This window comes from Roseovarius sp. (assembly GCF_965228755.1).
GTDB lineage: Bacteria > Pseudomonadota > Alphaproteobacteria > Rhodobacterales > Rhodobacteraceae > Roseovarius.
The window spans coordinates 1,562,275-1,618,118 of record NZ_CBDDIG010000005.1; the positions used below are offsets into that span (position 1 = coordinate 1,562,275).

The window sequence follows — 55,844 nt, forward strand, 5'->3', positions numbered from 1 at the left end:
AGAAAACGTGGAGATTTCAGGGCATCCCCGCGAAATTTCCCCGGCCCGGCCCTCAGTCGTCGAACAGCTCGTCCTGCCCCTTGGCGCCCGGCTCGTCCTCGTCTTCGCCCTCGCCCGCCGTCGGCATCTCGCCCAGCGGCGCGCGGCTCTCCAGAAGGCCGGCGGCCCGCAGCTCCTTCAGCCCCGGTAGGTCGCGCGCGCTTTCCAGCCCGAAGTGATCCAGGAAGGTCTGCGTCACCACGAAGGTCACCGGCCGCCCCGGCGTCATCTTGCGCCGCCCGAACCGGATCCACTCCATCTCCAGAAGCTGGTCCACCGTCCCCCGGCTGACCGACACGCCGCGGATTTCCTCGATCTCGGCGCGGGTGACGGGCTGGTGATAGGCGATGATCGCCAGCGTCTCGATCGCCGCCCGCGACAGCTTGCGCGTCTCGACCGTTTCCTTCTGCATCAGGTAGCCCAGGTCGGGCGCCGTCCGCATGGCCCAGGCATCGCCCACCTTCACAAGATGCACGCCGCGCCCCTCGTACCGCTTGCGCAGGTGCACCAGCGCCTCGGCCGCGTCGCAGCCATGGGGCATCCGCGCCTCCATCTCGCGCACGGTGATGGGCTCGGCCGTGGCGAACAGGATCGCCTCGCACATCCGCTCCTGCTCGGCCATGGGCGGGGCCGCGAACAGGCTTTCTTCCTTGTGTTCCTTGTGTTCCGTCTCTTCCGTCACGACCTAGCCCCAACGCCCCGGCGCCGATTTCTTGAAAAGAAATCGACCCGAAATCTTTTCAAGATTTCGACCCCCGCCATCCTACTGATCCTTCCGCCGCAGCTGAACCGGCGCGAAATGCTCCGACTGGCGGATCTCCACCCGGCCCTCCTTCACCAGCTCAAGCGAGGCGGCGAAGGTCGACGCCGTCGCCGACCGCCGCCGCGCCGGATCGGTGGTGAACCCCTCGGGCAGGTAGCTCACGATATCCGTCCACGTGCCCGCAAACCCGATCAGCCCGCGCATCCGCTCCAACGCCTGTTCCAGCGTGAAAAGCGCGTCGCGGTCCATCGCGTAGGGCCGGAACTCGTCCTTGGTGCGGATGCGCGCGTAACCCTGCATCAGGTCCAGAAGCGTCGCGGTGTAATTCACCTTCTTCACCCGCGTCACGTCCTCGGGAATGCCGCGGGCAAAGAAATCCCGCCCCAGCCGGTCACGCCCCATCAACTGCGCCGCGCGTTCCCGCATCGCCTGCAAGCGTTCCAGCTGGAACGCCAGGTGCGCCGCCAGCTCCTCGCCCGATGGCCCCTCGTCCTCGGGATCGGGCGGCAGCAGCAGGCGCGACTTCAGAAACGCCAGCCACGCCGCCATGACAAGGTAATCCGCCGCCAGCTCGATCCGAAGCTGCTTGGCCTTCTCGACGAAGGCCAGGTATTGCTGCGCAAGTTGCAGAACGGAAATCTGGCGCAGATCCACCTTCTGCGTCCGCCCCAGCGTCAGCAGAAGGTCCAGCGGCCCCTCGAACCCGTCCACGTCGACGATAAGCGCCTCCGCCGCCATGCGGTCGGCCACCCGTTCGACCTGTCCGGCCTCCTCGAAACTCTCATCCGCCATAGACGCGCCCATTCATCAGCGCCTCAAGCTTTGCCTCCATGGCCGGAATGTCAACCTCGTCGGGCTCATGCCGCGCCGCCAGCGCGCTTTCCGCCCTTGCCTGCCCCTTGTTCGACAGCCGCCCCGCGGCCTCGGCCACCGCCCGGCGCTCGTCCAGCGTACCGTTGCAAAGCAGGACCACGTCACACCCCGCCGCCAGCGTATCGCGGGCGATCTCCGTCAACGACCCGTCCAGCGCCTTCATCGAGATATCGTCGCTCATGATCAGCCCGCCGAACCCGATCTCCTCGCGGATGCATTTCATCACGATGTTCGAGGTCGTGGCGGGCAATTCGTCCAGCGCCGAATAGACCACATGCGCCGTCATCCCCATCGGCAGGTCGCTGAGCGCCCGAAACGGCGCGAAATCCACCGCGGCCAGCTCCTCGTGCGGCACATCCGCCACCGGCAACTCGTGATGGCTGTCCACCAGCGCCAGCCCATGCCCGGGGATATGCTTGACCACCGGCAGCACGCCACCGGCCAGCATCCCGTCCGCCGCCGCCCGGCCCAGCCGTGCCACCGTATCGGCATCGAACCCGTAACAGCGGTTCTTCAGAAACTCATGCGTCTCGCCCCGCGCCACGTCCACCAGCGGCGCGCAATTGCCATCCACCCCGACCTCGCGCAGCTCATGCGCGATCAGCCGGTACCGCAGGTACATCGCCTCTTCCGCCGCCTCCCCGGCGGCCTCCACATGCTCCAGCGGCGGCAGCCATTCGCGCCAGCGGGGCCCGCGCAGCCGCTGCACCCGCCCGCCTTCCTGGTCGATCAGGATCGGCGCCTCGCGCCCCACCGCCGCGCGCATCTCCTCGCACAGCCCGTAAACCTGGTCCGGCGTCTCGATATTCCGCGCAAACAGGATGAACCCGAACGGATCATGCTCGGCAAACAGCGCTTTCTCCGCTTCCGACAGCCGCAGCCCGTCCGCGTCGAGGATCGTCGCGCCGAACCGGCTCACCGCGTGACCACCGGGATGCATTCCGCCCGTTCCGCCACCAGCGCCGAACAGAACCGCCGCGCGTCCGACAGGTCGGCAAACCCCATGGCCCGCAACCGGTAGAAGGTCCGCCCGCCGCTCGTCGCCTTCTCGATCACCCGGTCCTTGTCCTCGAGATACTCATCGAACCGGTCGGCCAGCTTGTCCCATTCCTGCACCGCGATCTCGTGGCTGGCAAAGGCGCCTAGCTGCGCCAGCCGCGTGCCCACGGGGATCTTCGACGGGTCCACGTCCCGCGCCGACGCGCTCGCCACCGAGGCCAGCGCCACGCCCTCGGGCGAGGTCACAAGGCTCGCCGGCCGCGTCTTGGGCCGCAAGGACCGCCCGATCCCGCCTTCCACCGGCGGGCTGTCGCGTTCTTCCAGTTCTTCTTCCTCCACCGGCTCGGCGGCGGGCAGCTCCTGCAAGGGCGCCACGCCCTCGGCCAGCGACACCGCCAGCGCCTCGACCGAGGCGAAGCGCATCGTGCCCTCCTCTTGGGCCCCCTGGTCGCCCTGCTCGGCCGCACCGATCGTGACAGGCTCGGCCGTGGCGCCCCGCGCCTCCAGCCGGGCCAGCTGCGTATCTTCCAATGTCAAATCCAGCGGCTCCGGCGCCAGGATCAGCCGGTCGGCCGGCCGCGCCGCCGTCCCCTCGGCCGCCACGTCATTCACCGACAGCCCCTGGTGCAGCGCCTGCCGCCCGCCCGGATCCTCGGGCGCCACCCGCATCGGCCCCTCGGCCGCGCGAATGACCGGCACGCCGCTCACGTCCCGCATCACCAGCTTGTAGCCCCACACCCCCATGCCAACCACAAGGGCCAGCGACGTGACTGCCCCAAGCAGATTGACGATGTTGGTGATGGATCTGGGCTGCCTCTCGGCACCGCCCGGGTGCCCCTGCTGCATCTCTGACATGTCTCGCCTCGCCACTTCCGGCGATGCATCGCCGCCGGACTTTCTGATATCTGCCTCTAGCGCCCGGCGGTTCTGTTTTATGTCTCGGATGCGGCTCAGCGCATCTCCTCTGCCGGAACTACGCCGAGAATACCAAGACCGGCAGAAATAACAACGGTTACGGCCCGCGCGAGGGCGATTTTTGCCTGCGAGGTGGCCGGGTCGTCCTCCTGCAGGAAGCGCAGAGACGGCTCGTCATTGCCCCGGTTCCACAGCGCGTGCAGATCGCTCGCCAGGTCGTAGAGGTAGAACGCCACCCGGTGCGGCTCGTGCGTGCGCGCGGCGATCTCCACCAGCCGCGGCCATTCCGCCAGCTTCTTGGCCACCGCCAGCTCCGCCTCGTGGGTCAGCCCGCTGATATCCGTCTGGCTTAGCGTGGCATCGCTCACGTCGATCCCCGCGGCCTCTGCCTTGCGCAGCACCGAACAGACCCGCGCATGGGCATATTGCACGTAGAAAACCGGGTTTTCCTTCGACTGCTCCAGCACCTTGTCGAAATCGAAATCCAGCGGCGCGTCGTTCTTCCGTGTCAGCATCACGAACCGCGTCACGTCCGAGCCCACCTGGTCGACCACGTCGCGCAGCGTCACGAACGTGCCCGCCCGCTTCGACATCTTGAAGGGCTCGCCGTTCTTGTAGAGCTTCACCAGCTGCGTCAGCTTGATATCCAGCGGAACCCGCCCGCCCGACAGCGCGCTCACCGCCGCCTTCATCCGCTTGACATAACCGCCGTGATCGGCCCCGAACACGTCGATAAGCGCGTCGAACCCCCTGGAAACCTTGTCATAATGATAGGCGATATCGGGCGCGAAATAGGTCCAGCTTCCGTCCGACTTCTTCACCGGCCGGTCGACATCGTCGCCATGCTCGGTCGACCGGAACAGCGTCTGCTCGCGCGCCTCCCAGTCCTCGGGCACCTTGCCCTTGGGCGGCTCCAGCACGCCTTCGTAGATCAGGCCCTTCTCCTCCAGCGCGTTCAGCGCCTCCTCGATCCGGCCCGTGCCATACAGCGACTTCTCGGAATAGAACACGTCCATCTCGACGCCGAGCGCCTTCAGGTCGGCGCGGATCAGGTCCATCATCCGCTCGGTCGAGAAATCCCGCACCGTCTCCAGCCAGACGGATTCCGGCTGGCCGACATAGGCATCGCCCACCTCCGCCTTCAGCGCCTCGCCCACCGGCACGAGGTAGTCGCCCGGATAGGTGCCGTCCTCGAAGGCCACGGCCTGCCCGTGCGCCTCGAGATACCGAAGGTAGACCGACCGCGCCAGCACATCGACCTGCGCGCCGCCATCGTTGATGTAATACTCCCGCGTGACGTCATAGCCCGCGTAATCCAGCAGGCTCGCCAGCGCATCGCCGAAGACCGCGCCCCGGGTATGGCCCACGTGCAAGGGCCCCGTCGGGTTGGCCGAGACATACTCGACATTCACCTTCTGCCCCTTGCCCATCTCGGACCGCCCGAACGCCTCGCCGCCCGTCAACGCCTTGTGGATCACGCCCTGCCACACCGACGGCGACAGCCGCAGGTTCAAAAACCCCGGCCCCGCCACCTCGGCGCTCTCGATCCAGTCCTCGCCCGACAACCGCTCGGCCAGCGACGCCGCGATATCGCGCGGCTTCATCCCGGCGGGCTTGGCCAGGACCATCGCCGCGTTCGTCGCCATGTCGCCATGCGCCGCGTCGCGCGGCGGCTCGACCGTCACGTTGGCGGTGTCCAGCCCCTGCGGAAGCTCGCCCGCCTCCTGCATCGCCTGAAGCGTGTCCAGAACAAGGGCCCTGATGTCGGTGAAGAGGTTCATATCCGTTTCGTCCTTCCAGCGTTGGCGCCGGTTTACCACCGCCATCCTTGGCGTCAATCGGCCTGACCGTGCGTCACCCGCGCCGCTCGCCCGCACCCCCCGGCCCGCCCAGCAGCCGCGCATGGCTTTCCAGCGCGAAGCGGTCGGTCATCCCGGCGATATAGTCGCAAACCAGCCGCGCCAGCGCGGTCTCGCTATCGGCCCGCGCCACGTCCTCCTGCCAGCGCTTCGGCAGGAATTCGGGCTTGCCCATGTAGAACGGAAACAGCTCCTCGACCACGGCCGTCACCCGCTTGCGCATCTCCACGACCGAGGGCGCCCGGTACATGTGCCGGAACAGGAACGCCTTGATCTCCTTCATGTGCCGCCAGACATCGTCCGAGAACGCGATCGCCGGCCGCCCCAGATGCCTGACCGCCTCCACGCTCTCCGGGTCCGCCTCCTCCAGCACCGCCCGCGAGGTCTCGATCACGTCGGCCACCATCACCCCGAACACCCGCCGCAGCGCCTCGTGCCGCCGCCGGTAATCATCCAGCCCCGGATACACCCGGTCGACCTCGTCATAACAGTCGCCCACGATCGGCAGCCCGCGAATATCCGCCTCGCTGAACAGCTTCGCCCTGAGCCCGTCATGCAAATCGTGGTTGTTATAGGCAATGTCATCCGACAACGCCGCCACCTGCGCCTCGGCACTCGCATGGGTGTAAAGCTCCAGATCATGCCGCTCGTCATACTCCGCCAGCGCCCAGGGAAGCTCCCCCGTCACCGGCCCGTTATGCTTGGCGATCCCCTCCAGCGTCTCCCATGTCAGGTTCAGCCCGTCGAACCCCGCGTAATGCCGCTCCAGTGCCGTCACGATTCTCAAGGCCTGCGCGTTATGGTCGAACCCGCCATAGGGCGCCATCAACGCGTCCAGCGCATCCTCCCCGGTATGCCCGAACGGCGTGTGCCCAAGGTCATGCGCCAAGGCCACCGCCTCGGTCAGTTCCTCGTTCAGCCCCAGCGCCCCGGAAATCGTCCGCGCCACCTGCGCCACCTCGATGGAATGCGTCAGCCTCGTCCGGAAATAATCCCCCTCGTGTTCCACGAAGACCTGCGTCTTGTGCTTCAGCCGCCGAAAGGCGCTGGAATGGATGATCCGGTCGCGATCCCGCTGGAAACAGGACCGGAACGCGCTCTCCTCCTCGGCCACCAGCCGGCCATGCGTCCGCAAAGGGTCCGCCGCGTATCGCTTCTGCATGACCACTGTCCTTGTCGCCTGTTCCCCAAGCCCATATATTGCAGCCAAGCGAACAAGGAAACCACGAGGGTTTATCGACAGATGGAACTGCCACCGAAAGTCACCGACCGCGCCTTTGCCCGGCTGGCCGAAATCGGCGCCGGCGATCAGGGGCAGGCCCTGCGCATCGCCGTCGAGGGCGGCGGATGTTCGGGATTCCAATACGATATCAAGCTCGATCAGCCCGCAGATGACGACCTCGTGCTCGAGGGTCAGGGCCAGAAGGTCGTGGTCGACAGCATCTCGCTGCCCTTCCTCAACGGCGCCACCATCGACTTCGCCGAGGAAATCATCGGCGCCCGGTTCACCATCGAGAACCCCAACGCCAGCAGCTCCTGCGGCTGCGGCACATCTTTCGCGATGTAATCCACATACTTGAAGGGCGCCTTTAAGGCGCCCTTCCAGCCTATTCCGCCGGCACCACCCGCGGCTCGTCCCGCCGTGGCCGCGTCTGGTCCCAGACAAGCCAGCTGCCCGCCGCAATGACAATCGCCGCCCCCACGAACACCCCCGCCCAGGGCACCTCGCCGAAGGCCACGAAGCCGATGGCGACCATCCACAGGAACTGCAGGTTCATCAGCGGCGTCACCACGTAGGCCGGCAGCATCCGCAGCGCCGCCACCAGCACCCAGCGCGCCCCGAACAGGAACACCGCGTAGGCCACCGCCCAGCCCAGGTCCGCCAGCCCCATCGGCTGGAACACGAAGGGCAGCGCGCAGGCCATCACCGCCATCAGCGCCAGGTTCGGATAGAACACCTGCGACAGGATATTGTCGTCCCGCTGACCGATATAGCGCGAGGCCACCATCGACACCGTGCCCAAGAGCACCGCCGCCAGCGCCACGAGATGCCCCAGCCCGACACTGCTCAGCCCGCCGGGAAAGAGGCACATCACCCCCACCGTGCCCACCACCAGCGCCGCCCAGACCTGCGGCCGCACCGGCTCGCCCAGGACCGGCCCGGACATCAGCGCCGCCACCAGCGGAATGAGCGCGATGAACAGGAACACCTCGGCAAAGGGCAACAGCCGGAACGCGTAATAGAACGCGATCGAGCCCAGCACCGTCGCCCCGGCCCGGATCGCCATCGCCCTCGGGCACGCGGTCCGCACGCCCCGCCACTGCCCGCCCTTCCGGTTCGACACCAGCGCCAGCAGCGCCACGATGCCCCCCGACAGCGCGAACAACTGCGGCGCGGCATAAGAGGTGGCGAACAGCTTCGTAATCGCGTCCGCCGTGGAAATCAAAAGCGTGTAAAGCGCCGTCAGCCCCACGCCCGCCAGGCACGCACTGCGTGCAACCGGCCCGATCATGACAGGCCTCCCGGCCCGCCGACCCTGGCGAACCCCTTGAAAAACGCTCCGAAATCAACCGCCTGCTCGGCCGCGGCCAGCACCGTGCGCGCCTCGTCCGACAGCCGGTCGCCCACCCGGTCGCGCATCTGGCCCCAGTCGGGGCTGCGCGCCTCGGTCATATTGTACATGCAGTCCGACAGCTCCCGCAGCGGGCCGGAATTGGGCTCCGGCGCGGCGAACACCACGGCCCCCTCGGGCATCTCGTGGGCAAACCCGCCCCGCCCCGACAGGTCCATGAACCAGTTCACCATCAGCCATGTGTGATAGTCATCCATCCCCCCCGGCCGGTCGGCGGGCATCACCTGGAACCGCATCGACTGGTCCGACAGCCAGCGCTCCCACACCGGCGGCGGCGTCTTGCCGGCAAAGCGCAGCGCGATGCACACCTCCGACAACAGGTCGATGTTCAGCTCCAGGAAGGCCAGCGTGCCCGCGTAGCACAGGCTGTCGATCATCTCCGGATCGGCGCAGGGCGACTTGCGGCCATATTCCGAGAGATAGAAAACGATATGGGTCAGCTCGTAGGCCGCCTTCTTGTTGGGCAGCGTGAAGGTATCCGACCGCCGGGCAAAGGCCCGCAAACGGTCGTCCAGCCCGTGATCCGAGACCACCGGGTCGATCCCGCGCCGCAGGCACAGCCGCCGCGCCTCGGCCCGCTGCAGGTCCGACAGCTCGGCCCCGGCCAGCCCCTGTCGGGCCACCCATTCGGCCAGCGCGGCGCCCTTGTTGCCGACCTGGCCCAGATCCTCGAGATCGAGGCAGATCGACAGGAAAAACCGGTAATACTGCGGAAAGAACCCGATCCGCTTCTCGATCTCCCCGTAAATCCCCGCATAGGCCTCCAGCGCCGCCTCGCCCGGCCGGGCGTCGGCGGTCTCCAGCACGTTCAGCAGCTCGGCATTCTCCTTGAGCCAGTAAACGTCTTCATGCGGCCGGCGCTCCCGCGCGACACGGTCGACAAGCGCTGCCTGCCGTGCCGCGCGGGTGCGTTGGCGAAACGGAACGTCAAGATGAAGTATGCTAGCCATCGTATTGATTTCCCAAAGCTTCCTCAGAAATTCCGTTTCGTGCCCAAAGGCTTACATGCTCGAGGTGAACATCTCGCAGCCATCGCCCTCTTCCGCGGTCACGGCACGGGGGCCCATCGAGGAGGTGAAGGCGCCGACGGCCTCGCCGGTCTCGGCAGCGCTGGCGGTCACGGGGGACATGGACGAGGTGAACAGCTCGACCGCGTCACCGGTTTCGGCCCGGGCCGACGCCACCGGCGCCATCGACGAGGTGAAAAGTCCGGTCGCATCGCCCGCGCCGGCCTCGGCGGTGATGGCCGGACCCATGGAAGAGGTGAACATCTCGACACCCTCGCCAAGCCCGGCATCGGCCCGGGCGACGGGGCCCATCGAGGAGGTGAAGGCGCCCACGGCCTCGCCGTCGTGAAGGCTGGCAAAGCCGCGCGAAGTGGAGGTTTCAACAGATTTATCAAACTTACGAATTGCAGACATTTGGTAACTCCCGTGTATGACGTTGCCGGAAAACGCTTGCACGTTATACGGGTCTTGCCAATATAGATTTCCCTCATAGCGAGTTATCCACAGGCACTTGATTCAACTGTCGATCGGGCAATTCCTTGAATTCCCGTGGGCTTTTCGAACGCCTTCATAAAGCCAAAAAAACTTATCCACAGGTCTGATTATGAACACATTTCAACTTAGGGGTGTACGTCCTCATCCGAATCAATCGCGCCGCCCTGCCCGTCGCCGCAAGGGATTCCCTTGTCAGGGCGAAATGACTGGGCGATAGAAGGGGCGAACCAGCCCGGAGGACCCGATGAAAATCGCCAGCTTCAACATCAACGGCATCAAGGCCCGCGCGGGCGCCCTGACCGACTGGCTGGACGAGGCGCAGCCCGATGTCGTGCTGCTGCAGGAGATCAAGTCGGTCGACGAGAATTTCCCCCGCGAGCTGTTCGAGGAGCGCGGCTACAACGTCGAAACCCACGGTCAGAAAAGCTTCAACGGCGTGGCGATCCTGTCGAAACTCCCGCTCGAGGATGTCACCCGCGGCCTGCCCGGCGACGATGACGACGATCACGCCCGCTGGATCGAGGCCACCGTCATGGGCGAGCACACCGCTATCCGCGTCTGCGGGCTCTACCTGCCCAACGGCAACCCGGCGCCGGGGCCGAAATACGACTACAAGCTCGCATGGATGGAGCGCCTGAAGGCCCGCGCCGAGGCGCTGATGGCGGCCGAGGAACCGGCGCTGATGGCGGGCGACTACAACGTGATCCCCCAGGACGAGGACGCCAAGCGCCCCGAGGCCTGGGCCGAGGACGCGCTCGCCCTGCCGCAGACCCGCGCCGCTTTCCGCCGGGTGGTCAATCTCGGCTTCACCGAGGCCTTCCGCGCCCGCGTCCAGGGGCCGGGCCACTACACGTTCTGGGATTACCAGGCCGGCGCCTGGAACCGCGACGACGGCATCCGCATCGACCATTTCCTGCTGACCCCGCAGGCCGCCGACCTGATGACCGACTGCCAGATCGACAAGGACATCCGCGGTCGCGAGAAGCCTTCGGACCACGTGCCGATCTGGGTGAACCTCGACGCGTAAGACATTGTTTTGGCTAGGAATACGTCGCCCCCCCAAAGCCACCCGCCCCGGGCCTGACCCGGGGCCTCTAAACGGGACGAGGTCCCGGCTCGGAGGCCGGGACGGGTTTACGTATGGGGAGTGTAAGAGGTGCCACACGCCCGGAATCGAGGCCGAAGGCCGCCGGGCGAGCGCCGGCCCGTCCCCACGGGCAGGCGCTTTGGCGGGTGTCGCGTAATATCTCTAGGTAGGATGTACTTCGCACCATAAAGCGGCAGCCAAATCCGTTGCAGCGCCTCCCCACGGGCCGGCGCTCGCCCGGCGGGTCAATGTCGGAAAAGGGATCGGGAAAACCAGAGGCCCCGGATCAAGCCGCGGGCGGCCACTGAAACGCCGGCGAAAATACCTTAGCCACCCACCACGTCATGCTCGTAGATCCAGTCGAACTGGTGCAGCATCCGCCCCGGCGCCACCGCCCCGCCAACCCGCAAAGCCGCATGCGCCGCCCACCGCAGCGGCGGAAACGACAGGTGATACTTCCACGCGTTCGAACTCGCCGCATCCACCACCTTGCGCACACGCCCCTCCCGCCGCGCCTGGTAATCGGCCAGCCGCGCCTCCAGCGCCCCCGGCCCGGCCAGCGCCTCGGCCAGAACCCAGGCGTCCTCCAGCGCCATCGACGCCCCCTGCGCCATGAACGGCAGCGTCGGATGCGCCGCATCGCCCAGCAGAACCGTCCCCGCCCCGTGCCACGCCCGCGCCACCGGATGCCGGAACAGCCCCCACAAGTGCACCGTCTCGACCCGGCCCAGCATCTCCCGCACCTCCGGCCCGAAATCGGCGAACGCCGCCCGCAGGCGGTCGGGGTCGTCCTGCTGGCTCCAGCTTTCCGCCTGCCACTCGGCCCGCTCCTGCACCGCCACCAGGTTCAGCGCCGCGCCGTCCCGCAACGGATAGCTCACCACGTGCCGGTGCGGGCCCATATGCACATGCACCTCCGGGCCCCGGCCCTCGGTGTTCGGCACCACCGCCCGCCACGCCACCTGTCGGGTAAAAAACGGCGCCACCGTCCCGTTCAGCGCCTGCCGCACGACCGAATGCAGCCCGTCGGCCCCCACCACCAGGTCGGCCTCCACATCCACCCCGCGCGCCAGCGCCACGCTTGGCCTTGCACCGGGGCTCACCCGCTCGGCATGCTGCAACAGCCGGATCTTCACCCCCGCCTCCCGCGCCCCCGCGGCCAGCACCTCGATCAGGTCGGCCCGGTGCACGAAGTGATACTCCCGGCTCCCCAGCCCGCCCAGGTCGAGCCGCAACACCTCCCCGCCCCGGTAATCCTTCAGCCGCACCGCCCGGCCCTGCACCGACATCGCGCGCAGTGCCCCGCCCAGCCCAAGCGCCTCCAGTACACGGAACCCGTTCGGGCTCACCTGCAGCCCGGCGCCCACCTCGCGGATCGCCTCGGCCTGCTCGAACACCGTCACGTCCCCGCCGCGCAGCGCCAGCGCCCGCGCCGCGGCCAGCCCGCCGATACCGCCGCCCACCACGACGATCTTCATGCCTTCCAGCTGCATACGCCCTTCCCTGACGAAAAACGCCGGAGCTTTCACCCCGGCGCCCAGATCTGTCTCAGGCCTCGCCCGCGTCAGTCGTCGCGGTGAACCTTCTCGCGCCGTTCGTGGCGTTCCTGCGCCTCGAGGCTCATGGTCGCGATCGGCCGCGCATCCAGCCGCTTGAGGCTGATCGGCTCGCCGGTCACTTCGCAATAGCCGTACTCGCCATCGTCGATACGCCGCAGCGCGGAGTCGATCTTGGCGACCAGCTTGCGCTGGCGGTCACGGGTGCGCAGCTCAAGTGCGCGGTCGGTTTCCTCGCTGGCGCGGTCGGCCACGTCGGGGATGGCGCGGGTGCTGTCCTGCAGCCCCTCGATCGTGTCCCGGCTGTCCTCGAGCAGTTCGGATCTCCACTGAATCAGCTTGCGGCGAAAGTACTCAAGCTGACGTTCGTTCATGAAGGGTTCATCTTCGGCGGGACTGTAGTCCTCGGGAAGAAAGACCTCGGCTTTCATTTCAACTCCCTCATCAAAGCCAGTGTCTGGCATGATATTCTCCTCAGACATTTGGCAAGCCCGTGGCCTCGCACTTACACTTCCGACCGGGGATTGTCACTACACAAATACGCGGCATTGCGGTGTTTTCTGCGGCGCAGTACGGTGCGACGCGACCGCCCGAGGGAAGCTGCAAAAAGGATATACATTTCATGAAGTTCGCCGGCACCGAATCCTACGTCGCCACCGAAGACCTGACCGTCGCGGTCAACGCCGCCGTCACGCTCGAGCGTCCGCTGCTGGTCAAGGGAGAGCCCGGCACCGGCAAGACCGAGCTGGCCCGCCAGGTGGCCCAGGCGCTGGGGGTCGAGATGCTGGAATGGAACATCAAATCCACCACCAAGGCCCAGCAGGGTCTCTACGAATACGACGCCGTCAGCCGCCTGCGCGACAGCCAGCTGGGCGACGAACGGGTGCACGACGTTAAGAATTATATTCGCAAGGGCAAGCTCTGGCAGGCCTTCGAGGCCGACGGCAAGGTGGTCCTCCTGATCGACGAGATCGACAAGGCCGATATCGAGTTTCCGAACGACCTCCTGCAGGAACTCGACAAGATGGAATTCCACGTCTACGAGACCGGCGAGACGATCCGCGCCAGGCACCGCCCCATCGTCATCATCACGTCAAACAACGAGAAAGACCTGCCCGACGCCTTCCTGCGCCGCTGCTTCTTCCACTACATCCGCTTCCCCGATGTCGAGACGATGAAGCAGATCGTCGAGGTCCATCACCCCGGCATCAAGGAACAGCTCCTGACCACCGCCCTCACCCAGTTCTACGAGATCCGCGAGCAGGGCGGGCTCAAGAAGAAGCCGTCGACCTCCGAGGTGCTGGACTGGCTCAAGCTCATCCTCGCCGAGGATCTCACCGCCGAGGATCTGCGCCGCGACGGGGCCGACGCCCTGCCGAAACTGCACGGCGCGCTTCTCAAGAACGAACAGGACGTCCACCTCTTCGAACGGCTCGCCTTCATGGCGCGACGGCAACGCTGACCGGGCCATCCGGCCCGGCGGCAGGAAAGCCCTTCCCCGGCCCGGCAAAGCGTGTAGGCTTGGCCGGGCAAAGACCTCCCCCTTTGCGGGACACCCGACAGAAAGCCTTCGAACCCGTGCCAGTCGACACCACCAGTTTGCACCGCAACCGCCGCCTCCGGGCGGAGGGCCGGACGGGCATCGCCGCAACAGTGCATGGCGCGACGGGCGGAAACAATAAAGGGGCTTTCGGAAATTTGTTTCGGCTTTTGAACGGCCTGCAGGGCGGTCCTGCCGCGAATCGTCCGGGCGGCCTGTCCCGGCGTCCGGCGGCCGCGCGGTTCGCCGCGCCCCTGCGCCGGGCGCTGCTGCCGCTCTGCCTCGCGATCGGCGCCTGCACCGCCGCCCCGCAGGATGACGTCCCCTCCCGCGCCGCCATGCCCGAGGCCTCGAACCTGCCGCCGATGAAGGCATTTTCCGTCGCCCACCCCGAGCCGCCGGCCCGGTCGAACCGCGACATCTATCGCGATTTCCTCGAACTCAGCTTCCAACTCGAATCCGGCCGCCAGCTCGACCGCTTCTCGCGCTTCGAGGGGCCGATCTCGATCCGCGTGGCGGGCAACCCCCCGCCCAGCCTCCTGCCCGACCTCAACCGCCTGGTCAGCCGCCTGCGCACCGAGGCCGGGATCGACATCGGCCGCGTCCCCGGCCGCGGCGGCCATGCCAGCATCACCATCGAGGCGGTCAGCCGCGCCGATATCCGGCAATTCCTGCCCAAGGCCGCCTGTTTCGTCGTGCCCAACGTCTCCAGCCTGCAGGAATACCGCAGCGCCCGCCACTCGCGCCAGACCAACTGGAGCGACCTTGTCGAACGCGACCGCATCGCCATCTTCGTGCCCGGCGACAGCTCCCCGCAGGAGGTGCGCGACTGCCTGCACGAGGAGCTGGCCCAGGCGCTCGGGCCCTTGAACGACCTCTACCGCCTGTCCGACAGCGTCTTCAACGACGACAACGTCCATACCGTGCTGACCGGGTTCGACATGCTGATCCTGCGGGCCTATTACGCGCCCGAGCTGCACTCGGGCATGACCCGCCAGCAGGTCGCCTCGCGCCTGCCCGCCATCCTGACCCGGCTCAACCCCGATGGCGACAGCCTCCCGCCCCGCACGCTCGGGCCCACGCCGCGCGCGTGGATCGACGCCATCCAGACGGCGCTCGGCCCCGGCGCCACCTCTGGCCAGCGCCGCCGCGCCGCGCTCGAGGCGCTGTCGATCGCCCGGGCGCAGGGCTGGAACGACCACCGCCTCGCCTTCAGCCATTTCGCCCTCGGCCGCCTGACCCAGATGACCGACCCCGATTTCGCCCTCGCCCAGTTCCAGGCCGCCGAGGCGATCTACCGCGCCACCCCGGGCACCGAGCTGCACCGCGCCTACTCGGCCTCGCAGCTCGCGGCCTACGCCATCAGCCAGGGCCGCAGCGCCGAGGCGCTGCGCCTCATCGCGCCGCACATGGGCATCGCCGAACGGCACGAGAACGCGGCGCTGCTCGCCACCCTGATGATGCTCCAGGCCGAGGCGCTCGACCTCGCCGGCCGCGCGGCCGAGGCCCAGGCGGTGCGGCTGGACAGTATCGGCTGGGCGCGATACGGGTTCGGGGCAGACTGGGCGGTGCGCGCGAAGATGAGCGAAATCTCTGCGCTCAGCCCGCGAACCTAAACGAACGGGTACCCTGACCATGCTTCTTGCCTTGATAGGCCTCGTCATCGGGGCGCTCCTCGGCGCCCTCGTCGCGCGCCGCCGCAAGGGCTCGAAGACCGACATGCTGCAATACGCGGCCGTCTTCGCCATCCTCTTCGCGCTCGCGGGCCTCTTCCTCACCATCTTCATCCTCCGCGCCTCGGGCTGAGGGGGGCGGCGATGTTCCTTCCCTTCTTCGAGAACCTGCGCAAATCCGGCCTGCCGGTCTCGCTGCGCGAATACCTGACCTTCCTCGAAGCCATGTCCGCCAACCTCGTCACCTACGACATCGAGGGGTTCTACTACCTCGCCCGCGCCGCCATGGTGAAGGACGAGCGCCTGATCGACCGCTTCGACCAGGCCTTCGCCGCCAGCTTCGAGGGGCTCGAACAGATCAGCGCCGAACAGGTGCTCGACGCCGTCGACCTGCCCCGGGAATGGCTGGAAAAGATGGCCGAGAAACACCTCACCCCCGAGGAAAAGGCCGAGATCGAGGCGCTCGGCGGCTTCGACAAGCTGATGGAAACCCTGAAAGAGCGCCTCAAGGAACAGGAAGGCCGCCACCAGGGCGGCAACAAGTGGATCGGCACCGCCGGCACCTCCCCCTTCGGCGCCTATGGCTACAACCCCGAGGGCGTCCGCATCGGCCAGAAGGAAAGCCGCCACCAGCGCGCGGTCAAGGTCTGGGACAAGCGCGAATTCCGCAACTTCGACGATTCCGTCGAGATCGGCACCCGCAACATCAAGGTCGCCCTCAAACGCCTCCGCAACTGGGCCCGCGAGGGCGCGGCGGACGAGCTTGACCTGAACGGCACCATCCGCGCCACGGCCGAGCACGGCTACCTAGACGTCAAGATGCGCCCCGAACGCCACAACGCCGTCAAGGTGCTGCTCTTCCTCGACGTCGGCGGCAGCATGGACCCCCATATCAAGGTGGTCGAGGAACTCTTCTCCGCCGCCCGCACCGAGTTCAAGCACCTCGAATACTACTACTTCCACAACTGCCTCTACGAAGGCGTCTGGCGCGACAACCGCCGCCGCTGGGACGCGCAAACCCCCACCGACGAGATCCTGCGCACCTACGGCACCGACTACAAGTGCATCTTCGTGGGCGACGCCTCCATGTCCCCCTACGAGATCGCCTACCCCGGCGGCGCCAACGAACACTGGAACGCCGAGGCCGGCCAGGTCTGGCTCCAACGCGCCCGCGACCACTGGCCCCAGCACCTCTGGATCAACCCCGTGCCCGAGAAATACTGGCCCTACACCCAGTCCATCCAGATGATCCGCGAGATCTTCGAAGACCGCATGGTCCCGATGACCCTTGCGGGGATCGAACAGGGCATGAAGGAGCTGGGGCGCTAGTGGCGACCGCTGGGGGCGCTGCCCGTCGCCATTGGGCTTGAACCAATGGCGCACCAATGGCGACCCCCCGGGATATTTCCGGCCAGAAGAAGGGCAAGAGTGCGCCCAGTCTGCATGTCCCAGTAGACAAATCCCCCCCGTCGTGAGACAGGCAACCCATGACCGCGCGCAAGATCATCATCGACACCGACCCGGGCCAGGACGACGCCGTCGCCATCCTGCTGGCGCTGGCCAGCCCTGACGAGATCGAGCTTCTGGGCCTCACCTGCGTCGCCGGAAACGTGCCGCTCGACCTGACCACCCGCAACGCCCGCATGGTCTGCGAACTGGCCGGCCGCCCCGATATCCCCGTCTACGCCGGCTGCGACCGGCCCTTGGGCCGCGACCTCGTCACCGCCGAGCACGTCCATGGCAAGACCGGCCTCGACGGCCCCGACCTGCCCGAACCCACCATGGCGCTCGCCGAGGGCCACGCCGTCGATTTCATCATCGACACGCTTCGCGCCGAACCCGCGGGCACCGTCACCCTCGTGCCCATCGGCCCCCTCACCAACATCGCCGCCGCCTTCAAGGCCGCCCCGGACATCGTTGAAAAGGTGCAGGAAATCGTCCTCATGGGCGGCGCCTATTTCGAGGTGGGCAACATCACCCCGGCGGCCGAGTTCAACATCCATGTCGACCCCGACGCCGCCCGGATCGTCTTCCGCGCCGGCGCGCCGATCACCGTCATGCCGCTCGACGTCACCCACAAGGCGCTCGTCACCGCACCCCGCAACGACGCCTTCCGCGCGCTGGGCACGCCGGTCGGCGTGGCCGTCGCCGAGATGACCGATTTCTTCGAACGCTTCGACAAGGAGAAATACGGCTCCGCCGGCGCCCCCCTGCACGACCCCTGCACCATCGCCTACCTGCTCGAGCCCGGCCTCTTCACCGGCCGCCACATCAATGTCGAGATCGAGACCACGTCAGAGCTCACCATGGGCATGACCGTCGCCGACTGGTGGCGCGTCACCCGCCGCAAGCCCAACGCGCTCTTCATGGGCGATATCGACGCCGACGGCTTCTTCGACCTCCTGACGGAAAGGCTGGCCCGGCTGTGACCGCCCTCACCATCGCCAAGACGGACGATCTCGACCGCCTGATGCGCCTCGTCGCCGACTACCACGGCGAGGAAGGCATCGAGCAATCCGACGACACCCGCCGCAACGCCATCCTGCCGCTCCTCGAAGGCTCGCCGCACGGCGTCATCTACCTGATGGGCCCCGCCCGCGCCCCCATCGGCTATGTCGTCGTCTGCTTCGGCTGGTCGATCGAGTTCGGCGGCATGGACGGCTTCGTCGACGAGATCTACGTCCGCCCCGCCGTGCGCGGCCGCGGCATCGGCACCGAAGTGCTCCACACGCTCCCCAAGGCGCTCGCCAAGGCGGGGATGAAGGCCATCCACCTCGAAGTGGGCAACGAGAACCCCCGCGCCCGCAAGCTCTACGAGAAACTCGGCTTCCGCGCCCGCGAGGGCTACGCCATGATGACCCGCGAACTCTAGGCGCCCCTAGCCATTCGCGGCGGAACGCTTATCTTTCGCCCATGACCCTTTCGATTCCGTTCGACAACTCCTACGCCCGCCTGCCCGCGCGCTTCTTCACCCGGCTGAACCCCATGCCGGTGAAGACGCCGCAGCTCATCCGCTTCAACCACCCGCTCGCGGCCGAGCTGGGCATCACCCCCGGCACGGATCAGGAGATCGCGCTCGCCTTCTCCGGCAACACGCCGCCCGAAGGCGCCGACCCGCTGGCACAGGCCTATGCCGGGCACCAGTTCGGCGGCTTCTCGCCCCAGCTGGGCGACGGCCGCGCCAACCTGCTGGGCGAGACGGTGGCGAACGGCAAGCGCTTCGACATCCAGCTCAAGGGCTCCGGCCCCACCCCCTATTCCCGCATGGGCGACGGGCGCGCCTGGATGGGCCCCGTCCTGCGCGAATACGTGGTGTCCGAGGCGATGCACGCCCTCGGGATCCCCACCACCCGCGCGCTCGCCGCCGTCGCCACCGGCGAACGCGTCTACCGCGAGAACGGCGGCCTGCCCGGCGCCGTGCTGACCCGCGTCGCCGCCAGCCATATTCGCGTCGGCACCTTCCAGTTCTTCGCCGCCCGCCGCGACACCGAGGGGCTGCAGGCGCTTTTCGAACACACGGTCGAGCGCCATTATCCCGGCGTCGAAACCCCCACCGACCTGCTGAACGCCGCCATCGCCCGGCAGGCGTCGCTTGTCGCGCAATGGATGTCCGTGGGCTTCATCCACGGCGTCATGAACACCGACAACACCACCCTCTCGGGCGAGACCATCGACTATGGCCCCTGCGCCTTCATGGACAGCTACCACCCCGACACCGTCTATTCCTCGATCGACGCGCATGGCCGCTACGCCTATTCCAACCAGCCCAACGTGATCGTCTGGAACATGGCGCAACTGGCCACCGCCCTCGTGCCGCTCATGCCCGATCAGGATGCGGCCATCGAGACCTTCACCCGATCCGTCCACGCCATGCCCGACATGATCCATGCCGAATGGCTGACCCGCTTCCGCGCCAAGCTGGGGCTGGCCACCGAAGATGCGGGCGACGAAGAGCTGATCACCGGCCTCCTGCGCGCGATGGCAGAGAACCGCGCCGATTTCACCAACACCTTCCGCGCCCTCGCGACGGGCAAGCCCCGCGACCAGTTCCTCGACCCCAAGGCCTTCGACGCCTGGGAACCGCTCTGGCAGAAACGGCTGGAGGCCGAGGAGAATGCCGAGGCCCGGATGCTGTCCGCCAACCCGGCTTTCATCCCCCGCAACCACCGCGTCGAACAGATGATCCAGGCCGCCGTCGAGGGCGATTTCGCCCCCTTCGAGCGGCTGCTGGGCGTACTCTCCAGACCTTACGAGGATCAGCCCGACGCCGCCGACCTCACCCGCCCGCCGGAACCGTCGGAGGTGGTGCAGCAGACCTTCTGCGGCACCTGAGCCGCTGCGCCCCCTGTTGCGCCCGCCCCAACATCTCGCGTGTTGCGCCCGGTACGGCGCATCAACCCCTGCCCGCACAGACCGGAACACCGACGCGATACCGACGTGATACCGACGCGATACCGACACCGTCCGCCCTGCAAAACAAGCCCGTTAACCTGATTCGCGCCGAAACCCTGTCGACAGCGCCCCGCGCTACTTCCGCCGCAGCCGCCGGAAGAACCGCGGATTGGTCCGCACGAACTCGTCGATCAGCACCGCCAGCCCGCCCCGCGCCTGCCCCTTGAGGTATCCGAACCCGGTCGCCGCCCCGATGAACGCCCCCACCGCGTCGACGATCAGGTCGCCCATCGTGTCCATCAGCCCCGATTTCTGCATGTTGAACCCGAAGGTCTGGTCCATGAAGAACTCGAAAATTTCCCAGGCTGTCCCGATGGTTACGGCAAAACAGAAGGCAAAGAACGCCACCGCCACCGGCGGCGCGGCATAGCGGTCGCCCTGGAACATCATGAACACCAGCACGAAGCCGATCAGCCCGAACCCCACGGCCGACGCGCCGTGCATCACCATGTCCCACCACCAGAAACGTTCATAGAAATCATAGACTTCGCCAAGAAACAGCGTGGCGCCGACGAAGATCACCAGCGCCGCGATGAAGCTCGGCGGCACATGCACATCCGTCCACCGCGCCACCACCACCGGGGCAAAGGACAGCGCCAGCGTCCCCAGCGCCACGAAGGCCAGCTCCAGCCGCCCCTCCACCAGCGCGAACAGCACCACCCCGGCCAGCGCCAGCCAGATCGCCCGAGCCAGCCATGTCTGATCTGCGAACACCGGTGATGTCTCTTTCTTCCAGAAGTACTATCTGAAGGATATGAATGGCCAAAGCATCAGGATTGCAACCTACAACCTGCAGAAATGCGTGGGGCTCGACATGCGCCGCCGCCCCGATCGCAGCCTGTCGGTCATCGGCGCGCTCGACGCCGATATCGTTGTTTTACAAGAGGTTGACAAGCGCCTGCCCCCCCGGCCCGCCGCCCTGCCCCACGACATGGCCGAGCAGGATGGCTGGCGCATCCTGCCCTTCGGCGCGCCCGGCGGCTCGCTCGGGTGGCACGGCAACACCATGCTCGCCCGGCCCGGTGTAACCCTTTGCAATACCTGGCATCTTGAGCTTCCGGGGCTGGAGCCGCGCGGCGCCATCATGGCCGAGCTGGACACCGCCATCGGCCCCCTGCGCGTGGTCGGGCTGCATCTCGGCCTCGTGCGCCGCTACCGCCTGCTGCAGCTGGCCGCGATCGAACGCCGCCTGCGCCGCCTGCCGACCATGCCCACCGTGCTGGCAGGCGATTTCAACGAGTGGGGCAGCGCCGCACCGCTGGCGGCGGCGGTCGACGACAAGCACTTCGCCCCCACGCCCCCCAGCTACCCGGCCCCCCGCCCCGTCGCCCGGCTCGACCGCATCGCCATCTGCGACGCGCTCATCGCCCGGTCCACCGGCACATACGCCGCCAAACCCGCCCATATCGCCTCCGACCACTTGCCGGTCTGGGCCGATCTCGAACGTGCGCCGCGCTAGACATCTGGCGCACCCCGGGGCACCGTGATAGGCGCTCGCCCGCCGACCCGCCATTGATGGATGCCTTTCATGACCATTCTCCAGATCACCTCGCTTCTCATCGTGCTGGCCGGCGTGTTCGGCGCCATCAACTACCTGTTTCTAAAGCTTCCTTCGGCCATCGGCATCCTTGTCGTGGCGCTGCTGGCCTCCTTCGGCGTGCTGCTGACCGACCTCGTCTGGCCCCAGCTCCTCATCGCCGACACCGCCCGCGACCTGATCATCTCGATCGACTTTTCCGACGCACTCCTCGAAGGGATGCTGGGCCTCCTGCTCTTCGCCGGCGCGCTTCACGTCAAGCTGGCAGACCTGCGCGCGGAATGGCGGGCGGTCTTCCTGATGGCCACCATGGGCGTGGCGCTCTCGACCATCGTCATCGGCACCGGCTTCCACTGGATGACCGGCATGCCGCTGATCGTCGCGCTGGTCTTCGGCGCGCTCATTTCGCCCACCGACCCGGTCGCCGTGCTGGGCGTCCTGCGCGAGGCGAACCTGCGCAAGTCCTTGGAAACAAAGATCGCCGGCGAATCCCTCTTCAATGACGGGGTGGGCTACGTGGTCTTCCTCGTGCTGGTCGGCCTCGCCTTCCCCGGCGACGACCACCACGCCAGCGGGCTTGAGGATGCCGCCCTCCTCTTCGTGCAGGAAGCGCTTGGCGGCGCCGTGCTCGGCCTCGTCCTCGGCTGGCTCACCTTCCGCGTCATGCGCCTGATCGACGACTATTCGCTCGAGGTCCTGCTCACCCTCGGCCTCGCCTTCGGCGGCTACGAACTGGCCGTTTTCCTCCACGTCTCCGCCCCCATCATGGCGGTCTGCGCCGGGCTCCTGATCGGCGAGGTCGGCGCCAAGCACGGCATGAGCGAGGAAACCCGCGACTATGTCGACGCCTTCTGGAAACTGATCGACGAGATCCTCAACGCCGTCCTCTTCCTGATGATCGGGTTCGAGGTCTTCGCCGTCGCCTTCGAGGTCGATTTCCTGATCGCCGGCGTCCTCTCCATCGGCCTTGCGCTGCTGGGCCGGCTGGCCGCCGTGGCGGTGCCCGTGCTGATCCTGCGCCCCTTCCGCACCTTCTCCCCCGGCGTCGTGCCGATCATGACATGGGGCGGGCTCAAGGGCGGCATCTCGGTCGCGCTGGCGCTCTCGCTGCCCGACAATGAATGGAAACCGCTGATCCTGACCGCCACCTATATCGTCGTGATCTTCTCGATCATCGTACAAGGGCTGACGGTCAGCAAACTCGCCAACCGCGTGGGCCGCGAGCCCGACCTGGTCTGAGGAGGCCCGCATGTCCGCCTATGTCGTCTACGACGTCTTCACCGACACCCGCTTCGGCGGCAATCAACTGGCCGTCTTCCCCGACGCTACCACCCTGCCCGAGGCCGAGCTGCAGGCCATCGCGGCCGAGTTCAACTTCTCCGAGGTCACCTTCGTATATCCGCCGGAGGACGCCACCCACACAGCCCGCGTCCGCATCTTCACGCCCACCATGGAGATCCCATTCGCCGGCCACCCGGTGATCGGCACCGCCATTGCGCTCTCCGATGCGGGCCACGGGCCGGACATGGTGCTGGAACTGGGCGTCGGGCCCCTCTCCTGTCGCGTGGAAGATGGCATCGCCGCCTTCACCACCGAGGCGACGCTCGAGGTTCTGGCCACCCCCGACCCCGCCCTCGTCGCCCGTGCGCTCGGCCTGCAACCCTCTGATATCACCGCCGAAACCCATCCGCCCACCATGGCCACCCTCGGCCTTCCCTTCACCATCACTCAGCTTGCCAGCCGCGCCGCCCTCTCCGCCTGCCAGACCGATATCGCGGCATTCCGCGAAGGCGCCAAAACCCATCCCGGCGGACTCGATTTCGCGCAATTCGCCTATGTCCGCGAGGGCGACACCGTGCATGCCCGCATGTTCGCCCCGCTCGACAACATCCCCGAGGACCCGGCCACCGGCAGCGCCTGCGCCACCCTTGCGGCCCTCCTCGCCAAGACCCTGGGAAAAGACCTCTCCCTCACCGTCCACCAGGGCGAGGACATGGGCCGCCCCAGCCGCATCACCCTGCAAACCGACCGGGGCCGCGTCATTGTGTCGGGCGGGGCCGTCAGGGTCATGGAAGGCCGCCTGCTCTGACCCGCCGATAAAATCTGGCCAACACGCCGCGAACCGGCTATCCAACGGGCCCACGAGTCGCAAAAGATCGAGCCGATGACCGAGACCATCACCGAGCGTTGCGAGGCCAAGGGCCTGCGGATGACCGGCCAGCGCCGCACCATTGCCGCCGTGCTGGAGGATTCCGACGATCACCCCGATGTCGAGGAACTCTACGCCCGCGCCTCGGGCCGCGATCCGAACATCTCCATCGCCACCGTCTACCGCACCGTGAAGCTGTTCGAGGAGGCCGGCATCCTCGAAAAGGTCGAGTTCGGCGACGGCCGCGCCCGCTACGAAGACGCCGAGCGCGACCACCACGACCACCTCATCGACCTGCATTCCGGCGAGGTGATCGAATTCGTCGATGCCGAAATCGAGGCGCTGCAGGAAAAGATCGCCAACAAGCTGGGCTACAAGCTCAAGGGCCACAAGCTCGAGCTCTACGGCGTGCCGCTCAAGAAGAACTGAGCCGCTATTCCAGCCTGTCCGGCAAGCCCCGCCCGTCATTCCACCACCGGTTCGGGTTGTCGCTTCTCGGGTCATAGGCGGCCCGGCTCGCCCAGTCCTCCCGCAGGAAGATCACCGGCTCCTCGTAATGATGCGCCCAGATCACCGCATCCATGACCTTTTCCAACACCTCGAGGTAACGCGGCACCGAGATCTTCAGCTCCACCATCGGATAGGTCTCCGTCGCCCCGGCCTCGAACCCCTCCACATGGGTCGTCGTGGTCGAGCCCGGCTCCGGCTGCGCGGTCTCACGCCCTATTGCGGAAATACTGGCGTTGCGCTGATACCGCCCGTACCCCAGCGGATAAACCTCCATCACCGCATCGAGAATCCGATCCGTATCTTCCGGCAATGTCTGGATTTCCAGCGTCCAGACGGGCTCGAACCGCCCCGATTTCGCCTTGTAGCCTGCCAGGTCCATATCCGCCTCCCGCTGGTCTCCGGACCACCTTTCGCCACCACCCTGCCCCGGTCAACGCCCGACCCTCACGCCCGGTGTTGCTGCTGACGCCGATGGTCACTATAGCCGGTCCCGTGCGGCATCCCGCCGCAGCACGGAAAGGCACCACATGCAGAACGTCCACGGCATCCTGCTCGTGATCGCCGCGATGGCCGGCTTCACCATCGAGGACACGCTGATCAAGCGCATGTCGCAGGATATTCCCGTGGGCCAGATCCTGATCATCCTCGGGCTCGCCAGCACCGTGATCTTCGCCCTCGTCGCCCGCGCCCGCGGCCACGACATCTTCGCCCGCGCGGCGTGGCGGCCGATGTTCCTGTGGCGCGCGCTGTGCGAGGCGACGGCCTCGATGGCCTTCGTCACCTCGCTCTCGCTGGTCGACATTTCCGTCGTGGCGGCCGTCTTCCAGGCCACTCCGCTGGTCATCACCATGGGCGCCGCGATCTTCCTCGGTGAAGACGTCGGCTGGCGCCGGTGGACCGCCATTGGCCTCGGCTTCATCGGCGTGCTGATGATCATCCGCCCCGGTGTCGCCGGGTTCGAGCCGGCCGCGCTGATCGTCCTCATCTCGGTCTGCGCCATCGCCGCGCGTGACCTGATCACACGCCGGATCGACGCGAACGTCTCCTCCTTCGTGATCTCCTTCCAGGGCTTCGGCGTGGCGATCCCCGCGGGTGTCCTGTTGCTGGCCCTCTCCGGCGACGGTCCCACGGCCATGTCCGTGCCCCACGGCGCCATGATGCTCGGGGCGGTCCTTGTCGGCGCGCTTTCCTATTACGGCATCGTGCAGGCCATGCGCCTGGGCGAGGCCGCCGCCGTCACCCCCTTCCGCTACACCCGGCTGCTCTTCTCGCTCATCGTCGGCGTCACCGTCTTCGGCGAGCATCCCGACACCATGACGCTTGCGGGCGCCGCGCTCATCATCGCGACCGGGCTTTACACCTTCGTGCGCGAACAGCGCCTCGCCCGCCGCAAACGGCGCGACCTGGCGGGGAACCCCAACATATAGTTAGCGCTATCAGCCGCAGTTGCATTCGACGCAAAACTTGGTATGGGACAGCCAGCCAATCCAGCCTTCCGAGGGACACGACATGAGCACCATCATCGACATTCACGCCCGCGAGATTCTCGACAGCCGGGGCAACCCCACGATCGAGGTCGACGTCGTCCTCGAAGACGGCACCATGGGCCGCGCCGCCGTGCCCTCCGGCGCCTCCACCGGCGCGCATGAGGCGGTCGAAAAGCGCGACGGCGACAAGTCCCGCTATCTCGGCAAGGGCGTGCTCGAGGCCGCGGCTTCGGTCAATGGCGAGATCGCCGACCTGCTGCTGGGCTTCGACGCCACCGAGCAGGTCTCGGTCGACGCCGCGATGATCGAGCTCGACGGCACCCCCAACAAGGCCCGGCTCGGCGCCAACGCCATCCTCGGCGTGTCGCTCGCCGTTGCCAAGGCGGCCGCCGATTTCACCACCCAGCCGCTCTTCCGCTATGTCGGCGGAACCTCGGCCCGCACCCTGCCCGTGCCGATGATGAACATCATCAACGGCGGCGAACATGCCGACAACCCGATCGACATCCAGGAATTCATGATCATGCCCGTCGCCGCCAGCGACATCCGCGAGGCGGTGCGCATTGGCGCCGAGGTGTTCCACACCCTCAAGAAAGAGCTCTCCGCCGCCGGCCTCTCCACCGGCATCGGCGACGAGGGCGGCTTTGCCCCCAACCTCTCCTCGACCCGCGACGCGCTCGATTTCATCCTGAAATCCATCGAGAAGGCCGGCTACAAGCCCGGCGAGGACATCTACCTCGCCCTCGACTGCGCCGCGACCGAGTATTTCAAGGACGGCAAGTACGAGCTCAAGGGCGAAGGCCTCTCGCTCACCTCCGAGGAAAACGCCGACTACCTCAAGGCTCTGGTCGGCGACTACCCGATCATCTCGATCGAGGACGGCATGAGCGAGGATGACTGGGACGGCTGGAAAGCCTTGACCGACATGATCGGCGACAAGGTGCAACTCGTGGGCGACGATCTCTTCGTCACCAACCCCGTGCGCCTTGCGGAAGGCATCGAGAAGGGTGCGGCCAACTCCATGCTGGTCAAGGTCAACCAGATCGGCACCCTGACCGAGACGCTGAAGGCCGTCGACATGGCCCACCGCGCGCGCATGACCAACGTCATGTCGCACCGCTCGGGCGAGACCGAGGACGCCACCATCGCCGACCTCGCCGTCGCCACCAATTGCGGGCAGATCAAGACCGGCTCGCTGGCGCGCTCCGACCGGCTGGCCAAGTACAACCAGCTCATCCGGATCGAGGAGGCGCTCGGCGACAGCGCCGAATACGCCGGCCGCTCGATCCTGCGCGGCTGAACGGCTCCCGCGGCGGGCCGGAACCACCGGCCCGCCGACCCGGGAAACCTGCCGCTTCCCCTTTCCCCTACCGGCCCGACCGGCTAGCCTGCGGTCATGACAGCAGACGACATCATCCGCCAGCTCGACCTTCAGCCACATCCCGAAGGCGGCCATTACCGCGAGACATGGGTGGCGGGCAACGACGGCCGCGCCACGGGCACCTGCATCTACTTCCTGCTCAAGGGCGGCGAGGTGAACCGCTGGCACCGGGTCGACGCCACCGAGATCTGGCATTACTACGCCGGCGACCCTCTGATCCTGCGCCTCTCGGCCACCGATGACGGGCCGGCGGAACGGCACCTCCTCGGCCCCGCGCTCGAGGCCGGCCAGCGCCCCCAGGTCATCATCCCGCCCCATCACTGGCAACGCGCCGAATGCACCGGCGCCTTCACCCTCGTCGGCTGCACGGTCTCGCCCGGCTTCCAGTTCGAAGGCTTCACCCTCGCCGAGGACGGGTTCGACATACCGGAGGCCGGTTGACGCCGGCGAAGCGCGATTTTTAACCTCTAAAATTCAATGCCTTGAAAAATTGACTCGAAAAACTGTCAATTATTTTCCCGCCGGCTGAAACTTTTCCCCACCCCCTGCGTGGCTACTCCCGGAACTCAGCCAGACGGCGTGGACGCCGTGGGGTCTCTTCCCGACTCCCGTACTCCACGGTGCTGCGCATCACAGCGCTTGATCGCAGCATTTCCCCACCACGCCTTCTGGCCGAGTTTGTCGGGGCCCGCCCTTTGCCCCGACAGACAGGACCGGCGCCGCGTATGAGTGTGAGCGTGTTCTTTGCCTTCCCGGCAAAGTCGGCGTCGGTTCTGGTCCGGGGTGCCTGTTTGCATCCCGGACGCCCGCTGCCGGATAGCGGGTACGAGTGGTTGCGATTGTTCCGGTTACGAGGTTGGACGAGCAGTCCGGATGCGGTTGGCCCGAAGGCGCGCAAGCGCCTTCGGGCCTTCATCCCTCTGCCGCGGCCCGCACGAAATCCACCAGCTGCCGGGTCGAGCCGTCCTTCTCGTTCCCGTCCTGCTCGCCCGACAGGATCGGCGCCATCTCCTTGGCCAGCACCTTGCCCAGCTCCACGCCCCACTGGTCATAGGAGTTGATCCCCAGGATCACCCCCTCGACGAACACCCGGTGCTCGTAAAGCGCCACGATCTCGCCCAGCCGGCGCGGCGTCAGCCGGTCATAGATCAGCGTGGTCGACGGCCGATTGCCCGGAAACACCCGGTGCGCCGCCTGCCGCTCCAGCTCGGCGCCCTCGAACCCGGCCTCTGCCATCAGCGCCCGCGCCGCCTCGACCGGGCGCCCGCGCATCAGCGCCTCCGACTGCGCCAGGCAATTGGCCACCAGCAGGTGATGATGATGCGCCAGCTCCGGCTCGTGGCCCTTCGCCGCCACCATGAACTCGCAAGGAACCACCTGCGTGCCCTGGTGAATGAGCTGGTAGAAGGCGTGCTGTCCGTTCGTGCCCGGCTCGCCCCAGACGACGGGGCCGCTCTGCATGTCAAGCGCGTCGCCCTCCATCGTCACCCGCTTGCCGTTGCTCTCCATCTCGAGCTGCTGGAAATAGGCGGGCAGCCGCGCCAGCCGCTGGTCATAGGGCAGCACGGCACGCGTCGGGAACCCGCAGGCATTGCTGTGCCACAACCCGGTCAGCGCCAGCATGACGGGCATGTTCTCCTCCGCCGGGGCCTCGCGGAAATGCCCGTCCATCGCCTCCCCGCCCTGCAGGAAGGCGCGGAAATCCCCCGGCCCGATGGCCAGCATCAGCGGCAGCCCGATCGGCCCCCATACGGAATAGCGCCCGCCGACCCAGTCCTCGAAGCCGAACACCCGCTCGGGCGCGATGCCGAAGGCGGCGGTCTTGTCCTCGGCGGTCGAGACGGCGGCGAACTGCGCGGCGGGGTCGTCCACCGCCTTCGCCATCCACGCCCGCGCGGTCTCGGCATTGGTCATCGTCTCGATCGTGGTGAAGGTTTTCGACGCCACGATCACCAGCGTCGTTGCCGGGTCGAGGCCGGCCAGGCAATCGGCGATATCCGCCCCGTCCACGTTCGACACGAAATGGCACCGCGGCCCGTCATGGTAGGGCGACAGCGCCCGCACCGCCATCTCGGGGCCAAGGTGCGAGCCGCCGATGCCGATATTGACCACGTCGGTGATCGGCCCGCCCGCGCCCCGGAACCCGCCGCCCCGCACCTCTTCGGCGAACGCCTCCATTCGCGCCAGCGTGTCCAGCACATCCGGCATCACGTCGCTGCCGTCCACCTCGACCGGCCCGCCGCCCAGGTTGCGCAGCGCCGTGTGCAGCACCGCCCGCCCCTCGGTCTCGTTGATCGCCTCGCCCGCGAACATCGCGTCGCGCCGCTCCTCGACATGGTGCGAGCGCAGGATCGACAGCAACAGCGCCCGCGCCTCGCGGCTCATCGCGGTCTTCGAGTAATCGAACAGCATCCCGTCGAACCGCACCGAGAAATCTTCCGCCCGGCCCTCCTCGGACAAAAGCTCGGATATCCGCGCGCCTGTATCGGCTTTCAGGGCCTCCCACATGCCATCAACTCCTGCCTGTACATTTCACCGTTCCAGAAATACTCCGGGGGAGATGTTGAAATCCCACGGGATTTCAACGTCGGGGGCAGCGCCCCCCGGCCCCCCTCACGGCGCCCAGTGCACCGTCGCCTCTTCCAGCACCGCCGCCACCGGCGCCTTCGCCCATTCCAGCGACCTTGCCCTGTCGAGCGCCGCCTTCTTCGCCTGCCCGGTGATCACCACGTGCAGCGCCAGCGCGTCGCGCAGCACCCGCGCGGAAAGCGTCACCCGCGGCTCGGGCACGTCGGGCGCGCGCATCGGCACCAGAACCGGCGCATAGCGGTCGAGCGCCTTTTCCAGGTTGTCCGCCCCGGGAAACAGCGAGGCGGTGTGCATGTCGGTCCCCATGCCCAGCAGGCACACGTTGATCGGCAGCGCCGGGCTGATCCCGTCCTCCAGCTCCTCCAGCACCGGCTCGGGCGCCTCGGATTTCCGGTAGAGCGGCAGGAAATTCGCCTTCGTCGCCCGCCCCGTCAGCAACCGTTCGCGGATAAGCCGGCTGTTCGAGCGCACATGCACCTCCGGCAGCCAGCGCTCGTCACTGGGCAGCACGTCGACCCGGGCCCAGTCGAGATCGGCATCGCACAGGCTGTCGAAAACCGGCCCCGGCGTGGTGCCGCCGGGCACCACGAACAGCACCCGCTCCTTGTGTTCCAGCGCCGCGGTCAGCTCCCCGGCCAGGGTGTTGGCCAGGTGTACGGCCATCAGCTCGTCATCGGGGTAATCCATGAAGTTCATGCCTTGATCTCCCGCCAGCGGCGCCCGTCCCGGTGCATCAGCATCAGCGCGTCATCGGGCCCCGAACTGCCGGTGGCATAGGGCAGCGGATCCTCGCCGCGTTCCTCCCATCCGGCGATGATCCCGTCGGTCCAGGCCCAGGCTTCCTCGACCTCGTCGCCGCGCATGAACAGGGTCTGGTTGCCCCGGATCACGTCCATGATCAGCCGCTCGTAGGCGTCCGGGAAATCCGCCTCCTCCGGCCCCAGCGCCTCGGCAAAGGTCATGTCGAGCGGCACATCGACCAGCCGCATGCCCCCCGGCCCCGGCTCCTTGATGGTCACGCCCAGCTCGATCCCCTCGTTGGGCTGCAGCTTGATTGTCAGGATGTTGCGGTGCCGCCCGGCCCCCTCGCCGAAAATGGAATGCGGCGCGTCCTTGAACACCACGGCGATCTCGCTCGCCCGCTCCTTCAGCCGCTTGCCGGTGCGCAGGTAGAAGGGCGTGCCGGCCCAACGCCAGTTGCTGACCCGGGCGCGCAGCGCCACGAAGCTCTCGGTGGTACTGTCGCGGTTGCCCACCTGGTTGCGATAGCTCGGCCGCCCGCCCGATCCCTCGTACTGCCCGCGCACCACGTCCTCCGGCGCCACCGGGTCGAGCGCGCGGATCACCTTCAGCTTCTCGTCGCGCACCGCGTCGGGGTTGAATTTCGCCGGCGGCTCCATCGCGATCAGGCACAGAAGCTGCATCAGGTGGTTCTGCATCATGTCCCGCATGGCGCCCGACCGGTCGTAGTAATCGCCGCGCCCGCCGACACCCACCTCCTCGGCCACGGTGATCTGGATGTGATCGACGTACTGGCTGTTCCACAGCGGCTCGAACAGCATGTTGCCGAACCGGATCGCCATCAGGTTCTGCACCGTCTCCTTGCCCAGGTAATGGTCGATCCGGTAGATCTGACTTTCGTCGAAATAATCGGCCAGCACCTTGTTGAGCTCCTTGGCGGTGGCCAGGTCGCGCCCGAAGGGCTTTTCCACCACGATCCGCGCCTGCCCGCCCGCCAGCCCGTGCTGGTGCAGCCGCTCGGCCAGCGGCCCGAACAGCCGGGGCGCGACCGAGAAATAGAAGGCCCTGATCCGGTCCGGTCGGGTCAGCTGCGCCAGCTCGTCCCAGCCGTCGTCGCCGGTGGCATCGACCACCACGTAATGCAGCATGCCCAGGAACGCCTCGAGGTTCCCCCGGTTCGCCCCGGCGCCCTCGTCCGACGCCACGATGGCATCCGACGCGAAGGCGCGATACCCCTCGGTGTCCATCTCGCCCCGGGCCGCGCCGATGATGCGCACGTCGCCCTCGATCTGGCCCGCACAATACCGCCGGAACAGCCCCGGCAGGATCTTCCGCCGCGCGAGATCCCCCGTGCCGCCGAAAATCACCAGGTCGAAGGGATCCACCGGAATGACACGCGAAACCATCAGACCTCTCCTGTCCCGCCACGACCCTGATCCGCCGCGCGGCGCTCACGGGGAGTTTATCCCCCCATCACAAACCCGTCACCAGCCCGCTGCTGGCTTTTCACGACAAAAAGGACAGGTTACGCCGGAATTGCAAACCAAAATCGGGTGAAGTGATGAAAGACGCCGCCACAGCCGGGGCCAATGACGGCAAGTTCCGCGATCCTCGGGTGACCGCCGACGGCCAGCCCCGCGCCCATGTGCCGCTGTCCAATCCGCAAACGCTCTGGTTCAACACCGGCACGCTCTGCAACATCACCTGCGTCAACTGCTATATCGAAAGCTCGCCCGAGAACGACCGGCTGGTCTACATCACCGAGGCCGAGATGCGCGACTATCTCGACCAGGTCGAGGCCCGCGGCTGGCCGGTACGCGAGATCGGCTTCACCGGCGGCGAACCCTTCATGAACCCCGAGATGTGCGCCATGGCCCGCACCGCGCTGGAACGCGGCTTCGAGGTGCTGATCCTCACCAACGCCATGCGCCCGATGATGCGCCCCCGCGTGCTGAAAGACCTTCGCGCGCTGGTCGCGGACTATGGCGACCGCCTCACCCTGCGCATCTCCGTCGATCACTGGTCGGCGGACTACCACGACGAGGAGCGCGGCCGCGGCGCCTTCGACAAGACCCTTGCCGGGATGGCCTGGCTCCGCGACGCGGGCGCCCGCATGGCCGTCGCCGGCCGCTCCCTCTGGCACGAGACCGAGGCCGAGGCCCGCGCCGGCTACCGCGCGCTATATGCCCGCCACGGCTTCGCCATCGACGCCGACAATCCCGCCGAAACCGTGCTCTTCCCGGAAATGGACATGACGGTCGAGGTGCCCGAGATCACCACCGCCTGCTGGGGCATCCTCGGCAAGTCGCCCGACGACGTGATGTGCGCTTCCTCCCGGATGGTGGTCAAGCGCAAGGGCGCCGCCCGCCCCACGGTGCTCTCCTGCACCCTCCTGCCCTACGATCCGCAGTTCGAGATGGGCGAAACCCTGGAAGAGGCCGAGCGCGACGTCTCCCTCAATCACCCGCATTGCGCCAAGTTCTGCGTCCTCGGCGGCGCCAGCTGCTCGGGCTGAAGCGCCCCCGTCGTCCACACGCCCGAGACGGCACGCCGCCCTCCGCTTCTTCTGGCCAAAAATATCCCCGCCGGAGGCGCCCGAGGTCGCAACCAGACGCGCACGCCCGCCCGGAAGCGGCTCCAGTGCCACGGACCCCCGTGACGGAGCCCGCCGATGCCCTTCCATTTCGACGAAGCCGAATACGCCGCCCGCCGCGCCCGCGCCACGCAGGCGGTCCGCGAGGCCGGGCTCGACGCGCTGATCCTCTTCGCCCCGGAAAGCCAGTACTGGATCAGCGGCTACGACACGTTCGGCTTCGCCATGTACCAGGCGATGGTCCTGACCGCGAAGGGCGAGCTGCACCTGATGACGCGGATGCCCGACCGCATCCAGGCCCTGCGCACCTCGGTGCTGACCGAGGATGAAATCCACGTCTGGCCGCAATACGAGGGCTCGAATCCGGCCGAGCACCTGAAGAACCTGCTGGGCGACCTCGGCGTCGCATCCGGCCGTCTCGGCTTCGAATCGGACACCGCCGGCCTCACCGACCGCAACGGCCAGCTCACTCGCGCCGCCCTGCCCGGGGCCGAGGCGCACTCCGACCTCATCCGCGCCCTTCGCCGGGTCAAGTCACCGGCCGAGATCGCAATGCACCGCCGCGCCGGGCAACTGGCCGATGACGCGATGGACGCGGGCCTTGCCGAGACCCGCGCCGGCGCCTTCGAGGGCGACATCCTCGCCGCCATGCAGGGCGCGGTGTTCCGCGGCGGCGGCGACTATGCCGGCAACGAGTTCATCCTCGGCTCCGGCCCGCAGGCGCTGCTCTGCCGCTACCATTCCGGCCGCCGCCACCTCGACGCGCAGGATCAGATGACATGGGAATGGGCCGGCGCCCATGCCCGCTACCACGCCGCGATGATGCGCACGGTGATCATCGGCAAAGCCAGCGACAAACAGCGCCACATGCACGAAGCCGCCACCGCCGCGCTGGAAGCCTGCGAAGCGGCGATCCGCCCCGGCCGCCCAATGAGCGAGGTCTACGACGCCCATGCCCGCACCCTCGACGCCTACGGTCTCGGCCACGCAAGGATGCAGGCCTGCGGCTACGGCATGGGCGCGGCCTACACCCCGATCTGGGTGGATTTCCCGATGTTCTACGAAGGCAACCCGCTGATCATGCAGGCCGGACAGGTGTTCTTCCTGCACATGATCCTGATGGATGCCGAGGCCGGGCTCGCCATGTGCCCCGGCCATACCGTGCTGGTCACCGAAACCGGCGTCGAACGCCTCTCTCGCCAGCCGCTCGACCTGCTGATCCGCTAGGCGGGCACGCGCGGAACGGCGCCTGTCCGCAATCTCCTGTTGCCAGCCGCACCGCCTTGGCAGACACTCCCCCTCCGGTCCTCCTCCTGTTCGGGTTTTCACCATGCCCTACGATCAGATCTTCGTCCTCCTCCTCTTGGGCCTCGTCTTCGCGGGCTTCATCTTCGAGATCTACCCGCCCGAGGTGACCGCCCTCGCGGCCTCCGCCGTGCTACTGGCGACGGGCATCCTCGACACCGACGATTTCCTTACCGTCTTCAGCTCCGGCGCGCCGATCACCATCGCCATGATGTTCATCATCTCGGCCGCGCTCGAACGTACCGGCGTTCTGTCGGTCTTGGGCGACATCCTGCAGAAACAGGCGCGCGGCTCGCTCTCGCGGGCGGTGCTGATCATGATGGCCGCCGCCATCGCCGCCTCGGCCTTCATGAACAACACGCCCGTGGTGGTGCTGCTGACCCCGGTGATGATCTCGGTCGCGGCCAATGTCGGCGCGGCCCCGTCCAAGGTGCTGATCCCGCTCTCCTACGCGGCGATCTTCGGCGGGACGCTGACGCTGATCGGCACCTCCACCAACATCCTGATGAGCGATGTGGCCCTCGCCGCCGGACAGCCTCGGATCACCATGTTCGAGATGACCCTGCCGGGCCTGATCCTGGCCGGTACGGGCATGATCTACATGGTCTTCGCCGGGCGCTTCCTGTTGCCCGACCGCGCCTCGCTCGCCTCGGTCGTGGGACAGGAGCGAAAGCGCAAGTTCCTCGCCCGCCTGCTGATTCCCGCGGGCTCGGCCCATGTCGGAAAGGCCCTGGCCGACCTGCCCTTCAACACCGGCCAGGCCCGCATCCTCGACGTGATCCGCGGCGAACGCTCTCAGCGCTCCCAGATGTCCAGCCTCACCCTCCAGGCCGGCGACCGCGTGGTCATCAAGACCGACGCGGGCGAGCTTCTGGGGCTCCGCGAAGACGGCAGCGTCGCCTTCAACGAGATGCACGACACCGGGTTCGAACCGGTCACCGCCGAAAGCACGATGATGATGGAAGGCAGCATCGGGCCCAAGTCGATGCTGCGCGGCCGCACCCTGGGCGACCTGCGCCTGCGCCGCACCTACGGCGTCTACGTCATCGCCATCCACCGCGACGACCGCAACATCACCGAAAGCACCGACACCCTGCGCCTGCGCTTCGCCGACACCTTGCTGCTGGAAGGCCCGGCCGACGGGCTGCAGCGGCTGGTGGCCGATGGCGGCATCGTCAACCTGTCGACACCCGCCGACCGCCCGGTCCGCCGCGGCAAGGCGCCCATCGCAATCGCCGCGATCCTCGGCGTCATGCTCCTGGCGACGTTCGGGGTCATGCCCATCGCCGGGCTCGCCGTGATCGGCGCGGTGGTGGTCATGCTGACCGGTTGCGTCGATCCCGAGGATGCGTTCGACGCGATCGACTGGCGCATCCTGTTCCTGATCTTCGGGATGCTCGGCCTCAGCCAGGGGCTCGACAATACCGGCGCCGCCGAAACGGTGGTGGCTTTCATCGTCGGGCTGACCGGCAATCTCGGACCGCTTGCGGCGCTGGCGGCGGTCTATGTGTTCACCAGCCTGCTGACCGAGATGATCAGCAACAATGCCGTCGCGGTGCTTGTCGGGCCCATCGTCATCGCCATGGCGGTGCAGCTGGGCTACGACCCCCGGCCCTTCATCATGGCGGTGATGTTCGCGGCCTCGGCCAGCTTCGCCACGCCGATCGGCTACCAGACCAACACCTTCGTCTACGGCGCCGGCGGCTACCGGTTCCGCGACTTCGTGACGGTCGGCATGCCGCTCAACCTGCTCTTCGCGGTGGTGGCGGTGGTGGTGATCCCGTGGTTCTTCCCGTTCTGAGGCGCGGCCGGCGCGGGCCAGCCCGCGCTTGCCCGCCCCCGCGGCGCACCCCATATTCGTGACATGCTGAAGTTCACCCCGATCCTGCTTGCGATTCTCTACGCTCTGGCGATGTACCGCTTCTCGGTCTGGCGCACCCGGCGCGAGCTTGACACCCGCTCGTCCGAGCTGGCCGACCCGCGCCTCAAGAAACTCACCGACCGGCTGGCCGCCGCGCTCGACCTGCCCCGGATCAAGGTCCACATCTACGAGATCGACCCGGTCAACGGGCTGGCCGCCCCGGACGGGCGGATCTTCATCACGCGCGGCTTCTACCGCAAGTTCCAGAACGGCGAGCTTTCGGCCGAGGAGATGACCAGCGTGATCGCCCACGAGCTGGGCCACGTGGCACTCGGCCATTCCCGCCGGCGGATGATCGACTTTTCCGGCCAGAACGCGCTCCGCACGGCGCTGGCCATGATCCTGTCTCGTTTCCTGCCCGGCATCGGCGCGATCATCGCCAGCGGCCTGACTACCCTGCTCGCCGCCCGCCTGTCGCGCAGCGACGAGTACGAGGCCGACGAATACGCCGCCGCCCTGCTCACCAAGGCCGGCATCGGCACCGCGCCGCAAAAGGCGCTCTTCGCCAAGCTCGAGGAGCTCACCCAGTCCCGCTCGGGCGCCATGCCGGCCTGGCTGATGAGCCACCCCAAGACCGGCGAACGCATCGCGGCCATCGAAAAGCTCGAGGCCAAGTGGGCGCGCTGAGCCACGCGCACCAACAAAACCTTGCTTTGTACGTCTTCCGGTCACAGTCCGGCCAAACTTTGGCGCGACCTCGCGGGTAAACCCCTGGCAAAGCCACCCGAGAGGCCAGACATGCAGGTTACAGTCGCGCCAGCCAGCGCCGTTTCCCACCGGTTTGCACCGGTCATATTCGTCCTGACCCTGTTTCTCAGCGCGTCGCTGCTGTTCTTCGTCCAGCCGCTCTTCACCCGCCTCGCACTGCCCCATGTGGGCGGCTCTCCGGCGGTGTGGACGACGGCGATGCTGTTTTTCCAGACCATCCTGATCGCGGGCTACCTCTACGCCCACCTTCTGACCCGCCTCCTGCCGGTGCGCGGACAGGTCGTGGTGCACCTGGGCGTGTGGGCCGCCGCCCTGCTCAGCCTGCCGCTGGGCGTGCCTGCCGGCTGGCAGCTCGACCCCTCCGGCTCGACCGCCTGGCAGACCCTGCTCCTGTTCGCGGCGGGCGTCGGCCTGCCCTTCTTCGCGCTGTCGGCCAATGCGCCGCTGATCCAGTTCTGGTACAGCCGCAGCGGCGGGCCCTCGGCGCATGACCCCTATTTCCTCTACGGCGCCTCGAACCTCGGCTCGCTCATCGCCCTGCTGGGCTTTCCGCTCGCCGCCGAACCGATATTCGGCGCCAGCGCCATCGGCCTCGGCTGGGCCGCGGGGTTCGTGGCCCTGGGCGGCGCGCTCGCGCTCAGCGGCCTGTGCAGCCGCGGCCCGGCGGCCATCACCCCCGCCCGGTCGGACAAGGAAGGCCGCGTGTCACCCTGGCAGGTGGCGCAATGGGGCTTCCTCGCCTTCGTGCCCTCGTCGCTGATGCTGGCAATCACCCTCAAGATCAGCATCGACATGGGCTCCTTCCCGCTCGTCTGGGTGGTGCCGCTCGCCCTTTACCTGTTCACCTTCGTGCTGGCCTTCTCGAACCGAAGCCTCGTCTCTGACCGGACCTACAGGATCGTCGCGGCCCTCGCCCTGGCGGTGCTCGGCCTGTTCGTCCTCGGGGTCCATGGCAACTATCTCGAATGGACAGAGGTCGGCATCCTGCTGTTCTGCTTCTTCGCCATCACGCTCTTCGCCCATCGCCGGCTCTACAACGCCCGGCCGGCGGGCCACGGCCTCACCGGCTTCTACCTGACCATGTCGGTGGGCGGCGCGCTCGGCGGGCTCTTCAATTCGATCGTCGCCCCCGTCGCCTTTTCCGGCCTGCAGGAACTGCTGATCACGACCGTGCTGTCGGTGCTGCTGTTCATTCCCTTTGCCAAGACCGCCCGCGACACCCTGGCCGGTATCGCCGGGGGCGGCGCCATCGGGCTGGCCCTCGCGCTGCCCGCGGTTCTGACCGGCCTGTTCGCCACCGGCCCTGACGACTGGACAACGGTTCTGCTCATCCTATTCGTCGGCGCCCTGTTGGGCATCGCCCGGCTCCGCCGCCGGCCGCTGGCCTGTTTCGGCGCGGGCGTCGTCGCGCTGACCGTGGGCGCCCTTCACATCCCCGATGCCTCGCTCCTGCGCGACCGCAGCTTCTTCGGCACCCATGTCATCATGGAAGAAGCCGGCCTGCGCATCTATGGAAACGGCACCACCGCGCACGGCGCGCAACGCCTTTCCGATGACACCAGCGCCCGCCCCGAGCCGCTCTACTACTACCACCGCAACGGCCCGCTCGGCCAGGTGATGACCTCTGCCCGGGGCCAAACCGCCGGCACCGTCGGCGTGGTGGGCCTCGGCGTAGGCTCGCTCGCCTGCTACAGCCAGCCCGGCCAAAGCTGGCATTTCTACGAGATCGACCCCCTCGTCGACCGGATCGCCCGCTCGCCCGAGCATTTCCGTTTCCTGTCGGCCTGCACACCCGAGGCGCCCACCCACATGGGCGACGGCCGCATGATGCTCGACCGCCAGACCGACCGGCGCTTCGACATCCTGGTGATCGACGCCTACAGCTCCGACGCCGTGCCGGTCCACCTGACCACCAACGAGGCGATGCAGCTCTACCTCGACCGGCTCTCGCCCGGCGGCATCCTCCTCTACCACATCTCGAACCGCTACTACGACATCGACATCCCGCTGGCCCGCTCGGCCGCCGACCTGGGCCTCGCGGCGCGGGTGCAGCACTACAAGGGCAACGCCAAACACGACGCAGGCGACATCGCCTCCAGCGTGGTGATGCTCGCGCACAGCCCCGAGGCGTTCGGCGCCATGGCCGACGATCCCCGGTGGCAGGCACTGGAAAGCGACGGCGGGCGAGTCTGGACGGACGATTACGCCAACCTCATCTCGATCATGAAGCGGTAAGCGCCTTGCCCAGCCGCGGCAGCTTCGCCTTCTTCAGAAGCGGCCGCATCTCCCAGGTGTCACCCGACAAGCGGTTGGCATCGGCCAGCACGCTTTCCGCCGCCTCTTCCACCAAACCCGGCCCGGCTTTCCAGAGCCCCAGCAGGAACCCGTCCGGGTCGGCCCGCGACACACCTTCCTCGGCCAGCACGTTGCGCGGAAAATCCTTGACGTTCAGCGTCAGGATCAGGTCCGCCGACCCCGCCACCGCCGCCGCCAGCACATGCACATCCGCCGGATCGGGCAGCCACAGCCGGCTTTCCAGCGAGGGCGGCCAGCTCACCTCCGCCTCGGGCCACGCAACGCCAAGCAGCGCCGCCTCGGCCCCGGCCTGCGCCACGCCATCCGGCCCCAGCTTCGCCGCCGCCCGCTGCCATTCCTCGATGATCCGCGCCGACCAGAGCGGCGTGAACGCCCCCCGCTCCGCGACCCGCAGAAGCATCTGCCGCATCACCGTGGGATAGATCACGCAAGTATCGAGAACCGCCCTCACAGCCGGAAGAACAGCGCCTTCAGATACGCCGTCTCCGCCAGGTTGGGATGCTGCGGATGGTCCGGCCCCGCGAACCCTGTGTAAATCAGCGGCCCGGCCCGCCCGGCTCGCCCGATCCCGCGCAGGCACGCCGACCGGAACTTCGCCAGGTCCGCCGCGTGCGAACAGGAACACAACGCCAGTATCCCGCCCTCGGCCACCAGGGGTGCTGCCAGCCGGGCGACCCGCTCGTAAGCGCGCAACCCCGCCTCCAGCGCCTGTTTCGACGGCGCGAACGCCGGCGGGTCGCAGATCACCATGTCGAACCGCGCCCCCTCCTCGGCCAGCGCGGCAAGCGCCTCGAACGCATCCGCCTTCCGGGTCTCGAACCGCTCGCCCGAGCCCGTCCGATCGGCCCCGCCCCGCGCCAGCTCCAGCGCCGGCTCCGAGCCGTCCACGGCCAGCGCGCTCTCCGCCCCCGCGGCCAGCGCCGCCAGGGAGAACCCGCCCACATGGGAAAACACGTCCAGCACCCGCGCGCCTTTGGCCATGCGCGCCGCAAAGGCATGGTTCGGCCGCTGGTCATAGAACAGCCCGGTCTTCTGCCCGCCCGTCAGGTCGGCCATGTAGACCGCCCCGTTCATCGGCACCTCGACCGGCCCCTCGGGCGCCGCGCCCTCCAGAACCGCACTCACATCGTCGAGCCCTTCCAGCCCGCGCGCCCGGCCCCCGGCATTCTTCAGAACCGTCGTAACCCCCGTCACCTCGCGCAGCGCCGCCACCAGTTCCGGCAACAGCCCCTCCGCCCAGGCCGCGTTCGGCTGGATCACGGCCACATCACCGAACCGGTCGATCACCACGCCCGGAAGCCCGTCCCCCTCGGCATGGATCAGCCGGTAGAACGGCGCATCGTAAAGCTTCTCCCGCAAGGCCAGCGCCGCCGCCAGCCGCCGGCGCAGCCAGTCCGCGCCGATCTCCGCCCCGGTGTCGAGGTCCAGCACCCGCGCCATGATCCGCGAATTGGGGTTCACCGCCACCAGCGCCAGCGGCTCACGTCCGGCATCCTCCAGCACGGCGATGCTGCCCGGCGCAATCGCCTTCGTGCGGCGGTCGGTCACGAGTTCATTGTCGAATACCCACGGCGCCCCGTGCCGGATGGCGCGGGCATTGGCCTTGGGTTTCAGGCGGATCACGGGCAAAGGGGACGGCGTCATGCCGTCCCCTTAAGCCCTTTCCGGCGCCTGGGAAAGATCAGAAGTCAGTCGAACGCGCGCATCAGCCCAAGGCTGGCGGCCTGGTAATGCTCCGGATCGGTCAGCTGCTGCCGGATCACGCCCGCAAGGTGGTCGGTGATCCGCACCTTCTGGGTCTGCCCGGCCCGCTCGGCCTCGATCGCGGCCTTGCCGCCGAATCCCCGGAAATCGGCCTTCACGTGTTTCGGCGCGCTCAGCGCCGCGCCGGTGTCAGGGTCGCGATACTGCATGGTGAACTGCAGTGCATGCACCCCGCCCACCGTGTACCGCGCCTTCTCGGTCAGCGCATGGAACCGCGTCACCTCGATCTCCAGCACGACCGACCGCCCTTCACCCGCGACCTGCCGCACGCCCTTGAGCATGGCGGCCTCGACGATGGCCTGCACCTGCGCATGGCGATCCCCCGGCGGGTCTTCCCGCCACACGATATCGCCGCCCGGGTAGAACCGGTTCGCCTCCGACACTTTCAGCGTCCGCGGCACCCGCACCTTGACCGACGTGACCTTCACCGCCTCCGCCGCCGGCGCCACCTGCGGCGTTGCGAAATCCGCCGGCGCGTTGCGCGTCGCCGTCTCCATCGGCGCCCCGCCACAGGCCGACAGCGCCAAGCTCGCCGTTACGGCCGCGATAATCCCGAATCTTTTCATCCTGTCCTCCAGTCGGCCGCGTCCGGGGGTCTCTCGCCGGTCTTCCCGGTCTTCTCCGCACGCAGGCCTTGCTCGATTTGCCTGGAAATCAGGATGTCGTTGAAATCGGGCGCATTTTGGACGAAAGCGGACCTTTACCAAGACCCCGCGCACGTCAAGCGTGTGCGCTGTTCAGTCCCTTTCCCGAGACCGCCACCCGCCGCGCCGGCGCGGTTTGGCGACCGTGTCCAGCCCCTGCCGCAGGACCGTGGTCATCGGGTGGTCGGGAAACGCCCCCTCTCGCTGCGCCAGGTGCGCCTCGATCGCCGGCTTCGTCTCCTGCCCCTCGGGCAGCGACAGCGCCCAGTCAAGAAAGATGGAGCGGCACTCCCCCTCGGTGATCCCCTCGATGCGGTAGGATTCCCGGATCAGCCCCTTCGGGTCCAGCGGGTCGCGCGCCTTGCTCATGCCTCGTCCTTTCCCTCGTCCGTCATCGCGGCATCTATGATCTCCGCCGCCCGGCCCGTGACCTCGACCAATCGTGCCTGCACTTCGTCCAGCGTCTCGGCCCCGGTCTCGCGCAGCAGGAACGCCACCGCCCCCTCGCCCAGGGTCTCCGGGTCTAGCGGCTTGTCGGTCAGCAATCGCGCCGCCTGCAACACGCACCAGCAAAGCCCATAAGCCTCGGCCAGCGCTGCCCGGTCCGCGTCATCCAGCCAGCCGATTGCGACACAGGCCGCGAGCCCCCCCGCCACGTCGCGCCCCGGCTCGGCGGCCATCAGCGCCCCGGTCTGCGCCACCAGCTCGATCTCCTGCATCCGGCCCGGGCCCAGCTTGGTGTCCCACGCCCCCGCCGGGCTCTTGGCCTCGGCGATCCGGCGGCGCATGTCGGCCACCCCGGGCAAGACCCGATCCCGGGCGCCCTTCTCCTGCAACAGCCTGCGCCGGAACGCCTCGAAATCCCCGCTCAGCGCCTCCGGCCCGGCAATCACCCGCGCCCGCGTCAGCGCCAGGTGCTCCCACACCCAGGCCTCGCCCTTCTGATACTCCTGAAACGACGGCCACCCCGTCGCCACCGGCCCCTGGTTCCCCGAGGGGCGCAGCCGCATGTCGACCTCGTAGAGCCGCCCCTCCGCCATCGGCGCGGCCAGCGCGGTGATCAGCGCCTGCGTCAGCCGCGCATAATAGGTCCGCGACGCCAGCGGCCGCCGCCCGTCCGAACCTTCCTCGCCCGCCGCGTCATAGATCACGATCAAATCCAGGTCCGAGGTCGCGTTCAGCTTTGCCGCGCCCAGCGAGCCCATGCCCAGCACCACCGCGCCCCGCCCCGGCGGATCACCATGCTTGCCCGCGAACTGGTCCACCACCACCGGCCACAGCGCCCCGATCACCGCCTCGGCCAGCTCGGCATATTGCGTGCCGGCCTCGTCGGCACCGATCAGCCCTCGCAGGTGATGCACCCCGATCCGGAAATGCCATTCCTTGCTCCACCGCCGCGCGGCATCCAGTCGCCGCTCGTAATCCTCGTCCGCCTCGAACCGCCCGACAAGCTCCGCCTCCAGCGCCTCGCGCCCCGGCCACTTGGCAAAGAAATCCCCCGCGATCACCGCGTCGAACACACCTGCATTCCGCGACAGGTGCGCGGCCAGCGAGGGCGACGTGCCCGCGATATCCACCAGCAGGTCCACCAGCTGCGGGTTCGCCTCGAAAAGCGAGAACACCTGCACCCCCGCCGGCAACCCCTTCAGGAACCCGTCAAACGCCAGCAGCGCCTCGTTCGGCTCCATCGACTTGGCAAGCTTCGCCAGCAATTCCGGCTTCAGCCGGTTGAAGATCTCCACCGCCCGGCTCGACCGCAGCGCCGGATAGCTGGGCCAGCCGGCGATGATGTCCTGGTCGAGCGCCGCGTCGACCTCCTCGGCTTTCCCCGCATCCTCCGGCGCGAAAAAACTCTCGATCGTCTCGTGCACCTCGGTCAGCCGCGTCTCGAGCGCCGCCTCCATCTCGCCGCGATCGCAATCCATGAAGGCCGCCAGCCGCTCGAACTCCTCCCCGCTCGTCGGCAGGTCATGGGTCTGCTGATCCCGCAGCATCTGCAACCGGTGTTCCACCTCGCGATGCGCCCGGTAATGCCGCGTCAGCATCTCCGCCGCGTCCTTGGGCACCCAGCCCTTCTCGGCCAGCCGCTCCAGCCCCTCGACCGTGCCCCGCACCCGCAGGTCCGGGTCGCGCCCCCCGGAAATCAACTGCCGCGTCTGGGTGAAGAACTCGATCTCCCGAATGCCGCCCCGCCCCAGCTTCATGTTGTGCCCCGACAGGTTCAACCGCCCGCCCAAGCCTTTATGCTCCCGGATGCGCAGCCGCATGTTGTGGGCATCCTCGATGGCGGCAAAATCCAGGTGCTTGCGCCAGACAAAGGGCTTCAGCGTCGCAAGAAAGGCCTTCCCCGCCGCCACGTCCCCCGCACAGGGCCGCGCCTTGATATAGGCCGCCCGCTCCCACGTGCGGCCAAGGCTTTCGTAATAGGTCTCCGCCGCCGCCATCGCCATGCAGACCGGCGTGACCGATGGGTCCGGCCGCAGCCGCAGGTCGGTGCGGAAGACATAGCCCTCCGCCGTCTTGTCGTTCAATGTCGCCGCCATCTTCCGCGTCGCCCGCACGAACGAGGCGCGCGCCTCGTGATAGTCGTCCTTGTCGAACCGGGCCTCATCGAACAGGCAGATCAGGTCGATATCCGAGCTGTAATTCAGCTCCCCCGCCCCCATCTTGCCCATCGCCAGCACCGTCATGCCGCCCGCGATCTCCAGCTCGTCCTCGCCCACGCCGGGCAGCTTGCCGCGCTTGATCTCCACACCGATCGCCGCCCTGAGCGCAGCCTGCACCGCCGCATCGGCAAACGCCGTCAGGTGCCCCGTCACCTCCTCCAGCGCCCACACGCCCGCCAGGTCCGCCAGCCCCGTCAACAACGCCACCCGCCGCTTGGCCTGCCTGAGCCCGTCAGCCACGCCATCCGGCGCGGCCTCCCGCACCTCCGCCAGCACGGCATCCATCGCCTCTTCCGGCGCCTCCAGCGCCCCCGGCAGCCAGCCCGCCTCCTTCTCGCACAAGGTCCGCAGGTAAGGGCTACACCCCGCCGCCCCCTCGATCAGCTCGCCCAGCTCCGGCGCCATATCTGCAAACCGGGCGCGAGTCTCCGCCCCCTGGTCTGGCTCGAAGGGGCGCGGGCAGCGGGTCATGCGGTCGGCAAAGCTCATGCCCGGACAATGCGGCGACCGCCCGGCGGCGTCAATTCGGCTCATGGAACCGGCGCGGCATCCGCGGGCGTGTCCTGGCTGAACAGGTTGCGCCAGCCATTGGCGTCGCGCCGCCATAGCGAACTGACATACATCGCCGACGCCGCGCCATCGCGGGCCCAGCGATAATCGGCGCGGTAGCACAACAACACGTGCCCGGCCCCCGCCGGCACCAGCCTGGCCTCGCTCAGCGCGTAACTCGCCACGCTCGGCCCGTCGGCCAATTGCCCGGCATGCTCCTCCCGCCCGGCAAAGCCGCTGGGGTAGACGCCCAGGAAATCCGGGGCGAGCAGGGCCGCATCCGCCGCGGCGTCGCCGCTGACCAGCGCCTGCCACACCGCCTCTTCCAGGGCCAGGATCTCCTGCAAATCCGGCCCGTCGCTCTTGTCTTGTCCGCTCATACGGGGCAGTTTCGCGCAAATTCGTCCCAGGTCAACGGAAAGCCCGATGTCGAAATCCCTCAAACGCGTCACCCGCGCCCTTCAGGACGGCGGCATCGACACCCGGCCCGTCGAGGTGGGCCAGGCCACCACCGCGCAGATGGCCGCCGATCTCGTCGGCTGCCCACCGACCAGATCGCCAAGTCGATCATCTTCCGCGGCGAGGACAGCGGCACGGCCATCCTCTTCATCACCGCCGGCGGCAACCGGGTCGACGACGCCAAGGCCAGCGCGCTGGCGGGCGAGCCGCTCGGCAAGGCCGACGCTGCCCTTATCCGCGCCCAGACCGGTTTCGCCATCGGCGGCGTCTCGCCCATGGGCCACCTCACCCGCCCCCGCGCCTTCTTCGACCCGCGCCTTCACGCCTTCGCCCAGGTCTGGGCCGCCGCCGGCACCCCGCGCCACGTCTTCCCGATCGCCCCCGCCGACCTCCTCCGCCTTTCCGGCGCCCAGGAAGCCGACTTCACCGCCTGACTTCGCCGCAATTCAGGCCGAACCCCATGCTTCTTCTTGGTAAAAATATCCCGGGGGCTTGGGGGCTGGCCCCCAAATAACGCCATTAAATCAAGCGCAACACCCAATAATGTAAAAAACATTCACATCACCCCTTGCAACACCCGCCCGCAATCCCGATCTAGGGGATGTGAAAGACATTCACATTGAAAAGCAACGCTGACCCGAAAGGACACGCCGAATGACCACCGTCGCCTCATCCACCCCCGCCACCGGCCCCCTGGGCTGGCTTTCCCGGGCCGAGGCCTGGCTGGATGACAAGGGCAAGGGCGCCTGGATCGCCGCCATGGTTCTCGCCTTCATCCTCTTCTGGCCGGTTGGCCTCGCCCTTCTCGCCTACATGATCTGGAGCAAGAAAATGACCTGTTCAGTTTCGCACCGCCGCCACAAGGGGTATGGCCGCATGAACATCAGCCGCTCGACCGGCAACGCCGCCTTCGACGCCTACAAGGCCGACACGCTGGAACGGCTGGAACGCGAGCAGGACAATTTCGAGGCCTTCCTGCAGCGCCTCCGCGATGCCCGCGACAAGGCCGAGTTCGACCAGTTCATGGAAGAGCGCGCCCGCGCCGCCCAATCGGACCGCGACGACGAAACCCCGAAGGAGGCGTAACGCGCCTCTCTTCCCCCTGCCCGGCCCGGAACTTCCCGGGCCGGTTCCCCGTTGATGGAAGGCAACCGGATGACCGACTACACATGGCACACCCCTGACCCGGTGACGCAGCCGGAATTCTACGCCGACGTGCCGGTGAAACGGCTGATCGCGTGGGTGATCGACACGATCGTCGTGGCGGTCCTCTGCCTGCTGATCCTGCCCTTCACGGCCTTCACCGGCATTTTCTTCTTTCCTCTGCTGATGCTCGTCGTGGGCTTCGTCTACCGCGTGCTCACCATCGCGGGCGGGTCGGCCACCTGGGGCATGCGCCTCGTCGCGATCGAGTTCCGCACCGGCTCCGGCCAGCGCTTCGATCTCCCCATGGCGTTCCTGCACACGCTGGGCTTCTCGCTCTCCTGCGCCTTTTTCTTGGTCCAGATCGCCTCGATGATCTTCATGCTGACCACGCCCCGCGCCCAGGGCATCACCGACCACCTGCTCGGCACTGTGGCGATCAACCGCCGCGCCGCCTAGGGACGCGTCAAGGTTTCGCACTTGGCGCCTGCCGGGTTCGTTGTTATCGTTTCAGTGACAAGACCGAACGAATAACGAGCCTTCATGCGCCATACGCTCCCCATCGCGCCGCAATTCTACGTGACGGCCCCGCAGCCCTGCCCCTACCTCGAGGGGCGGATGGAGCGGAAGCTGTTCACGGCCCTCCAGGGCGAGTCGGCGCAACGCCTCAATGACAGCCTGTCCAAGCAGGGCTTCCGCCGCTCGCAGAACGTGCTCTACCGGCCGTCCTGCGCCGATTGCGCGGCGTGCCTCTCGGCCCGCATCAACGTGGCCGAGTTCACGCCGTCGAAAAGCCAGAAGCGCACGCTCAACCGCAACCGCCATCTCGAACGCCGCGCCACCTCCGCCTGGGCCACCGAGGAACAGTACGAGCTCTTCCGCCGCTACCTCGAGGAACGCCACGCCCAGGGCGGCATGGCCGACATGGACGCCTTCGAATTCGCCGCGATGATCGAGGAAACCCCGATCCGCACCCGCGTCGTCGAATATGCCGACCGCGAAACGGGCGAGCTGGTGGCGGTCTGCCTGACCGACGTGCTCGATGACGGGGTCAGCATGGTCTACTCCTTCTACGAGCCCGACCTGCCGCGGCAATCGCTCGGGACCTACATCATCCTCGACCATATCGACATCGCCCGCGAGGCGGGGCTGGCGAATGTCTATCTCGGCTACTGGGTGCCGGGCAGCGCCAAGATGGGCTACAAGGCCACCTTCTCGGGGCTCGAGGTCTACTCCTCCGGCGAATGGCAGAAGATGCGCGACCCGGCGGACTACCACGCCAAGCGCCACCCCCTCTCGAACGATCCGATCGCGGAACAGGTGGCCAACATCTCCCTCCCCGACAGCCACCCCCTCCGCGGGCCGCAGCGGGGCTGACCGGCCCTAGCCGTCACCCAAGCAAAACGAAATCACCGCCTGCATCAGCTTCTCCCAGCTTTCCTCCTGCGGCAGCGGCATGTGGTTTCGCGTGTCCAGCATCATCAGCCGCGCATCGGGCAGCTTCGCGGCCATCCTCTGGCTCTGGCTGAACGGGTGGATCGCATCCTCCCGCGCGTGGGCCAGCAATACCGGCACCCTGACATGGGCCAGGTCGTCCTCGGCAACCAGCCGGTCCACCGCCTGCCGAAGCAGCACGGCGCTCTCCGCCGACACCGATTGCTGCTGGATGCGCACGATGCTTTTCACCTGCCCCGGCGTGGCATCCGGCATGAACAGCGCCAAGAAGGCGTTCAGAAACGCCGACCCCTCGCGCCCCCAGCCCGCCCGGATCAGCCCCAGGATCGTCTCCTCGTCCACCTCCCCCGGCGCCGCCTCGCGATAGACCCGGCCCACCGAATAGCCACCGTAAAGCGCCATCCGGCTGACCCGCTCGGGGTGCCTCGCGGCAAACCTGAGCGCCACCGGCACCGCCTGCGAGGCGGCAAAGATCGCCACCCGCGTCAGCCCGTTGGCCTCCACCACCGCCGCCAGATCGTCGGCGAAGGCATCGAGCGACAGGTTGCCCGTATCCCGCGTCGACAACCCCGTGCCCCGCTGGTCATACTGGTACAGCGTGAAATGCTCCCCCAGCCGCGCCATCAGCGGCTGCCAGACCGGGCAGTCCCAGTCCAGCTCGAGATGCGACAGCCAGTGCCCCACCCGCACCAGCGGCGGCCCCGCCCCGTGATGCGCATGGGCGATCAGCTCGCCATCCGCCGAGGCCACGTAACGGATCGCCGGCGCCGCAGACGTTTTCGCCGGCCCCGCCGCCCCCTCGACCGTCACCGGCGCGACCATCTGGAACCCCAGCTTCGGCACCGTCCGGATCACCCGCTGCGCGGTGCCGTCATCGCCCACCGCCTTGCGCGCCGCGTTGATCCGCGCGCTGATCGTGGCATCCGACACGTTCAGCCCCTTCCAGACCCGCGCGATCAGCTCGTCCTTGCTCACCACCTCCCCGCCCGACCCGGCCATCATGGCCAGCAGCGCGAAAACCTGCGGCTCCACGTGAACCGGCATGCCATCGCGGCAAAGCTCGTGGCGTCCGGTATCCAGTGTGCAATCGGCGAAACGATGGATCATGCGCCAAGGATAACGACCCTTCAAGCCGCCCGCGCAACAAGAATCCACCGCCTTCGACAAATCACAAGGAAAGCACAAGGCCTTCGCAAGACCCCCTTCAAGCGCCGCGCTCCCACCCGTGCTCACATGGTCCCAGGCAACGGAAGGACCAGGACCATGACCACCGAGATCAAGACCCGCCCCGACGGCTCCATCGACACCGCGCATTACATGCAGATCGGCCGCCGCATGCGCAGCGAACAGGCCATGAGCCTGCTCACCGGCGGCGCCCGGAAAGAGGAACGCCCCCGCCGCAAGGCAAGGGCGCTTTTCAGCTTTCTCTGAACCCCGTCACGGGGCCGAACGCCACCGCGCTGCGGCCCCGCGCCCCGGCCACCGGAAAACCCACGGGTTTCCTCGGCGGCCGGGGCCTCTTGCTCATCCACCGATGAGTTGCGGCACGATCGTCACGATCCACGGGAAGAACCACAATATCGCGATCCCCACCACCTGGATCAGCACGAAGGGTGCCACCCCGCGGTAGATATGCCCCGTCGTCACCTCCTTCGGCGCCACGCCCCTCAGGTAGAACAGCGCAAAGCCGAATGGCGGTGTCAGGAACGAGGTCTGCAGGTTCACCGCGATCATGATCGTCACCCATTTCGGGTCGAACGTGCCGCCATAGATCACCGGCCCCACGATCGGGATGACGATGTAGATGATCTCGAGGAAGTCCAGCACGAAACCCAGGATGAACAGCACCAGCATCACGATCAGGAACACCGTGAACTCGTTGTCGTAACTGCGCAGGAACTGCTGGATGTAATGCTCTCCCCCGAAGGAGATCACCACCAGGTTCAGCAGCTGCGAGCCGATCAGGATGGTGAACACCATCGACGTGACCTTCGCGGTCTCCCGCACCACCGGCGTCAGCACGCCACCCGTGAACAGCACCCAGCAGGCGAAGAACAGCCCGAACGCGGCATAGATATACGCGGCATAGGCGAAGAAGAACGCCACCCAGGTATCAAAGCTCACGTCGGCATTGTTGATCCGCAGGTCGAAGTTGATGCCGATCAGGATCGCCAGGCCGATGGCCAGAGTGGCGAAGATGATGATCTTGCCCGAACGTTCCTCGTCGCGCAGCTTGCGATAGGCCGCCAGCATGATCGCGCCCGCCGCCCCCAGGGCGGCCGCCGGCGTCGGGTTGGTGATCCCGCCAAGGATCGAACCCAGCACCGCCACGATCAGGATCAGCGGCGGAAAGACCACGCGGATCAGCTCGTTCTTCGACATCCGGATGGCGGCATGAACACATCCATAGATCGCCAGCGCATAGGGGATGAGCAGCGCCATCAGCGCACCGCCCGCACTCCATTGCGGCCCGATCAGCAGCAGGTCCACCAGAAGGCCCAGGACAATCCCCACGGCCCCCACCAGCAGCGGCGCCGGGCTGGCCGAGGGCATGACCCCACGCCCCACCGCCAGCACCAGTGCGAACAGCAGCAGGATCGTGGCGACCCCGGTGCCGATCGGCGCGGCATTGGCGATCTTGGCCGCGCGTTTCTCGGCGATTTCCTCGTCCGACAACTGGTGCGATGCGGTCACCCCGCCGGCCTCGTCGATCGCCGACTGCTCGGCCACGGCCCTGTCCCAGGCCGCCTGTCCGTGCAGTTCGATCATCGCCTCCTTGCAATCGGGGCCGACATTGGTGCGCAGGCTCGCGGCGTCGCCCTGGTCGGAATAGCTGTCGACGACCAGGCTTTGCGACCCGACCACACCCACTTCCGAGAACACCAGCAGACCGGCGATCAGCGCCACCGGCAGGCCGATGAACCAGGTAAAGCCCTCGCCGCGCGTGATCGGCTCGGCATTGGTCTGGCCCAGGTCATCCACCGCCGGCGCCCGCGAGGGGTTCAGCAGCGCATAGCCGAAGGCATAGAGCGCATAAAGCAGCGCCAGCAGGATCCCGGGAAGAAGCGCCGCCTGGAACAGCGTTCCCACGGAAACCACCGCCGGCTCGCCCAGGTAGGTCAGCGCGTCCGAACACCCGGCCTCGATGGCCCGGTTCTCCTGCGCGACGGAATAGAGGTCGCCCGCCAGCGTGCCCAGCAGGACGATCACGATCGAGGGCGGAATGATCTGCCCCAGCGTGCCCGACGCGGCAATGACCCCGGTCGCGATCTCGGGGCTGTAATTGTGCCTGAGCATGGTGGGCAGGCTCAAGAGCCCCATCGTCACCACCGTCGCCCCCACGATCCCGGTCGAGGCGGCAAGGAAGGCACCGACCACGACCACCGACACGGCCAGGCCGCCCGGCAGCGGGCCAAAGACCCGCGCCATCGTGGTCAGCAGGTCGTTGGCGATCTTCGAACGCTCCAGCGTGATGCCCATCAGCACGAACATCAGCACCGCCAGCAGCGTCTCGATCGACTGGCCGGCAAACACCCGTTCGTTCATACGGTTGACGATGAACGAGATGTTGCGATCCAGCGCCGTTTCCCAGCCGCGGTCGAACACCGGCATGCCTATGCGTGGCAAGTCCGGGTATCGGAAAATGGATATGGTTTCCGGCTTCACGCCGCTGTTCACCAGCGCGTTGTAAGCCTGCGATGTCGGGTCGATCGCCTGGTGGATCAGCAGCCCCGCACTGTCGAGCGCGGCGATGATCGCGAAAGAGATCGCCCCGGCCCCGCCGATGGCGAACGCCACCGGAAAGCCCGACAGAATGCCCCCGAAGAGGCACAGGAACACGATGATCAGGCCGACTTCGACGCCATCAAGTCCGAAAAGCATTGTCCCCTGCCCCCTTAATGCGTGCCTTCATAGGCTTCTTCGCCCTCGCCAAGCGTATCCTTGTCGAGGTACTTGTTTTCGCTCTCCGGCCCTTCCTTCCATTCGAGGTAGGATCGGTAGAAGAACGCGATGGCGTGGATGAAGATCATGGCCGCGAACGCCACCAGCAGGATCTTGAACAGGAAATACCCGTTGAACCCGTTGGGGCTGAAGCCGATCGTCTCGACGTTCCAGCGCACCGCGCGGGCCTTCATCAACAGCCGGTCCAGCGTGTCCGAGGCCGAGGGCTTCGGCGTGATCAGGTGCCGCCAGAGGAAGTACCAGCCGTACATCCAGATCAGGACGGCCATCGGCAGCATGAACAGCAGGCTGCCCAGCATGTCGATCACCCGCTTGGTGCGATGGCTCACCGCCGAATAGATCAGGTCGACCCGCACATGCCCGCCCTGCACGAACGTGTAGGTACAGCACAGCGCCACGACCATCGCGTTGTAAAGCTTCAGCTCCTCGGCCCACCAGCTGATATCCATCTCCAGCGGTATGCCGAACCCGATCGAGATGTCGGGCCGGGCAAAGATGCGCTGCACGAAGACGATGATCACCTGCTGCAGCACCATGATCAGCCCCGCCCAGGCAAAGAACCGGCCGACGACGTTGGCAAAGCCTTCCAGCACCCTGACACAGCCCCACATGAACCCGTTCCACCAGAGCCCGGCGGCGGTCACGATCAGGATCGCCGTGAACACGACGAAGAAGAATTCGACCGACCCGCCGTAATAGACGACGCGCATGATCGCTTCGCTGTTCGACCAGTCCAGCCACAATCCCGGATGGCTGATTGCGTAGAAGAAGTTGTAGAAGGCCAGACCGATGTTCTTGAAGAACCAGACAATGGCGTCCAGCATGGGTCCCCCGCGCCTTTGTTCGCGTCTTGCGGGCTGTTGATGCCCGTCTTGTCATGCAGTCAGGCGGGCCCCGCCCGGGGGCCCGCCCTGTTCAGGGTCAGCCGAAGATCAGCCCAGGACGCGGTCGCGCTGTGCGACGTAGGCGCCGGTCGACTTCTGGATCCATGCCGAGGACGACTTCATCGAGGCCATCGCGCTGTCATAGATCTTCTTGTACAGTTCGTCGCCCATGTTCTCGTCATGCACGGCCTGCGAGGCCTGGCCGAACGCGTCCCAGACACTGTCGGGGAATTCCATGGTCTGCACGCCGCTCGACTGCAGGCGCTGCAGGGCCGAACCGTTGTTCGACAGGAATTGTGCGTGGTTCCACTGGTGCGCCTCGGCACAGGCGATCTCGATGATCTTCTGATGCGCCGGCGACAGGTCCTCGAACACCTCGCGGTTGGTGCCGACCGACAGGCCGGCGCCCGGCTCGTGGAAGCCCGCGGTATAGTAGATCTTGGTGATCTCCTGGAAACCGGCCTTCTCGTCCGCCCAGGGCCCGATCCACTCGGTGCCGTCGATCGCACCCGAGGACAGCGCCTGGTACACTTCGGCGCCGGGGATGTTCTGAACGCTCGCGCCCAGCTTGCCCAGTGCCTTGCCGCCAAGGCCCGGCATCCGGAACTTGAGGCCGTTGAAATCCTCGGGGCTCTTGATTTCCTTCGAGAACCAGCCGCCGGCCTGTGCGCCGGTGTTGCCGGCAAGGAAGCTCTTCAGGCCGAAGATCTGGCCCAGCTCGTCATGCAGCTCCATGCCGCCGTCGAAATAGTACCAGTTCACCAGCTCCTGCGCAGTCATGCCGAAGGGCACGGCGGTGAAGAAGGCATAGCCCGGGTGCTGACCGACGAAGTAGTAGTCGGCACCGTGATACATGTCGGCCTGGCCGGCGGTCACGGCGTCGAACACCTCGAACGCGCCCACAAGCTCGCCTGCGCCTTTAACGTCGATGGTCAGCGCGCCATCGGTCATGGCGTTGACCGAATCGGCCACCCGCTGCGCCGCGTCGAACACGCCGGCAAGGCCACGTCCCCAGGTGGTGACCATGGTCAGCGTGCGGCTGTCCTGCGCGATGGCCGGTGCCGCAAGGCTCGAGGCCGCCGCGGCGGTGCCGCCTAGCGCGGTATTTCTCAAAAATGAACGACGATCCATGTGGTGTCTCCTCCCGATTCAGTCATGGCGCTCCGGGCTCTTGCGGCCCGCGCGCGGATCGTTGCAAGTGCAAAGACAGTAACGCGGTGTTGCGTACATGGGAATACCGACTACTGCGTAGAAACCTGTCCGCCACGCGAATCGCGCGCGCAAATTTCGGGCAGAACGCCGCAGAACCGGCAAAACTCTGGGCAACGGCGGGGATTCGGTCTATCGATTCGGCATGCGGGGCTTGCGTGACCTTATCCGCCTGAATTACGGCCAGAAACTGTTTCTCGTGGCCACCCTGCCGCTCGTCGTCGCGGCGGTGCTGATCTCGGTGATCGTGACGCTGGAGTCGCGCCAGCTGGCCGAACGGGAGATCCGCAACCTCGAGGAACAGCTTATCGCCGCCAAACGCGCCGAGCTGAAGAACTACCTCTCCATCGCCCGGACCTCCTTCTTCAACATCTACGGCCGCGCGGCGCCCGACGACGAGGAGGCCAAGCTTCAGATCACCCAGATCCTCGCGGCCATGCTCTATGGCCAGGACGGGTATTTCTTCGTCTACGACTACGATGGCACCAACCTCGTCAGCCCCCGCCAGACCGACCTGATCAACCGCAACTGGACCGGGCTCACCGACGAGAACGGCACCCCCGTCACCGACGTGCTGATCCGCCTCGCCCGCACCGGCGGCGGCTATCACAGCTACGACTGGCGCAAACCCTCGACCGGCGAGACCGCCCGCATGGTCACCTACGTGATCGGGCTGCAGGACTGGCGCTGGGCGATCGGCACGGGGGTCTTCATCGACGACGTGCTCGCCACCGTGTCCGCCGCCCGCGCCGGTGTCGAGGCCCGGGTCCGGCGCACCTTCGTCTGGATCGGCGGCATCACCATCGCGGCGCTGCTGCTGGTCTTCGTCACCGGGCTTTTCATCAACATCCGCGAACGCCGGCTGGCCGATGCCAAGCTCAAGAAACTCACCCAACGTGTCTTCGACGCGCAGGAGGAAGAGCGCGGCCGCGTCGCCCGCGAACTGCATGACGGGATCAGCCAGATCCTCGTGGGCGTCCGCTACGCGCTCGACACCACCCGGCGGCGGATGGCCGCGGACGACGCCCGCGCCGCCGACCATCTCGACAAGGGCATCTCCTATCTCTCGGGCGCCATCCAGGAGGTGCGCCGCATCAGCCGCGACCTCCGCCCCGGCGTGCTCGACGACCTCGGCCTCGGCCCGGCGCTGAAGGCCCTGACCGAGGATTTCGGCCAGCGCACCGGCATCGAGACCGAGTTCGACACCGTCGTCTTCCGCAACCGGCTCGACGGCGACGCCAAGATCGCCCTCTACCGCGTCGCGCAGGAGGCACTGACCAATGTCGAACGCCACGCCGGCGCCAGCCGCGTGTCGATCGACCTGCGGGGCCACGCCCGCGGCGCCACGCTCAGGATCACCGACAACGGCCGCGGCCTCGACCAGTCGGGCCGCCGCGACAGCACCGTCAATGGCGGGCTCGGCCTGCGCAACATGCAGGAACGGATCGAGCAGCTTGACGGCACGCTCAGAATATTGTCCAGCAAATCCGGCACGGTGATCGAGGCCTCCGTGCCCCTCACCCACCTCCTGCCGCCGCAGGAGCGTTCCGATACCAGCACCAAGGCCAGCGCATGACCGACACGCCCACCCGCATCGTCATCGTCGACGATCACCCGATGGTCGCAGAAGGCATCCAGTCGATCCTGGAAAGCTACGACGACGTCGAGGTGATCGCCACGCTCTCGACCGGCCAGCAGATCATCGACAACGTCGAGACACTGCAGCCCGATGTCATCCTGCTCGACCTCAACATGCCCGGCATCGGCGGGCTCTCGACCACCGAGATCATCCTCGAACGCCGCCCCGAAACGCGCATCCTGATCCTGTCGATGCATGACAGCCCGGAATACATCACCTCGGCGCTCAGCCACGGGGCGCAGGGCTACGTGCTCAAGGACGTGCCCACCGAGGAAATCAAGCGCGCCATCGACGCCGTCGTCGCCGGCCGCCGCTACCTCTGCACCGGCGCCCAGGGTTCC

General features: G+C 67.3%; 53 protein-coding genes and 1 pseudogene (1 of these 54 running past the window's edge). 28 read left to right on the forward strand and 26 right to left on the reverse strand.

Annotated elements, in window-relative coordinates; all coding sequences use genetic code 11:
• Positions 1–52 precede the first annotated feature (52 nt).
• The 6 genes from scpB to ACO07J_RS11290 form a co-directional block, all read right to left on the reverse strand.
• Positions 53–661 carry an SMC-Scp complex subunit ScpB gene (scpB, locus tag ACO07J_RS11265; protein WP_422029765.1) on the reverse strand — a complete coding sequence of 203 codons (609 nt, stop codon included), beginning with the start codon at positions 659–661 and terminating at the stop codon, positions 53–55.
• Between the two features lie 141 nt (positions 662–802).
• Entirely contained in the window at positions 803–1,594 is a 792-nt protein-coding gene (locus ACO07J_RS11270; protein ID WP_350159255.1) for a ScpA family protein, read from the reverse strand.
• Positions 1,584–2,615: a beta-N-acetylhexosaminidase gene (nagZ, locus tag ACO07J_RS11275; RefSeq protein ID WP_422028905.1), complete on the reverse strand. Its 1,032-nt coding sequence runs from the start codon at positions 2,613–2,615 to the stop codon at positions 1,584–1,586. Before nagZ ends, ACO07J_RS11270 begins: the two co-directional genes overlap by 11 nt.
• A complete protein-coding gene (locus ACO07J_RS11280; protein WP_422028906.1) occupies positions 2,591–3,529 on the reverse strand; it encodes an SPOR domain-containing protein in 939 nt (312 codons plus the stop codon). The genes nagZ and ACO07J_RS11280 overlap by 25 nt, the downstream gene beginning before the upstream one ends.
• A gap of 95 nt (positions 3,530–3,624) precedes the next feature.
• The gene (gene argS / locus ACO07J_RS11285) at positions 3,625–5,370 is read right to left on the reverse strand and encodes an arginine--tRNA ligase (RefSeq protein ID WP_422028907.1); all 1,746 of its coding nucleotides are present in this window, start codon (positions 5,368–5,370) and stop codon (positions 3,625–3,627) included.
• A 73-nt stretch (positions 5,371–5,443) separates the two neighbouring features.
• Positions 5,444–6,610: a deoxyguanosinetriphosphate triphosphohydrolase gene (locus ACO07J_RS11290; protein ID WP_422028908.1), complete on the reverse strand. Its 1,167-nt coding sequence runs from the start codon at positions 6,608–6,610 to the stop codon at positions 5,444–5,446.
• 81 nt (positions 6,611–6,691) lie between these two features.
• Between ACO07J_RS11290 and ACO07J_RS11295 the strand changes: the two genes are divergently transcribed.
• Positions 6,692–7,015, forward strand: a complete 324-nt coding sequence (locus ACO07J_RS11295; RefSeq protein WP_064258676.1) for a HesB/IscA family protein — start codon at positions 6,692–6,694, stop codon at positions 7,013–7,015.
• A 40-nt stretch (positions 7,016–7,055) separates the two neighbouring features.
• Here the strand turns inward: ACO07J_RS11295 and ACO07J_RS11300 are convergent, their stop codons facing one another.
• From ACO07J_RS11300 to ACO07J_RS11310, 3 genes are read right to left on the reverse strand one after another with little or no spacing between them, the layout of a single operon-like run.
• Complete coding sequence (locus ACO07J_RS11300; RefSeq protein ID WP_422028909.1) at positions 7,056–7,961, reverse strand: DMT family transporter; 906 nt, start codon at positions 7,959–7,961, stop codon at positions 7,056–7,058.
• Positions 7,958–9,031, reverse strand: a complete 1,074-nt coding sequence (locus ACO07J_RS11305; protein ID WP_422028910.1) for a DUF6902 family protein — start codon at positions 9,029–9,031, stop codon at positions 7,958–7,960. Before ACO07J_RS11305 ends, ACO07J_RS11300 begins: the two co-directional genes overlap by 4 nt.
• A gap of 51 nt (positions 9,032–9,082) precedes the next feature.
• On the reverse strand, positions 9,083–9,502 hold the full coding sequence (locus tag ACO07J_RS11310) for a hypothetical protein (RefSeq protein ID WP_422028911.1): 420 nt from the start codon (positions 9,500–9,502) through the stop codon (positions 9,083–9,085).
• Between the two features lie 325 nt (positions 9,503–9,827).
• Between ACO07J_RS11310 and xth the strand changes: the two genes are divergently transcribed.
• On the forward strand, positions 9,828–10,610 hold the full coding sequence (gene xth, locus ACO07J_RS11315; protein ID WP_422028912.1) for an exodeoxyribonuclease III: 783 nt from the start codon (positions 9,828–9,830) through the stop codon (positions 10,608–10,610).
• A 386-nt stretch (positions 10,611–10,996) separates the two neighbouring features.
• Here the strand turns inward: xth and ACO07J_RS11320 are convergent, their stop codons facing one another.
• Complete coding sequence (locus tag ACO07J_RS11320; protein ID WP_422028913.1) at positions 10,997–12,163, reverse strand: FAD-dependent monooxygenase; 1,167 nt, start codon at positions 12,161–12,163, stop codon at positions 10,997–10,999.
• Positions 12,164–12,234: 71 nt separating this feature from the next.
• On the reverse strand, positions 12,235–12,657 hold the full coding sequence (dksA, locus tag ACO07J_RS11325; protein WP_422028914.1) for an RNA polymerase-binding protein DksA: 423 nt from the start codon (positions 12,655–12,657) through the stop codon (positions 12,235–12,237).
• A 191-nt stretch (positions 12,658–12,848) separates the two neighbouring features.
• On the opposite strand from dksA, the gene ACO07J_RS11330 reads away from it, so the two are divergent.
• The 7 genes from ACO07J_RS11330 to ACO07J_RS11360 all read left to right on the forward strand — a co-directional run bounded on the left by ACO07J_RS11330 (position 12,849) and on the right by ACO07J_RS11360 (position 19,771).
• Positions 12,849–13,688 carry an AAA family ATPase gene (locus ACO07J_RS11330; RefSeq protein ID WP_422028915.1) on the forward strand — a complete coding sequence of 280 codons (840 nt, stop codon included), beginning with the start codon at positions 12,849–12,851 and terminating at the stop codon, positions 13,686–13,688.
• 332 nt (positions 13,689–14,020) lie between these two features.
• Positions 14,021–15,382, forward strand: coding sequence for a DUF2927 domain-containing protein (locus ACO07J_RS11335; protein ID WP_422029767.1), 1,362 nt, complete (start codon positions 14,021–14,023; stop codon positions 15,380–15,382).
• Positions 15,383–15,401: 19 nt separating this feature from the next.
• The gene (locus ACO07J_RS11340) at positions 15,402–15,572 is read left to right on the forward strand and encodes a hypothetical protein (RefSeq protein WP_422028916.1); all 171 of its coding nucleotides are present in this window, start codon (positions 15,402–15,404) and stop codon (positions 15,570–15,572) included.
• An 11-nt stretch (positions 15,573–15,583) separates the two neighbouring features.
• The gene (locus ACO07J_RS11345) at positions 15,584–16,768 is read left to right on the forward strand and encodes a vWA domain-containing protein (protein WP_422028917.1); all 1,185 of its coding nucleotides are present in this window, start codon (positions 15,584–15,586) and stop codon (positions 16,766–16,768) included.
• A 158-nt stretch (positions 16,769–16,926) separates the two neighbouring features.
• Positions 16,927–17,868 carry a nucleoside hydrolase gene (locus tag ACO07J_RS11350; RefSeq protein ID WP_422028918.1) on the forward strand — a complete coding sequence of 314 codons (942 nt, stop codon included), beginning with the start codon at positions 16,927–16,929 and terminating at the stop codon, positions 17,866–17,868.
• On the forward strand, positions 17,865–18,311 hold the full coding sequence (locus tag ACO07J_RS11355; protein WP_422028919.1) for a GNAT family N-acetyltransferase: 447 nt from the start codon (positions 17,865–17,867) through the stop codon (positions 18,309–18,311). Before ACO07J_RS11350 ends, ACO07J_RS11355 begins: the two co-directional genes overlap by 4 nt.
• A 41-nt stretch (positions 18,312–18,352) precedes the next feature.
• On the forward strand, positions 18,353–19,771 hold the full coding sequence (locus tag ACO07J_RS11360) for a protein adenylyltransferase SelO (protein WP_422028920.1): 1,419 nt from the start codon (positions 18,353–18,355) through the stop codon (positions 19,769–19,771).
• Between the two features lie 195 nt (positions 19,772–19,966).
• On the opposite strand, the gene ACO07J_RS11365 is transcribed toward ACO07J_RS11360, so the two are convergent.
• The gene (locus ACO07J_RS11365) at positions 19,967–20,605 is read right to left on the reverse strand and encodes a hypothetical protein (protein WP_422028921.1); all 639 of its coding nucleotides are present in this window, start codon (positions 20,603–20,605) and stop codon (positions 19,967–19,969) included.
• 40 nt (positions 20,606–20,645) lie between these two features.
• Here ACO07J_RS11365 and ACO07J_RS11370 point away from each other — a divergent pair, with 40 nt between their 5' ends.
• From ACO07J_RS11370 to ACO07J_RS11385, 4 genes are all read left to right on the forward strand, one after another.
• Positions 20,646–21,350, forward strand: a complete 705-nt coding sequence (locus tag ACO07J_RS11370) for an endonuclease/exonuclease/phosphatase family protein (protein WP_422028922.1) — start codon at positions 20,646–20,648, stop codon at positions 21,348–21,350.
• Between the two features lie 69 nt (positions 21,351–21,419).
• Entirely contained in the window at positions 21,420–22,667 is a 1,248-nt protein-coding gene (locus ACO07J_RS11375) for a cation:proton antiporter (RefSeq protein ID WP_422028923.1), read from the forward strand.
• Between the two features lie 10 nt (positions 22,668–22,677).
• Positions 22,678–23,517 (forward strand): PhzF family phenazine biosynthesis protein, encoded by an 840-nt coding sequence (locus ACO07J_RS11380; protein ID WP_422028924.1) that lies wholly within the window; start codon positions 22,678–22,680, stop codon positions 23,515–23,517.
• A 75-nt stretch (positions 23,518–23,592) separates the two neighbouring features.
• Complete coding sequence (locus tag ACO07J_RS11385; protein ID WP_350159256.1) at positions 23,593–24,006, forward strand: Fur family transcriptional regulator; 414 nt, start codon at positions 23,593–23,595, stop codon at positions 24,004–24,006.
• Between the two features lie 4 nt (positions 24,007–24,010).
• Here ACO07J_RS11385 and ACO07J_RS11390 read toward each other — a convergent pair whose 3' ends face one another.
• Positions 24,011–24,466 carry a hypothetical protein gene (locus ACO07J_RS11390; RefSeq protein ID WP_422028925.1) on the reverse strand — a complete coding sequence of 152 codons (456 nt, stop codon included), beginning with the start codon at positions 24,464–24,466 and terminating at the stop codon, positions 24,011–24,013.
• Between the two features lie 148 nt (positions 24,467–24,614).
• Between ACO07J_RS11390 and ACO07J_RS11395 the strand changes: the two genes are divergently transcribed.
• From ACO07J_RS11395 to ACO07J_RS11405, 3 genes are all read left to right on the forward strand, one after another.
• Positions 24,615–25,514: a DMT family transporter gene (locus ACO07J_RS11395; RefSeq protein WP_422028926.1), complete on the forward strand. Its 900-nt coding sequence runs from the start codon at positions 24,615–24,617 to the stop codon at positions 25,512–25,514.
• A gap of 82 nt (positions 25,515–25,596) precedes the next feature.
• Positions 25,597–26,874 carry a phosphopyruvate hydratase gene (eno, locus tag ACO07J_RS11400; RefSeq protein WP_422028927.1) on the forward strand — a complete coding sequence of 426 codons (1,278 nt, stop codon included), beginning with the start codon at positions 25,597–25,599 and terminating at the stop codon, positions 26,872–26,874.
• A 96-nt stretch (positions 26,875–26,970) separates the two neighbouring features.
• Entirely contained in the window at positions 26,971–27,396 is a 426-nt protein-coding gene (locus ACO07J_RS11405; protein ID WP_422028928.1) for a cupin domain-containing protein, read from the forward strand.
• Positions 27,397–27,867: 471 nt separating this feature from the next.
• Here the strand turns inward: ACO07J_RS11405 and pgi are convergent, their stop codons facing one another.
• From pgi to zwf, 3 genes are all read right to left on the reverse strand, one after another.
• A complete protein-coding gene (pgi, locus tag ACO07J_RS11410) occupies positions 27,868–29,463 on the reverse strand; it encodes a glucose-6-phosphate isomerase (RefSeq protein ID WP_422028929.1) in 1,596 nt (531 codons plus the stop codon).
• 105 nt (positions 29,464–29,568) lie between these two features.
• Positions 29,569–30,240 carry a 6-phosphogluconolactonase gene (gene pgl, locus ACO07J_RS11415; RefSeq protein WP_422028930.1) on the reverse strand — a complete coding sequence of 224 codons (672 nt, stop codon included), beginning with the start codon at positions 30,238–30,240 and terminating at the stop codon, positions 29,569–29,571.
• Entirely contained in the window at positions 30,237–31,691 is a 1,455-nt protein-coding gene (zwf, locus tag ACO07J_RS11420) for a glucose-6-phosphate dehydrogenase (RefSeq protein WP_422028931.1), read from the reverse strand. The genes pgl and zwf overlap by 4 nt, the downstream gene beginning before the upstream one ends.
• Positions 31,692–31,846: 155 nt before the next feature.
• Here zwf and ACO07J_RS11425 point away from each other — a divergent pair, with 155 nt between their 5' ends.
• The 5 genes from ACO07J_RS11425 to ACO07J_RS11445 all read left to right on the forward strand — a co-directional run bounded on the left by ACO07J_RS11425 (position 31,847) and on the right by ACO07J_RS11445 (position 39,047).
• Entirely contained in the window at positions 31,847–32,800 is a 954-nt protein-coding gene (locus ACO07J_RS11425) for a radical SAM protein (RefSeq protein ID WP_422028932.1), read from the forward strand.
• Between the two features lie 156 nt (positions 32,801–32,956).
• The gene (locus ACO07J_RS11430) at positions 32,957–34,105 is read left to right on the forward strand and encodes a M24 family metallopeptidase (RefSeq protein WP_422028933.1); all 1,149 of its coding nucleotides are present in this window, start codon (positions 32,957–32,959) and stop codon (positions 34,103–34,105) included.
• Positions 34,106–34,208: 103 nt separating this feature from the next.
• Complete coding sequence (locus ACO07J_RS11435; RefSeq protein ID WP_422028934.1) at positions 34,209–35,984, forward strand: SLC13 family permease; 1,776 nt, start codon at positions 34,209–34,211, stop codon at positions 35,982–35,984.
• 63 nt (positions 35,985–36,047) lie between these two features.
• A complete protein-coding gene (locus ACO07J_RS11440) occupies positions 36,048–36,731 on the forward strand; it encodes a M48 family metallopeptidase (protein ID WP_422028935.1) in 684 nt (227 codons plus the stop codon).
• A 111-nt stretch (positions 36,732–36,842) separates the two neighbouring features.
• Positions 36,843–39,047, forward strand: coding sequence for a spermidine synthase (locus ACO07J_RS11445; RefSeq protein ID WP_422028936.1), 2,205 nt, complete (start codon positions 36,843–36,845; stop codon positions 39,045–39,047).
• Here the strand turns inward: ACO07J_RS11445 and ACO07J_RS11450 are convergent.
• The 6 genes from ACO07J_RS11450 to ACO07J_RS11475 form a co-directional block, all read right to left on the reverse strand.
• Positions 39,034–39,579, reverse strand: coding sequence for an RSP_2648 family PIN domain-containing protein (locus ACO07J_RS11450; protein WP_422028937.1), 546 nt, complete (start codon positions 39,577–39,579; stop codon positions 39,034–39,036). The genes ACO07J_RS11445 and ACO07J_RS11450 overlap by 14 nt on opposite strands.
• The gene (locus ACO07J_RS11455; RefSeq protein ID WP_422028938.1) at positions 39,576–40,772 is read right to left on the reverse strand and encodes an RSP_2647 family RNA methyltransferase; all 1,197 of its coding nucleotides are present in this window, start codon (positions 40,770–40,772) and stop codon (positions 39,576–39,578) included. Before ACO07J_RS11455 ends, ACO07J_RS11450 begins: the two co-directional genes overlap by 4 nt.
• A 44-nt stretch (positions 40,773–40,816) precedes the next feature.
• Positions 40,817–41,458: a DUF6778 family protein gene (locus ACO07J_RS11460; protein ID WP_422028939.1), complete on the reverse strand. Its 642-nt coding sequence runs from the start codon at positions 41,456–41,458 to the stop codon at positions 40,817–40,819.
• Between the two features lie 171 nt (positions 41,459–41,629).
• Positions 41,630–41,905 carry a hypothetical protein gene (locus ACO07J_RS11465; RefSeq protein ID WP_422028940.1) on the reverse strand — a complete coding sequence of 92 codons (276 nt, stop codon included), beginning with the start codon at positions 41,903–41,905 and terminating at the stop codon, positions 41,630–41,632.
• Positions 41,902–44,691 (reverse strand): glutamine-synthetase adenylyltransferase, encoded by a 2,790-nt coding sequence (locus ACO07J_RS11470; protein ID WP_422029769.1) that lies wholly within the window; start codon positions 44,689–44,691, stop codon positions 41,902–41,904. Before ACO07J_RS11470 ends, ACO07J_RS11465 begins: the two co-directional genes overlap by 4 nt.
• 41 nt (positions 44,692–44,732) lie before the next feature.
• Positions 44,733–45,131, reverse strand: a complete 399-nt coding sequence (locus ACO07J_RS11475) for a DUF4440 domain-containing protein (protein ID WP_422028941.1) — start codon at positions 45,129–45,131, stop codon at positions 44,733–44,735.
• A gap of 46 nt (positions 45,132–45,177) precedes the next feature.
• Here ACO07J_RS11475 and ACO07J_RS11480 point away from each other — a divergent pair.
• From ACO07J_RS11480 to ACO07J_RS11495, 4 genes and pseudogenes are all read left to right on the forward strand, one after another.
• Positions 45,178–45,644, forward strand: a pseudogene (locus ACO07J_RS11480) (YbaK/EbsC family protein).
• A gap of 220 nt (positions 45,645–45,864) precedes the next feature.
• Positions 45,865–46,296: a DUF2852 domain-containing protein gene (locus ACO07J_RS11485; RefSeq protein WP_422028942.1), complete on the forward strand. Its 432-nt coding sequence runs from the start codon at positions 45,865–45,867 to the stop codon at positions 46,294–46,296.
• 69 nt (positions 46,297–46,365) lie between these two features.
• Positions 46,366–46,812, forward strand: coding sequence for an RDD family protein (locus ACO07J_RS11490; RefSeq protein ID WP_422028943.1), 447 nt, complete (start codon positions 46,366–46,368; stop codon positions 46,810–46,812).
• A gap of 84 nt (positions 46,813–46,896) precedes the next feature.
• A complete protein-coding gene (locus ACO07J_RS11495; RefSeq protein WP_422028944.1) occupies positions 46,897–47,730 on the forward strand; it encodes an arginyltransferase in 834 nt (277 codons plus the stop codon).
• 6 nt (positions 47,731–47,736) lie between these two features.
• Here ACO07J_RS11495 and ACO07J_RS11500 read toward each other — a convergent pair whose 3' ends face one another.
• Positions 47,737–48,915, reverse strand: a complete 1,179-nt coding sequence (locus ACO07J_RS11500) for an alpha/beta fold hydrolase (protein WP_422028946.1) — start codon at positions 48,913–48,915, stop codon at positions 47,737–47,739.
• Positions 48,916–49,071: 156 nt separating this feature from the next.
• Here ACO07J_RS11500 and ACO07J_RS11505 point away from each other — a divergent pair, with 156 nt between their 5' ends.
• Positions 49,072–49,239: a hypothetical protein gene (locus ACO07J_RS11505; protein WP_422028948.1), complete on the forward strand. Its 168-nt coding sequence runs from the start codon at positions 49,072–49,074 to the stop codon at positions 49,237–49,239.
• A 93-nt stretch (positions 49,240–49,332) separates the two neighbouring features.
• Here ACO07J_RS11505 and ACO07J_RS11510 read toward each other — a convergent pair whose 3' ends face one another.
• The 3 genes from ACO07J_RS11510 to ACO07J_RS11520 form a co-directional block, all read right to left on the reverse strand.
• Complete coding sequence (locus ACO07J_RS11510) at positions 49,333–51,690, reverse strand: TRAP transporter large permease (RefSeq protein ID WP_422028950.1); 2,358 nt, start codon at positions 51,688–51,690, stop codon at positions 49,333–49,335.
• A 14-nt stretch (positions 51,691–51,704) separates the two neighbouring features.
• On the reverse strand, positions 51,705–52,595 hold the full coding sequence (locus ACO07J_RS11515; RefSeq protein ID WP_422028952.1) for a TRAP transporter small permease subunit: 891 nt from the start codon (positions 52,593–52,595) through the stop codon (positions 51,705–51,707).
• A 108-nt stretch (positions 52,596–52,703) separates the two neighbouring features.
• Positions 52,704–53,786: a TRAP transporter substrate-binding protein gene (locus tag ACO07J_RS11520; RefSeq protein WP_422028954.1), complete on the reverse strand. Its 1,083-nt coding sequence runs from the start codon at positions 53,784–53,786 to the stop codon at positions 52,704–52,706.
• Positions 53,787–54,009: 223 nt separating this feature from the next.
• On the opposite strand from ACO07J_RS11520, the gene ACO07J_RS11525 reads away from it, so the two are divergent.
• Together ACO07J_RS11525 and ACO07J_RS11530 are read left to right on the forward strand one after the other, a co-directional pair.
• Entirely contained in the window at positions 54,010–55,440 is a 1,431-nt protein-coding gene (locus tag ACO07J_RS11525) for a cache domain-containing protein (protein ID WP_422028956.1), read from the forward strand.
• A protein-coding gene (locus ACO07J_RS11530) for a response regulator (protein ID WP_422028958.1) crosses the window boundary here: on the forward strand, positions 55,437–55,844 show its 5' portion. Its footprint extends 240 nt past the window's final position; only the first 408 of its 648 coding nucleotides appear in the window; it begins with the start codon at positions 55,437–55,439; its stop codon lies off the right edge, out of view. Before ACO07J_RS11525 ends, ACO07J_RS11530 begins: the two co-directional genes overlap by 4 nt.

Bases quoted from the DNA above. Each gene is read 5' to 3' on its own strand.
- ACO07J_RS11495 (WP_422028944.1), top strand. From the start codon at position 46,897: ATGCGCCATACGCTCCCCATCGCGCCGCAATTCTACGTGACGGCCCCG.
- ACO07J_RS11330 (WP_422028915.1), top strand. From the start codon at position 12,849: ATGAAGTTCGCCGGCACCGAATCCTACGTCGCCACCGAAGACCTGACC.
- ACO07J_RS11475 (WP_422028941.1), bottom strand. From the start codon at position 45,131: ATGAGCGGACAAGACAAGAGCGACGGGCCGGATTTGCAGGAGATCCTG.
- ACO07J_RS11515 (WP_422028952.1), bottom strand. From the start codon at position 52,595: ATGCTGGACGCCATTGTCTGGTTCTTCAAGAACATCGGTCTGGCCTTC.
- ACO07J_RS11430 (WP_422028933.1), top strand. From the start codon at position 32,957: ATGCCCTTCCATTTCGACGAAGCCGAATACGCCGCCCGCCGCGCCCGC.
- ACO07J_RS11305 (WP_422028910.1), bottom strand. From the start codon at position 9,031: ATGGCTAGCATACTTCATCTTGACGTTCCGTTTCGCCAACGCACCCGC.
- pgi (WP_422028929.1), bottom strand. From the start codon at position 29,463: ATGTGGGAGGCCCTGAAAGCCGATACAGGCGCGCGGATATCCGAGCTT.
- ACO07J_RS11425 (WP_422028932.1), top strand. From the start codon at position 31,847: ATGAAAGACGCCGCCACAGCCGGGGCCAATGACGGCAAGTTCCGCGAT.
- ACO07J_RS11290 (WP_422028908.1), bottom strand. From the start codon at position 6,610: ATGCAGAAGCGATACGCGGCGGACCCTTTGCGGACGCATGGCCGGCTG.
- ACO07J_RS11390 (WP_422028925.1), bottom strand. From the start codon at position 24,466: ATGGACCTGGCAGGCTACAAGGCGAAATCGGGGCGGTTCGAGCCCGTC.
- pgl (WP_422028930.1), bottom strand. From the start codon at position 30,240: ATGAACTTCATGGATTACCCCGATGACGAGCTGATGGCCGTACACCTG.
- ACO07J_RS11460 (WP_422028939.1), bottom strand. From the start codon at position 41,458: ATGAAAAGATTCGGGATTATCGCGGCCGTAACGGCGAGCTTGGCGCTG.
- ACO07J_RS11465 (WP_422028940.1), bottom strand. From the start codon at position 41,905: ATGAGCAAGGCGCGCGACCCGCTGGACCCGAAGGGGCTGATCCGGGAA.
- ACO07J_RS11505 (WP_422028948.1), top strand. From the start codon at position 49,072: ATGACCACCGAGATCAAGACCCGCCCCGACGGCTCCATCGACACCGCG.
- ACO07J_RS11370 (WP_422028922.1), top strand. From the start codon at position 20,646: ATGAATGGCCAAAGCATCAGGATTGCAACCTACAACCTGCAGAAATGC.
- ACO07J_RS11280 (WP_422028906.1), bottom strand. From the start codon at position 3,529: ATGTCAGAGATGCAGCAGGGGCACCCGGGCGGTGCCGAGAGGCAGCCC.
- ACO07J_RS11350 (WP_422028918.1), top strand. From the start codon at position 16,927: ATGACCGCGCGCAAGATCATCATCGACACCGACCCGGGCCAGGACGAC.
- zwf (WP_422028931.1), bottom strand. From the start codon at position 31,691: ATGGTTTCGCGTGTCATTCCGGTGGATCCCTTCGACCTGGTGATTTTC.
- argS (WP_422028907.1), bottom strand. From the start codon at position 5,370: ATGAACCTCTTCACCGACATCAGGGCCCTTGTTCTGGACACGCTTCAG.
- ACO07J_RS11310 (WP_422028911.1), bottom strand. From the start codon at position 9,502: ATGTCTGCAATTCGTAAGTTTGATAAATCTGTTGAAACCTCCACTTCG.
- ACO07J_RS11520 (WP_422028954.1), bottom strand. From the start codon at position 53,786: ATGGATCGTCGTTCATTTTTGAGAAATACCGCGCTAGGCGGCACCGCC.
- ACO07J_RS11440 (WP_422028935.1), top strand. From the start codon at position 36,048: ATGCTGAAGTTCACCCCGATCCTGCTTGCGATTCTCTACGCTCTGGCG.
- xth (WP_422028912.1), top strand. From the start codon at position 9,828: ATGAAAATCGCCAGCTTCAACATCAACGGCATCAAGGCCCGCGCGGGC.
- ACO07J_RS11525 (WP_422028956.1), top strand. From the start codon at position 54,010: ATGCGGGGCTTGCGTGACCTTATCCGCCTGAATTACGGCCAGAAACTG.
- ACO07J_RS11375 (WP_422028923.1), top strand. From the start codon at position 21,420: ATGACCATTCTCCAGATCACCTCGCTTCTCATCGTGCTGGCCGGCGTG.
- scpB (WP_422029765.1), bottom strand. From the start codon at position 661: ATGGCCGAGCAGGAGCGGATGTGCGAGGCGATCCTGTTCGCCACGGCC.
- ACO07J_RS11445 (WP_422028936.1), top strand. From the start codon at position 36,843: ATGCAGGTTACAGTCGCGCCAGCCAGCGCCGTTTCCCACCGGTTTGCA.
- ACO07J_RS11485 (WP_422028942.1), top strand. From the start codon at position 45,865: ATGACCACCGTCGCCTCATCCACCCCCGCCACCGGCCCCCTGGGCTGG.
- ACO07J_RS11455 (WP_422028938.1), bottom strand. From the start codon at position 40,772: ATGACGCCGTCCCCTTTGCCCGTGATCCGCCTGAAACCCAAGGCCAAT.
- ACO07J_RS11490 (WP_422028943.1), top strand. From the start codon at position 46,366: ATGACCGACTACACATGGCACACCCCTGACCCGGTGACGCAGCCGGAA.
- ACO07J_RS11320 (WP_422028913.1), bottom strand. From the start codon at position 12,163: ATGCAGCTGGAAGGCATGAAGATCGTCGTGGTGGGCGGCGGTATCGGC.
- ACO07J_RS11380 (WP_422028924.1), top strand. From the start codon at position 22,678: ATGTCCGCCTATGTCGTCTACGACGTCTTCACCGACACCCGCTTCGGC.
- ACO07J_RS11510 (WP_422028950.1), bottom strand. From the start codon at position 51,690: ATGCTTTTCGGACTTGATGGCGTCGAAGTCGGCCTGATCATCGTGTTC.
- dksA (WP_422028914.1), bottom strand. From the start codon at position 12,657: ATGAAAGCCGAGGTCTTTCTTCCCGAGGACTACAGTCCCGCCGAAGAT.
- ACO07J_RS11385 (WP_350159256.1), top strand. From the start codon at position 23,593: ATGACCGAGACCATCACCGAGCGTTGCGAGGCCAAGGGCCTGCGGATG.
- ACO07J_RS11405 (WP_422028928.1), top strand. From the start codon at position 26,971: ATGACAGCAGACGACATCATCCGCCAGCTCGACCTTCAGCCACATCCC.
- nagZ (WP_422028905.1), bottom strand. From the start codon at position 2,615: ATGCATCCCGGTGGTCACGCGGTGAGCCGGTTCGGCGCGACGATCCTC.
- ACO07J_RS11295 (WP_064258676.1), top strand. From the start codon at position 6,692: ATGGAACTGCCACCGAAAGTCACCGACCGCGCCTTTGCCCGGCTGGCC.
- ACO07J_RS11340 (WP_422028916.1), top strand. From the start codon at position 15,402: ATGCTTCTTGCCTTGATAGGCCTCGTCATCGGGGCGCTCCTCGGCGCC.
- ACO07J_RS11435 (WP_422028934.1), top strand. From the start codon at position 34,209: ATGCCCTACGATCAGATCTTCGTCCTCCTCCTCTTGGGCCTCGTCTTC.
- ACO07J_RS11300 (WP_422028909.1), bottom strand. From the start codon at position 7,961: ATGATCGGGCCGGTTGCACGCAGTGCGTGCCTGGCGGGCGTGGGGCTG.
- ACO07J_RS11395 (WP_422028926.1), top strand. From the start codon at position 24,615: ATGCAGAACGTCCACGGCATCCTGCTCGTGATCGCCGCGATGGCCGGC.
- ACO07J_RS11470 (WP_422029769.1), bottom strand. From the start codon at position 44,691: ATGAGCTTTGCCGACCGCATGACCCGCTGCCCGCGCCCCTTCGAGCCA.
- ACO07J_RS11360 (WP_422028920.1), top strand. From the start codon at position 18,353: ATGACCCTTTCGATTCCGTTCGACAACTCCTACGCCCGCCTGCCCGCG.
- ACO07J_RS11345 (WP_422028917.1), top strand. From the start codon at position 15,584: ATGTTCCTTCCCTTCTTCGAGAACCTGCGCAAATCCGGCCTGCCGGTC.
- ACO07J_RS11270 (WP_350159255.1), bottom strand. From the start codon at position 1,594: ATGGCGGATGAGAGTTTCGAGGAGGCCGGACAGGTCGAACGGGTGGCC.
- ACO07J_RS11500 (WP_422028946.1), bottom strand. From the start codon at position 48,915: ATGATCCATCGTTTCGCCGATTGCACACTGGATACCGGACGCCACGAG.
- eno (WP_422028927.1), top strand. From the start codon at position 25,597: ATGAGCACCATCATCGACATTCACGCCCGCGAGATTCTCGACAGCCGG.